At 40.6% G+C, this 57,671-nt stretch carries 43 protein-coding genes and 1 pseudogene (1 of these 44 running past the window's edge); 12 read left to right on the plus strand and 32 right to left on the minus strand.

Going from position 1 to position 57,671, the window contains the following annotated elements; translation table 11 throughout:
• Positions 1-190: 190 nt before the first annotated feature.
• A complete protein-coding gene (murI, locus tag FD729_RS04715; RefSeq protein ID WP_159932131.1) occupies positions 191-1,042 on the minus strand; it encodes a glutamate racemase in 852 nt (283 codons plus the stop codon).
• Between the two features lie 1,344 nt (positions 1,043-2,386).
• Between murI and FD729_RS05395 the strand changes: the two genes are divergently transcribed.
• Positions 2,387-2,554 carry a hypothetical protein gene (locus FD729_RS05395; protein WP_159932132.1) on the plus strand — a complete coding sequence of 56 codons (168 nt, stop codon included), beginning with the start codon at positions 2,387-2,389 and terminating at the stop codon, positions 2,552-2,554.
• Between the two features lie 193 nt (positions 2,555-2,747).
• Positions 2,748-2,876 (plus strand): hypothetical protein, encoded by a 129-nt coding sequence (locus FD729_RS05400; protein ID WP_159932133.1) that lies wholly within the window; start codon positions 2,748-2,750, stop codon positions 2,874-2,876.
• 380 nt (positions 2,877-3,256) lie between these two features.
• Here the strand turns inward: FD729_RS05400 and fabR are convergent, their stop codons facing one another.
• From fabR to argC, 5 genes are all read right to left on the minus strand, one after another.
• Entirely contained in the window at positions 3,257-3,907 is a 651-nt protein-coding gene (gene fabR / locus FD729_RS04730; RefSeq protein ID WP_159932134.1) for an HTH-type transcriptional repressor FabR, read from the minus strand.
• Positions 3,908-5,461: 1,554 nt separating this feature from the next.
• A complete protein-coding gene (gene argH / locus FD729_RS04735) occupies positions 5,462-6,838 on the minus strand; it encodes an argininosuccinate lyase (protein ID WP_159932135.1) in 1,377 nt (458 codons plus the stop codon).
• A gap of 83 nt (positions 6,839-6,921) precedes the next feature.
• Complete coding sequence (locus tag FD729_RS04740; protein ID WP_159932136.1) at positions 6,922-8,145, minus strand: argininosuccinate synthase; 1,224 nt, start codon at positions 8,143-8,145, stop codon at positions 6,922-6,924.
• A 24-nt stretch (positions 8,146-8,169) separates the two neighbouring features.
• Positions 8,170-8,946 carry an acetylglutamate kinase gene (gene argB, locus FD729_RS04745; protein ID WP_159932137.1) on the minus strand — a complete coding sequence of 259 codons (777 nt, stop codon included), beginning with the start codon at positions 8,944-8,946 and terminating at the stop codon, positions 8,170-8,172.
• A 15-nt stretch (positions 8,947-8,961) separates the two neighbouring features.
• The gene (argC, locus tag FD729_RS04750; protein ID WP_159932138.1) at positions 8,962-9,963 is read right to left on the minus strand and encodes an N-acetyl-gamma-glutamyl-phosphate reductase; all 1,002 of its coding nucleotides are present in this window, start codon (positions 9,961-9,963) and stop codon (positions 8,962-8,964) included.
• 170 nt (positions 9,964-10,133) lie between these two features.
• On the opposite strand from argC, the gene argE reads away from it, so the two are divergent.
• Positions 10,134-11,282 carry an acetylornithine deacetylase gene (gene argE / locus FD729_RS04755; RefSeq protein ID WP_159932139.1) on the plus strand — a complete coding sequence of 383 codons (1,149 nt, stop codon included), beginning with the start codon at positions 10,134-10,136 and terminating at the stop codon, positions 11,280-11,282.
• Positions 11,283-12,507: 1,225 nt separating this feature from the next.
• Here argE and sodA read toward each other — a convergent pair.
• From sodA to dnaT, 6 genes are all read right to left on the minus strand, one after another.
• Entirely contained in the window at positions 12,508-13,125 is a 618-nt protein-coding gene (gene sodA, locus FD729_RS04760) for a superoxide dismutase [Mn] (RefSeq protein WP_159932140.1), read from the minus strand.
• A gap of 155 nt (positions 13,126-13,280) precedes the next feature.
• Positions 13,281-14,084 (minus strand): formate dehydrogenase accessory sulfurtransferase FdhD, encoded by an 804-nt coding sequence (fdhD, locus tag FD729_RS04765; RefSeq protein ID WP_159932141.1) that lies wholly within the window; start codon positions 14,082-14,084, stop codon positions 13,281-13,283.
• 229 nt (positions 14,085-14,313) lie between these two features.
• On the minus strand, positions 14,314-16,386 hold the full coding sequence (gene glyS / locus FD729_RS04770; protein ID WP_159932142.1) for a glycine--tRNA ligase subunit beta: 2,073 nt from the start codon (positions 16,384-16,386) through the stop codon (positions 14,314-14,316).
• Positions 16,387-16,395: 9 nt separating this feature from the next.
• A complete protein-coding gene (glyQ, locus tag FD729_RS04775; protein ID WP_159932143.1) occupies positions 16,396-17,307 on the minus strand; it encodes a glycine--tRNA ligase subunit alpha in 912 nt (303 codons plus the stop codon).
• 278 nt (positions 17,308-17,585) lie between these two features.
• Positions 17,586-18,326 (minus strand): DNA replication protein DnaC, encoded by a 741-nt coding sequence (gene dnaC, locus FD729_RS04780; RefSeq protein ID WP_159932144.1) that lies wholly within the window; start codon positions 18,324-18,326, stop codon positions 17,586-17,588.
• A gap of 2 nt (positions 18,327-18,328) precedes the next feature.
• Positions 18,329-18,865, minus strand: a complete 537-nt coding sequence (dnaT, locus tag FD729_RS04785) for a primosomal protein DnaT (protein ID WP_159932145.1) — start codon at positions 18,863-18,865, stop codon at positions 18,329-18,331.
• A 14-nt stretch (positions 18,866-18,879) separates the two neighbouring features.
• Here dnaT and FD729_RS05360 point away from each other — a divergent pair, with 14 nt between their 5' ends.
• Complete coding sequence (locus FD729_RS05360) at positions 18,880-19,014, plus strand: hypothetical protein (protein WP_255456227.1); 135 nt, start codon at positions 18,880-18,882, stop codon at positions 19,012-19,014.
• Positions 19,015-20,191: 1,177 nt separating this feature from the next.
• Here the strand turns inward: FD729_RS05360 and ibpA are convergent.
• The 5 genes from ibpA to dnaA form a co-directional block, all read right to left on the minus strand.
• The gene (ibpA, locus tag FD729_RS04790; RefSeq protein ID WP_159932146.1) at positions 20,192-20,608 is read right to left on the minus strand and encodes a small heat shock chaperone IbpA; all 417 of its coding nucleotides are present in this window, start codon (positions 20,606-20,608) and stop codon (positions 20,192-20,194) included.
• A 1,023-nt stretch (positions 20,609-21,631) separates the two neighbouring features.
• Complete coding sequence (gene yidA / locus FD729_RS04795; RefSeq protein WP_159932147.1) at positions 21,632-22,441, minus strand: sugar-phosphatase; 810 nt, start codon at positions 22,439-22,441, stop codon at positions 21,632-21,634.
• A 292-nt stretch (positions 22,442-22,733) separates the two neighbouring features.
• Positions 22,734-25,145, minus strand: a complete 2,412-nt coding sequence (gyrB, locus tag FD729_RS04800) for a DNA topoisomerase (ATP-hydrolyzing) subunit B (RefSeq protein ID WP_159932148.1) — start codon at positions 25,143-25,145, stop codon at positions 22,734-22,736.
• A 1,141-nt stretch (positions 25,146-26,286) separates the two neighbouring features.
• On the minus strand, positions 26,287-27,393 hold the full coding sequence (gene dnaN / locus FD729_RS04805) for a DNA polymerase III subunit beta (RefSeq protein WP_159932149.1): 1,107 nt from the start codon (positions 27,391-27,393) through the stop codon (positions 26,287-26,289).
• Positions 27,394-27,397: 4 nt separating this feature from the next.
• Positions 27,398-28,789, minus strand: coding sequence for a chromosomal replication initiator protein DnaA (dnaA, locus tag FD729_RS04810; RefSeq protein ID WP_159932150.1), 1,392 nt, complete (start codon positions 28,787-28,789; stop codon positions 27,398-27,400).
• A gap of 650 nt (positions 28,790-29,439) precedes the next feature.
• On the opposite strand from dnaA, the gene rpmH reads away from it, so the two are divergent.
• The 4 genes from rpmH to mnmE all read left to right on the plus strand — a co-directional run bounded on the left by rpmH (position 29,440) and on the right by mnmE (position 33,265).
• A complete protein-coding gene (gene rpmH / locus FD729_RS04815) occupies positions 29,440-29,580 on the plus strand; it encodes a 50S ribosomal protein L34 (protein ID WP_159932151.1) in 141 nt (46 codons plus the stop codon).
• A 15-nt stretch (positions 29,581-29,595) separates the two neighbouring features.
• Complete coding sequence (gene rnpA / locus FD729_RS04820) at positions 29,596-29,955, plus strand: ribonuclease P protein component (RefSeq protein WP_159932152.1); 360 nt, start codon at positions 29,596-29,598, stop codon at positions 29,953-29,955.
• Entirely contained in the window at positions 29,919-31,820 is a 1,902-nt protein-coding gene (gene yidC / locus FD729_RS04825; protein WP_159932153.1) for a membrane protein insertase YidC, read from the plus strand. The genes rnpA and yidC overlap by 37 nt, the downstream gene beginning before the upstream one ends.
• 80 nt (positions 31,821-31,900) lie before the next feature.
• A complete protein-coding gene (gene mnmE, locus FD729_RS04830; RefSeq protein WP_159932154.1) occupies positions 31,901-33,265 on the plus strand; it encodes a tRNA uridine-5-carboxymethylaminomethyl(34) synthesis GTPase MnmE in 1,365 nt (454 codons plus the stop codon).
• 1,583 nt (positions 33,266-34,848) lie between these two features.
• On the opposite strand, the gene glmS is transcribed toward mnmE, so the two are convergent.
• The 15 genes from glmS to aroQ all read right to left on the minus strand — a co-directional run bounded on the left by glmS (position 34,849) and on the right by aroQ (position 52,776).
• Positions 34,849-36,675: a glutamine--fructose-6-phosphate transaminase (isomerizing) gene (gene glmS / locus FD729_RS04835; RefSeq protein ID WP_159932155.1), complete on the minus strand. Its 1,827-nt coding sequence runs from the start codon at positions 36,673-36,675 to the stop codon at positions 34,849-34,851.
• A gap of 144 nt (positions 36,676-36,819) precedes the next feature.
• Positions 36,820-38,190, minus strand: a complete 1,371-nt coding sequence (gene glmU, locus FD729_RS04840) for a bifunctional UDP-N-acetylglucosamine diphosphorylase/glucosamine-1-phosphate N-acetyltransferase GlmU (RefSeq protein WP_159932156.1) — start codon at positions 38,188-38,190, stop codon at positions 36,820-36,822.
• A 159-nt stretch (positions 38,191-38,349) separates the two neighbouring features.
• Positions 38,350-38,763, minus strand: coding sequence for a F0F1 ATP synthase subunit epsilon (locus tag FD729_RS04845; RefSeq protein WP_159932157.1), 414 nt, complete (start codon positions 38,761-38,763; stop codon positions 38,350-38,352).
• 27 nt (positions 38,764-38,790) lie between these two features.
• Positions 38,791-40,188: a F0F1 ATP synthase subunit beta gene (atpD, locus tag FD729_RS04850; protein ID WP_159932158.1), complete on the minus strand. Its 1,398-nt coding sequence runs from the start codon at positions 40,186-40,188 to the stop codon at positions 38,791-38,793.
• A 136-nt stretch (positions 40,189-40,324) separates the two neighbouring features.
• Positions 40,325-41,188 (minus strand): F0F1 ATP synthase subunit gamma, encoded by an 864-nt coding sequence (gene atpG / locus FD729_RS04855; protein WP_159932159.1) that lies wholly within the window; start codon positions 41,186-41,188, stop codon positions 40,325-40,327.
• Positions 41,189-41,238: 50 nt separating this feature from the next.
• On the minus strand, positions 41,239-42,780 hold the full coding sequence (gene atpA / locus FD729_RS04860) for a F0F1 ATP synthase subunit alpha (RefSeq protein ID WP_159932160.1): 1,542 nt from the start codon (positions 42,778-42,780) through the stop codon (positions 41,239-41,241).
• Positions 42,781-42,798: 18 nt separating this feature from the next.
• Positions 42,799-43,332, minus strand: coding sequence for a F0F1 ATP synthase subunit delta (gene atpH, locus FD729_RS04865; protein WP_159932161.1), 534 nt, complete (start codon positions 43,330-43,332; stop codon positions 42,799-42,801).
• On the minus strand, positions 43,325-43,822 hold the full coding sequence (gene atpF / locus FD729_RS04870; protein ID WP_159932162.1) for a F0F1 ATP synthase subunit B: 498 nt from the start codon (positions 43,820-43,822) through the stop codon (positions 43,325-43,327). Before atpF ends, atpH begins: the two co-directional genes overlap by 8 nt.
• Before the next feature lie 110 nt (positions 43,823-43,932).
• Entirely contained in the window at positions 43,933-44,172 is a 240-nt protein-coding gene (gene atpE, locus FD729_RS04875) for a F0F1 ATP synthase subunit C (protein ID WP_159932163.1), read from the minus strand.
• Between the two features lie 46 nt (positions 44,173-44,218).
• Positions 44,219-45,037 (minus strand): F0F1 ATP synthase subunit A, encoded by an 819-nt coding sequence (gene atpB, locus FD729_RS04880; protein ID WP_159932164.1) that lies wholly within the window; start codon positions 45,035-45,037, stop codon positions 44,219-44,221.
• A gap of 913 nt (positions 45,038-45,950) precedes the next feature.
• Positions 45,951-46,580, minus strand: coding sequence for a 16S rRNA (guanine(527)-N(7))-methyltransferase RsmG (gene rsmG / locus FD729_RS04885; RefSeq protein WP_159932165.1), 630 nt, complete (start codon positions 46,578-46,580; stop codon positions 45,951-45,953).
• A 38-nt stretch (positions 46,581-46,618) separates the two neighbouring features.
• Positions 46,619-48,511: a tRNA uridine-5-carboxymethylaminomethyl(34) synthesis enzyme MnmG gene (gene mnmG / locus FD729_RS04890; protein WP_159932166.1), complete on the minus strand. Its 1,893-nt coding sequence runs from the start codon at positions 48,509-48,511 to the stop codon at positions 46,619-46,621.
• A 2,004-nt stretch (positions 48,512-50,515) separates the two neighbouring features.
• The gene (gene accC / locus FD729_RS04895) at positions 50,516-51,865 is read right to left on the minus strand and encodes an acetyl-CoA carboxylase biotin carboxylase subunit (RefSeq protein ID WP_159932167.1); all 1,350 of its coding nucleotides are present in this window, start codon (positions 51,863-51,865) and stop codon (positions 50,516-50,518) included.
• A 14-nt stretch (positions 51,866-51,879) separates the two neighbouring features.
• On the minus strand, positions 51,880-52,302 hold the full coding sequence (accB, locus tag FD729_RS04900; protein WP_159932168.1) for an acetyl-CoA carboxylase biotin carboxyl carrier protein: 423 nt from the start codon (positions 52,300-52,302) through the stop codon (positions 51,880-51,882).
• Between the two features lie 21 nt (positions 52,303-52,323).
• Positions 52,324-52,776, minus strand: coding sequence for a type II 3-dehydroquinate dehydratase (aroQ, locus tag FD729_RS04905; protein ID WP_159932169.1), 453 nt, complete (start codon positions 52,774-52,776; stop codon positions 52,324-52,326).
• A gap of 1,416 nt (positions 52,777-54,192) precedes the next feature.
• Here aroQ and mreB point away from each other — a divergent pair.
• The 4 genes and pseudogenes from mreB to rng form a co-directional block, all read left to right on the plus strand.
• Positions 54,193-55,236 carry a rod shape-determining protein MreB gene (gene mreB / locus FD729_RS04910; protein ID WP_159932171.1) on the plus strand — a complete coding sequence of 348 codons (1,044 nt, stop codon included), beginning with the start codon at positions 54,193-54,195 and terminating at the stop codon, positions 55,234-55,236.
• A gap of 150 nt (positions 55,237-55,386) precedes the next feature.
• A pseudogene (mreC, locus tag FD729_RS04915) lies at positions 55,387-56,286 on the plus strand (rod shape-determining protein MreC); the annotation flags it as partial.
• Between the two features lie 20 nt (positions 56,287-56,306).
• Positions 56,307-56,795 carry a rod shape-determining protein MreD gene (gene mreD / locus FD729_RS04920; RefSeq protein WP_159932175.1) on the plus strand — a complete coding sequence of 163 codons (489 nt, stop codon included), beginning with the start codon at positions 56,307-56,309 and terminating at the stop codon, positions 56,793-56,795.
• Between the two features lie 313 nt (positions 56,796-57,108).
• Positions 57,109-57,671, plus strand: the beginning of a protein-coding gene (rng, locus tag FD729_RS04925; RefSeq protein WP_159932177.1) for a ribonuclease G. 907 nt of this gene lie beyond the right edge of the window; 563 of the gene's 1,470 nt are visible here — the first part of the coding sequence; its start codon is at positions 57,109-57,111; its stop codon lies off the right edge, out of view.

Consider the following 57,671-nt stretch of genomic DNA (forward strand, 5'->3'; position numbering starts at 1 on the left):
GCTTTTATTCTTCAGAGTCAATCTCTTTTTTCAGAGATTTTCTCCGGGTTACTTAGCTGCTAAGTCTCCTGAATATCATACTCCGTTAGCTTTCGCGAGTGTCAGTAAAAATGCATTATAGGAAGTTTTTTAGCAGATAAGCACTAACTTTAAATTAATTTCTGAAAAAACATATTTCCAAATCATCAAACTAAACTACCACTTTTTCCAGAGATGGAAACCCATAATGTTTTAGAGTAGGCGATAATTGCAGAACCTTACTATTCAATTCTGTACAAAACGCACAGTTTATGTGAGAAGATTGTACACTAGGTATTTCATGTTCCAATAACCACGCTGTTCGGCGAGCAATTGCTGTTCCAGAATCTATCAGATATGTGCCTTTAGGCAGTACTTGCTGTAACTCTTGGCGTAGTAGGGGAAAATGAGTACAACCCAATATAGCTGTGTCAGGAGGTTCTCTCATGAGTAACCAAGGCTGAATGACGCGCCTGACATCATGTAAGGAAATGGTCTGACCATGGAGCTTTTCTTCCGCTAATTTCACTAGTTCTGCTGAGCCCAGCATTACAATCTGACAGGAAGTAGCAAACTGTGATACTAAATGATGTATATAAGAACGCTGCACTGTTGCACGGGTTGCTAGCAACCCTACAACCCCATTACGAGTTAGGCGTACTGCAGGCTTAATTGCCGGCACCACTCCTATAACAGGAAAATCGAAGTGCGTACGAAGCGCCGGTAAGGAAACTGTACTTGCAGTATTACAAGCTATAATACAAAGTGAAATCGAATAACGTCTAGCGATCGCGCCAACAACGATGTGAACAACGCGTTCAATAATATACTCTTCGCTCTTTTCACCATATGGAAAACCTACATTGTCAAATGCATAGATATAACACAGATCCGGCAGTCGTTGTCTGACCTCATCATACACAGAGAGACCGCCTACTCCAGAATCAAACACTAGCACAGTAGGACGCGAGTTAGATGTAACTAACTTTGACGTAATGTTCCCTTTCTGGAGTTTTGTTGTCATTTATTATCTCATAGATTTTATTAAACAGGTTATAATTCTATCCACCGAAAATAGCAGATGCAACGCATCTGAATACAAGAACGAGATTTCACAATTTACATTGTCCACTTTTATGAGAAAGCTAGAATAGCTATTTTAATTATATTAAAGCAACCGCCATAGATAATAGTACGTAGTCTATGAGTCGAAACTTATAAAGTTATAAGTTGTCTTATATGGCTAATATTTCTTTCTATTGAAAGAATACAGTTATCCGTCGGTAACTTATATTAAGAGTATCAACGTAATCATATGAAATATGCTCGCTCAACAGAGCAATCATCGAAAGGATGCTATCGGCTACACCCCTTTGTAAAGTATTCTTTATTTAAACGGTATCAATAGGTCACTAAATTGTAATCAATATATATTTGTAATCAATATATATAAAGTAGATACTGTGCGCATCGTCATTATTAAATAGATATCGTGCTTAAAACGTGGTCCGGTATCCTTAATCTGAATGTAAAAACAACGCGCATTTCTCTGATAGCTATTGTATGGTCAAGACCGTTATATTATTATATAGCCATAGTGCTTTTATTATAGCCCACTAAAGTTAGCTAAAGTATCACTAATAGCTTAATCATATTTATCATGTCGCTCAACATCTAGAGCAATTTTATAAGTTTTACTATCGAAAGCAGTAACCTAACTAAGTGTGAAGGATGGAAAATTCCTCTTGGCAATTCTGCAAATAAATAATGTTAATAAGATAACCATTTCAAAAGGCAGGCGACTCTGCACCAAACACGATAAAGAAACAAGAATTTTTATTCTCCATAAAAATTCAAAAAATAAAAAAGAATGCTGAAAAGACAAAATTCATATAACATGTTTGATCTTCTTTAGACTAAGAATTATAGCTATAGAAGCCTTCCTATATCATTCTATGACTATATCCACTATCCACTAATTTCTGAAAAGAAATTCTTTATTGCTATTTATTCGTTCCAAAAGTATACTATTTTTAGCGCCTGAGGCAAAGATGTGTAGTTCTCCACTTAGTCATTGCTTAATACGTGTTGAGTTTCACCTTTGTCACAATGAAGAAGATCTATATCATATCATCATATTCAATCATAAGATCACGCCAGCCAATTGATTAATACTCTGATACCGAAAATGACCGGGTGATACATAATAGACATGTATTGCTTCATAAGTTGTTTTAAATGAACTATCTTTTAATCCTAACAGGCAAGATAGTTATCTCACTCTTTTATCATAGCAAGGCTAGAAACCGAGTGGATTAAAGAAGCTAGGTGGTCGCTGTGAAATGCATTATAAGCATAGAGTTATTCAATGCAACTAGTAGGTAGGCGCGGCATAAAAACTAAAATCTATTTCCATAAATATTCTATAGATGAACGATTATTGGTAACGGGTTGTGAAATAATTTATCGCCAAATGGAAATAGTTTTACTTAGCCCAATACAGAAGATGAATATTCAGATGGTAGAGTGGGGTTAGTTAGATATATCTAAAAAAGATCGTGTAGCGATCTGTTAGAACTATACAGCGGTAATGTAAAATGTAAATTTCTAGCTAGCGCTTACGAATGATTTCAGTCGCTAATATGTGAATGAAATATAGAAAGCATCTGTAAAGACTGCACTTACATACGCATTCAAAGTTCAATATTACAGTCAACTAGATTGATAACTTGAAGATTATAAGCATGGCAGCGATAGAGTTGATCAAACCTATAAAAGACGTGAGCAAATTTAAAATTTTGCAAGAAAAATATCTGAAAAACTATAAATATGAAACGTTCATTGTTGATCCGTTATGAAGTGAGCTAGATGAAGATACAGTAAAGACTACGCAAGATTTCAGCACGCTCTATACCTCATCTCTCCTATAATTCGAGATACTATACCAAAAACCTACAAAATCCCATATAAATTTACATCTTTTCCTGTTTTGAACTGTTCAATCACTCTCCCTCTACACGGAGGTGGAGTATGGTTAATGCTTAAAAATGAAAATAGTTGACTAATAGCCACCCGCCCATAAACACGAATAATCTAATCTAGCTAGATTAGAAAGTTGGTTATTTTTTTGTTTTTTATTCTATACAAAGAGTATCAACAGGGTAAGGTTAGCTAACTTACAAAGTTAGTAGTACACTTTTTTAAAAAACTATATTAAGTTAATAGAACTTATAATGGTTTAATTATTAAATTTTTCTATAGAAAATTTTAAGTTCTTCTGCTCACGCTGACACCAGCGATAAGCCCCTTTAGCGATCATACGCAATTGTAACACTAAACGATCCTCAAGATTGTTGCTACGTTGATCATCAATATCGATATCCAGAGCTTCTGCGCCCGCATTAAAAACAATCGTCACCATTGCTTCTGCCTGTGCTTCGATAAAGCTACGTGGCATACGACTTTCCACTTCAATGTAATCTGCTAGCTCAGTGATGAAATGCTGAATTTCACGAGCTACTGCGGCGCGAAAAGCCGTAGAAGTGCCAGAACGCTCACGTAAAAGCAGGCGAAACGAGTTAGGATTATTGCCAATAAATTCCATAAAGGTAGATACAGAGGTTTTAATGATACTACCACCTTTGGCGATACGCTGACGCGCCTGACGCATTAGCTGACGCAGCATCAGCCCACTCTCATCAACCATTGTTAGACCAAGTTCGTCAACGTCCTTAAAATGACGATAAAAAGAAGTAGGTGCGATCCCTGCTTCCCTGGCAACCTCACGCAAACTTAAGCTGGAGAAGCTATGTTCAGCACTGAGTTGGCTAAATGCCGCTTCTACCAGAGTACGTCTTGTACGCTCTTTTTGTTGCGATCTAACGCCCATTCTATTTGCCTTGTGACAATTTGAAGAGGCACTATAACAAAATTTTCGGTATACATCAGGACAAAGTTACAACTAACTATGAACATCACACTTTATAAAACTGGGGAAGAGCTTATTTGTTAAAATTTAATATGGTCAGTTAGATCTGATCTTTTTTAAGATATATTTAATATCAATAGAATATGTTTTTTCATTTGAACATCTTACGAGTACACTACTGTATTCTTCTTCTACGGATTAGAAGAAGAAGAAACTTCTATGGTCTTTGGAAAGTAGAAAATAATGTTTAGAGATTATTTTAATAATAAATCAACGACATGCAATATATACAGTATGTAATATAATGTCATTCTCTTCCCGGTACTTCACTAGGTAATCAACCGTATCATGAAATTTTACCAGACCTAATTTGTTTATCGGACTTGATTGATGCGCTTATTGAGCATAAGATCTCACCATAGAGAATGATTCTCATAGGTTCAATGATACTAAAAGATACTAAAATTATACAATCGAACGCGATATTCATAAGTACTAGCTTAGCGGCTAGTTTTTATTTTTAGAAAATATCGGCGTATATATATCTTTTATATTCTACTGAATATAAAAGATATATATACGCTTCCTTCGAGTAGCAACGATAGCACTGAGTAAGGTGTCCTATTCTATAGGACACCTTACTCAATTTAAACACTCGGTATGAATTAACTGTCTAAATGAATGTGATCAATTTAAAAAATCTGCCCCCAATGGGAGAAACTAAATTTCAGAAATTTACTGCTTTATCAAACAGATGGAAAGGACTATTGACATTGATCAATTCATTATAATGAAGAAAAAATGCGGGATATATCATTATCTCCACCTCCTGCTGTGCTTCTTCCTGACTATAAAATTCCTTAATATAAAAACATACTTTCAAAGTATCAAAGTATTAGTATTTTACATATCATAGTTTATATCAACGAAGAGCCGGAATGTTTATATTACAGAATTGGTAAAAAAGCAGTTTTTCCCTCTCTCATAGAGATACTCTCTATCTATCGATCCTTAAATCATCTGTCAAGTTACAGCAAGCTTTGCCAGATATTAGCTAAGTACAAAAGTAATTTCATATCTTTTTAAGTACAGTGAAATGATTAAATATTAGAATCAGCCTAAGCAAAAATATTAGTTTTATTGCAAATGGCAACGGCAAGTTTACGCATAGCTAGTTGAGAAAATAGACTGCAGTTGCGATGTACGTTTACACCATAAATTATTCTCACTTTCTATTAAAGTAGGCGATACTTTCTGTATCAGAAAGTCACATATTGACAAATGATGAAATTGACATTCAATGTGGTAAGATTATCCTTGGATAGGATCGACCACCTTCAGCCTGCGTGCCACATCAATTTATACCGCGAAAGATATCAAACGTACTTGTAACAGCTATATCGTAGTCCCTACAGCTAATATAGCGCAATAGATACATGTTAATAACATCAAAGACTAACAATATCATCCTAAAGACTAAACTTTTAATGAATCGCCTATAAAAATAGCATAATATTATGGCGCTAGACGCTTTTCCGCTTCAGTAATAGCGAAGGCTACTTGCTGAGGTGCAACACCACCTCTAACGTTACGTTTCTCTAAGCAAGATCGCAGAGCTAAAATATCATAAACATCTTCTTCAATCACTACACTGAACTGCTTCAGTTGCGCCAGCGACAGTTCTTCTAGCACCACACCGTGCTTCATCGCTTCCAATACCACTTTACCCACTATATGGTGGGCTTCACGAAATGGTACGCCTTTCGCCACTAAATAATCTGCCATGTCAGTCGAGTTAGAATATCCCTGCTCTACTGCTTGCTGACAGCGTAACCGTTTTACTTGAATATTATCTAGCACTATTACAGACATATACAGACAATCAAGCCAAGTATCGAGTGCGTCGAACAGACCCTGTTTATCTTCCTGCATATCTTTATTATAGGCTAAAGGCAACCCTTTTAGGGTCATCATTATACTGGTCAGTGCACCTTGCACACGACCGCATTTGCCACGAATCAGTTCTAGTACGTCAGGATTTTTCTTCTGCGGCATTAGTGATGACCCAGAAGTCACTATATCAGAAAGCTCGATAAAATCAGCCTCCTCTGTGTTAAAGAAGATCAAATCTTCCGCAAAACGCGATAGATGCACCATGCCAATCGAGGCGTCAGCGAGCAGCTCCAGCACATGATCGCGATCAGATACTGTATCAAGGCTATTACGCGTTGCGGAAGCAAATCCCAAATGGCAAGCGAGCTGTTCACGATCTATTTTGTAGGCAGTACCCGCTAAAGCACCACAACCAAGAGGACTGACGTCGAGACGTTTTAGTGTATCCTGCAAGCGGGTTTCATCACGCATTAACATCTCTACATAGGCAAGACACCAGTGCGCAAAAGTCACCGGCTGTGCACGCTGCAGATGGGTATAGCCTGGCATCACCGCATCCTGATTTACTTTAGCAGTCGATACCAGCGCCTTTTGTAGATCACGCATTGCACCCAGAAGCACCATCACTTGTGTTTTACACCAAAGTTTCAGATCAGTAGCGACCTGATCGTTACGACTTCGCCCGGTGTGCAATTTTTTTCCTAATACACCAATTTTCTTAATAAGCTCTTCTTCAACCCAGCTGTGAATATCTTCGGCTTTGCTACTCAAAATATGCTCAGGATTAGCCTGCACCTCAGCCAGCAACTTTTTCAGCGTCTGTTCCAATAGATACTGCTCAGAGTTGCTCAGAACGTTAACCGTTACTAATGCCTTAGACCAAGCGATAGAAACAATAATATCTTGTTCTGCCAAACGATAATCAAAGTGCAGTGAGTCATTAAACTGTTTGAAACGTTGGTCTGCTATTTGGGTAAAACGTCCACCCCAAAGTGCCATATAAAACTCCTTGAAATTTTCAAAAGAAAACATCCTTAAAATAAAGTACTCTGTGAAATTTGGCGATATTACCGACAGGAATATCATTTCTTTTTTTTATGCTGATTAAGGGCACGTATACGTGATGAGAGCGAGAAAAGACGGATAAATCCCCCTGCATCACGATGTTCATAAACCTTGTCCTCACCGAAGGTAGCAAAATCTTCTGAGTAGAGGCTATTAGATGAAATTTTCTGAATCGCTGTAGCCTGACCTTTATATAGCTGTAGCACCACTTCCCCATCGACTTTTTCTGCTAGAGATTGGGCGGCCGCTTGGATGGATTTACGCAGTGGTGCGAACCAACGTCCGTCATAAACCACGTAAGACATTTCAAGACCTAATTGTTCGCGCCACTTGAAACTATCACGATCCAGTACCAGCTGTTCCACCGCACGTAGAGCGTTCACCATAATAGTGCCACCAGGAGTTTCGTAACAACCACGAGATTTGATACCTACCAAACGATTTTCTACGATGTCTATACGGCCTATACCGTGCTTTATGCCGATGGCGTTAAGTGTTTCTAGGCAATGAAACGGGCTCATTTTTTCTCCGTTCACTGCCACGACACAGCCTTTTTCGACGGTCACAGTGACGTTTTCCGGCTGATCTGGCGCTTCCAGCGGATCGACAGTCCATACCCAGCAATCCTTATTCGGTGCATTAGATGGATTTTCTAGTACACCACCTTCAGTAGAGATATGCCAAGCATTTTCATCACGACTGTAGATTTTTTCCAGCGAAGCAGTTGTTGGGATATTTCGCTCTTTCAAATAGTTCAAGAGTACTTCACGGGAACTCAGATTCCACTCTCGCCATGGCGCGATCACTTTCAACTGTGGTGCTAATGCATTGTACGTAGTCTCAAAACGTACCTGGTCGTTGCCTTTACCAGTAGCGCCATGGCACAGCGCTTCCGCACCAACCTTTAGCGCTAATGCAACTTGTGCTTTAGCAATAATAGGCCGCGCCATAGAGGTTCCTAGCAAATAAGTACCTTCATAAAGTGCGCCGGTTTGCAGCACCGGATAGATATAGTCGCGGATAAACTCTTCTCGTAGATCAACCATGTAGAATGCAGATGCGCCTGATTGAATAGCTTTTTGCTCAATGCCTTCCAAATTGCGGCGCTCCTGACCAATATCTGCCACGAACGCGATTACTTCACATCCACCGTAATTTTCTTTTAGCCACGGAATAATAGCGGAAGTATCTAGACCACCGGAGTAAGCTAATACAATTTTTTTAATATTTTTCATACTCATATTATCATCCTATAATCTATTTAGTTAAATAAGGATGCGGGTGCCAATCGATACACCATTAAAAAGTTTGGAAAGTTGTTCTGCGTGACGCCAGCTGGCGATACTCACAGGTCGACCTAGAGTGTGCGCTGCATCGAGCGCCGCATGCACTTTTACAATCATGCCGTCAGTTATGATACCTTGTTTGATAAGATGCTCCGCTTTTTCAGCATTTATTTCTGCGAGGAGCTGGCCTTTTCCATCTAGAATACCACTCACGTCGGAGAGTAATACTAGATCGGAATTTATCATTGCCGCCAGCACAGTAGCAGCTTGATCTGCATTAACGTTCATCAACTCTCCATCATCGGTAATGCCGATAGAGCTGATGATGGGCATATAGCCTGCTGCTAGCAGAGTATTCAGTAGCAATGGATTACCAGGCGTGGCCTGTCCGACATGTCCCAGTGCTTCATCGAACTGCGCCACCTTTACTAAATCTGCGTCTCCCAAGCTCAGTCCAACTGCCTTCATGCCATATTTTTTTGCCCATGCAAGCAATGTTTTATTGGCAGTGCCTGCCAGCACGCCGGTAATGAGATCAATCTGATCGGCAGGCGTCATGCGCAATCCATTTTTCTTTTTCACCGGCAGCAACAGTTTTTTCATTAGCTCATCTACCAAGCATCCACCGCCGTGAACGATTATCAGTGATCGTTGGCAGGAATGGTGACACTTTAACAAGGCATAGAATAACCGTGACAGTGCTTCTTTGCTATCAAGTAGCACGCCTCCCAGTTTGATAATTAATGGAGTTGTCATGTGCATCCTTTTTCTTTAAATCAGTGACTGCGTTTCAGGGAAACCGAAGCGGATATTCATACACTGCACTGCTTGTGACGCGGCTCCTTTTAGAAGGTTATCTTCTGCTGCAACAATGATTACATGTTCATCTTGCACCTCGAAACCAATATCACAGAAGGGTTGACCAACTACTGCTTTTAGCGACGGTACACCCTGCTGATAAACCCGTACCAGCGGTTTATCGTGATAGGCATTATGGAATGCGGCCACTATATCAGCGCGATTGACGTCTGGCTGCAGGCGACAGGTAATAGTTGCTAGAATTCCACGCGAGAAGTTACCGAGATGCGGGGTAAAAATTACTGGCACGCCGAGATGTGCTACAATCTCTGGTTGATGTCGGTGATTAAATAGGTTATATGGCTGTAGACTAACTTCACAGAAGTTAGTATGAATGCTTGCCTTACGTCCTGCACCGCTAACGCCGCTGATGGCGTTAATCACTGGCCATTGGTTAGAGTTAAGTAGTAAACTGTTTACCAAGGGTTTCAGAGCTAGCTGGGCCACAGTAGGATAACACCCTGGTACCGCTACTAGTTGTGCCTCTTTGATTTTATGATGGTTCCACTCTGCCAATCCGTAGACTGCTCTATCCAGCCAAGTAGCATACTGATGAGTAAAACCGTAAAACTGTTTATAAAATTCGCTGTCATTAACTCGGAATGCACCAGAAAGGTCAAATACAACGCAATCGTCTTTTAAAAATTTTGGCACTAGATCGTGGCTAACTTCGTGGGCTGTGGCGAGAAACACTATGTCGTGATCCGCCCATTCAGTGGGGCTACTCAGTGGTTGTAAGGATAGATCTACCACTCCCTTTAGATGAGGATGAAGATCTGATAAACGCTTTCCAGCGTCCGTACTTTGCACTGAAACTGCCAAAAAATTTATGTTAACATGTGGATGACGATTGAGGAAGTTGACGAGCTCTGCACCAGCATAACCACTGGCACCCACAATCAATGTATTCAACATCAGGATGTATACCTTATTTACTACGGTCACATGTTGGGGGCCATGAAATTATCCCGTTACATACGATGTAATTTGCGAAAGATTTTTGTTTTTAATACAAACCACATTAATTTATATTTATTCAATATAAGTGCATAATATTTTGTATTCTAACTTAAGGATCATCAACAGTGAAGGCAAAATTGCCATCCTTTATCGAAATTTATCGCCAGCTCATTGCAATTCCGACTGTTAGCTCGCTTGATTCAACTCTAGATCAGAGTAATGAAACATTAATTAATTTGCTAGCAGGCTGGTTTTACGACCTAGGCTTCAGTGTCAAAGTTCAACCAGTACCCGGCACACGACATAAATTCAACATGCTAGCCCGCACTGGCAACAGCGTGGGCGGCCTACTTTTATCCGGACATACTGACACAGTGTCTTTTGACGATAAGCACTGGAGTCACGATCCTTTTACCTTGACAGAGTACGATAACAAACTCTATGGCTTAGGTACCGCGGATATGAAAGGTTTCTTTGCTTTTGTTCTTGACATGTTATGCGATGTTGACATCAGCAAATTCAGTAAGCCGCTCTATATTCTCGCCACCGCTGATGAAGAAACCACTATGGCTGGCGCAAAATATTTCTCCGAAACGGCGAATATTTATCCAGACTGCGCTATTATTGGTGAGCCGACTTCCTTAAAACCGACCAGAGCGCATAAAGGTTATATGTCTTATGTGATCCGAATACAGGGACAATCTGGCCACTCCAGCAACCCAGCACATGGCGTTAACGCCATTGAACTAATGTATGAAGCGATTAACCATTTAATGCAGCTGCGCAATATTCTGCGAGAGCGCTATCGCCACGACGGCTTCTCTATTCCCTATCCAACTATAAACTTTGGTCATATTCACGGAGGTGATGCAGCGAACCGGATTTGTGCCTGCTGCGAGCTGCATATGGATATTCGTCCACTACCAGGTATGATGCTAAAAGATCTAGAAGGGCTGCTTAATGAGTTTCTGGCGCCTATCAGCGTACGCTGGCCTGGACGCCTAACTGTTACATCGTTACATCCGATGATTCCTAGCTATGAGTGCCCAGCAAGTCATGAAATCGTCACTTTAGTGGAAACATTGCTCGGGACGCCAACAAAAATAGTAAACTACTGCACTGAAGCACCATTTATTCAAACAATTTGCCCTACGTTAGTTTTAGGCCCTGGATCAATCAAGCAGGCACATCAGCCAGACGAATTTATTGATACTGCATTTATTAGACCAACTCTCGAATTGATTTCCCAGATTGTGCAATATTTTTGTCGCTGAAATTTAATAAAGATGGAAATTTCTATTAAGACATAAATTGCTCTAATCAACAAATAGAATATTTATTGGTCATAGCAATTTATTATGCTCTTTCCTGAGACAATTCTAAAGAATAAAGACTTATACGATTTTAGGTTTAATAAGTATTTTTTGTATGCAGTTAAAAAAAGTTAGAGGCAAAATTTTTAAAAAATTTAAGTATACTAATTAAATTGCCAGCGGATACTTGCTATTCCCTTAAAAAGGCACTATAACCCAGCATCCCTTATCCAGTAGGGGTGATTAGTGCACTTTTTAAAATTTATAAAGAAGCAACGACTCTCATTTTAAAGGTATCACTAAATTGTCCGTGAAATGTTTCCAATAACAAGTTGTTGGTTATAGTATGTGCTTACAACAGGTGGCTTCTTAGCCTTAACATATAATGATATCTTTCTTTAACACTGCCAGCCCAAAAGGGAGTAAGCAGCTGCTATATCCTGATCTGACCAATTTACTGGGATTGCACGAATAAAAAACCCGGAAACTGCCCTACGCTTTATTTATTCATCACTACAGAAATGTGCTAATAATGGACATTTTTACCAAATCGGTTAATTTCTAGATATGCTGCACAACAGCGCAGAATGTTTGGACTTAACGCTATATGGGATCGTATTTTAGCCGCTGTTTAAATAGATACATTATCTATGTGTAACTTTAATATTAAAATAATGATATCCATCCCCAAGGCATAAATTTGATGAATACGGATACATTAGATGCGTTTTTATACAGTCTTTGTATCAGAATATTGCTTCAATATATTATATGAGACTATTCCTATTTATATCTCTCCTATTTAGATAACCTTATAGGATGATTATCCTCCACGGAGTCAGAAACTCGTTGCAACTAACAGGAGGGTGCTTATATGTCTCATATCTGGAGGGTGGTCACGTACAGGGATGATTAAAACTTTCTTTATATCTGACCAAAATATTATTTTTAATATAGCTATAGTAGGATGCTGAAAACAGATGAGTTAAAAAACAAGAGCGACATTTGTTTATAGTGAACAGAGCTCCAACAACATAAAGAGTACCCTCTGGCAGTACGCGTTTTAGGAAATGCCTCACTTTCATTTAGTCCCCTCAATATTTTTGGTGTTAGTTTAAACAAACCATATTTAAAACATGAAAACCGGTGCATTAACCCACCGGTTTCGCTTCCTAACATAACAAAATTATTTTGTAAAGGAGAAACGCACAGCCGCCTCATCCCAATTCACCACGTTCCAAAAAGCTGAGATATAATCAAGACGCCTGTTCTGATATTTTAGGTAGTAAGCGTGTTCCCAGACGTCTAAACCAAAAATTGGATATCCTGACGTACCGGAAATAACTTCTCCCATTAATGGATTATCTTGGTTTGTAGTAGACACTACGGCCAGTTTTTCACCTTTTTTTACTAGCCAAGTCCAACCTGAACCGAAGTGGCTAGCAGCAGTTTTCTCAAACTCTTCCTGGAATTTTTTAATGCTACCAAAATCTTTCTCTATAGCCGCTTTCAAATCGCCTTGCAGCATAGTACCAATTTTAAGACTTTTCCAAAAAAGGCTATGGTTAATATGACCGCCTGCATTATTGCGCAACACAGTTTTTTTATCTGACGGTACCTGATCTAATTTAGTGACGAGATCTTCAACCGACATATCAGCGAATCTGGTCCCTTCTAAGGCTATGTTAGCATTATTAACGTAGGTTTGGTGATGTCTATTATAATGAATTTCCATTGTCTGCTTGTCAAAGTATGGCTCCAGTGCATTATAGGCATAAGGCAGGGATGGTAGTAAATAACTCATCTTTATTTCCTCTCTATTTCATATTTAGGCGGTACCGCTTAATGAGTATGCCGCATTAGTAATTTGATCATTGTAGTTATAATTATGATTCTGGAAATGGTAATCAATGCCCAATTACACATCGTTTTTACAGCTTGGTAGTATTAAAAAATCCTTTAACGTAAGCGCTGAGGATGGGTATAAACTGTTGCACGTCCTGGTTTGCTAAAGCCTACTAGTGTGAGGTTACAGCGTTCTGCCATATCAACGGCAAGACACGTCGCTGCAGAGACCGCAAACACAATTTCAACACCACATCTAGCAGATTTTTGCACTATCTCATAGCTGGCGCGGCTAGACACTAAAACTGCACCATTACCCCAGTCTGCGCAGCTGCGATAACCGAGAAGCTTATCCAGAGCGACATGACGCCCAACATCCTCACAACCGCCAGCTAATTCGCCATCCGAGCACATCCAAGCTGTTGCATGCGTACAGCCAGTTTGCTGGCCAATCGGCTGAAAAGTGTTAAGCTGGCTCAGTCCGCGATCTAACATCTCTAAATCGAACTTTTGAGTAAAAAGTAGTGGCTGCACTGACTGGCTAATTTGTTCTATTTTTTCAATACCGCATATTCCACAGCCGGTGCGTCCTGCTAACGTACGCCGCCGCTCCTTTAATGCCATAAAGCGGCGGCTAGAGAGTTCGATATGTATCTTAATGCCATGATGGTTTGGTACGACATCCAGACCAAAAATTTCGCGAGGAGTATTGATAATGCCTTCCGATAAAGAAAAACCGATGGCGAATGCCTCCAGATCTTTTGGCGTTGTCATCATCACAACGTGGGAAATGCTATTATAAACTAGTGATACGGGCACTTCGTCCGCCACCCAATCGAGATGTTTTTTATCAAGATTCGTGCGTTGCCACACTAGTGCTTTACAAGCACCTGTATGAGTGGTTGCATTTTCTCTCATGATTTTCCGACAAGCATTCAAAGAGTATTACCTAGTGTTAAATAATCATTAAATCTTTCGCTTATTTAATAAAAAATATTTATGTTTTCTTTTAAATATAAAAACTTTTTTTAAAAAAATTTTAAATTTTATTGAAATTAATTGCAGATAGTTATCTCCTTTGTAGGGACCTACAATAGGGCAAAGAAAAGAAAGATAAAAGAGTCTTTTTGCCATTTAACATTCTCGCCTATCGCTTCAATAACGAAATATCTGCGACCTGTAAGAAAAGATCGCGTAGTTTCGCTAGTAGCGTTAAACGATTAATGCGCACTTCAACATCATCGGTAATTACCATGACTCTATCAAAGAAGTCATCTACAGATTCACGTAGCTGTGCCAATTCAATTAGCGCATCCTTATAGCGTCCTTCAGCAAAGTATAGCTGTAACTTATCACTCAAAACTGTGACAAAGGTTGCGAGCTGAATCTCTTCGTTCTCCTTCAGTAAGGACGTTTGCACGGAGCTATTCAGCATTTCATTTGATTTCGCGAGAATACTAGAAACACGCTTATTTGCCAATGCCAGCGCTACCGATTCGTCGAGCGTACGGAAGTATGAAACTGCCCTCATACGTGCATCAAAGTCAGTCGGACGGGTTGGACGGCACGCCATTACAGCCTGCAGTGTATCGACACTATAACCCTCTTCGTGATACCAGTTACGGAAGCGGCATAGTATAAAATCAATGATATGGTTAACAATATCACCCCTATTGATCTTTTTGCCGTACAAACGCACTGCTTCTTCAGACAAACTTTGTAAATCTAGCGGTAGGTTCTTATCAACGATAATACGTAGAACACCCAGTGCGGCACGGCGTAACGCAAATGGGTCTTTATCTCCTTTCGGAGACTGATCAATGCCGAAGATACCAGCTATAGTATCCATTTTATCAGCGATTGCCAGTGCACAACCTACCAGGTTAGAAGGCAGATCATCTTTGGCATATCGAGGTTGATACTGTTCATTCAACGCCACCGCTACATCTTCTGCTTCACCATCATGACGCGCATAATGCATTCCCATTACACCTTGGATATCGGTAAACTCAAATACCATATTAGTCATTAGGTCGCATTTAGAGAGTAACCCGGCGCGCTTGGCATAATTAACATCCGCACCGATTTGTGAGGCTATCCAACCTGCTAGCGCCTGAATACGAACAGTTCTATCTCGCAGTGTCCCAAGTCCTTTTTGGAATACCACGTTTTCAAGACTCGGTAAATTATCTTCTAAACGCTTTTTACGATCAGCGTTAAAAAAAAACTCAGCATCTGCAAGACGTGGGCGCACTACTTTCTCATTACCGGTAATAATCTGTTGCGGGTTACTCGATTCAATATTGGTGACGAAGATAAAATTCGGTAGTAATTTACCTGTTCCATCATAGACTGGAAAATATTTCTGGTCGCGTTTCATAGTATAGACCAACGCTTCCGCTGGTACTTTAAGAAACTTCTCTTCGAATGTTGCGACCAACACGACTGGCCATTCTACCAGTGAAGTGACCTCTTCCAATAAGTTTTCACTTAGGTCGACTTTACCTCCTAAGTAACGTGCCGCTGCCGCTACTTCTACTTTAATTTTCTCCTTACGGATGGCATAATCAGCTATTACCTTGCCACGTTGTTCTAAAATACTAGGATAGTCATCTGCGTTATCAATAATGAATTCGATATCTCCCATAAAGCGATGGCCGCGGATTGTACGTTGTGATTCAATACCTAGTATAGTAGCTGGAATCAGCTCTTCACCCATCAACAGCGTCACAGTATGTACTGGGCGCACAAACTCTACATCGCTTGCGTTCCATCGCATTAGTTTATGGATAGGAAGTTTACCAAGTGCAGACGCAATTATTTTAGGCAGCAGCGACTTGGCAGATTTGCCTTTTACTTGCGTACGGTATAACAGCCATTCACCTTTATTAGTACTCAACCGATTAGCCTGTGCAAGAGTAATACCATGACCACGTGCCCAACTTTCTGCTGCTTTAGTTGCATTTCCATTAGCGTCAAAAGCAGCGGATAAAGCTGGGCCGCGTTTTTGAACTTCGTGACTTGGCTGTACCATGCTCAACGAAGCGACTTTCAGTGCTAGACGACGGGGCGTAGCAAACCAGTGCACCTTACCGTGCGCTAGTCCCATGCTATCCAGTTCAACAGTGACGTGCATAGCAAAAGCCTCAGCAAGATTGCGTAGTCCTTTCGGGGGTAGTTCTTCAGTGCCGATTTCTACCAAAAAAGTTTTTTCATTCATATCTGTCCCTTACTTGCTATGATTGTACAGTGGAAATCCTAGTGCCTCACGAGAGGCATAGTAGGTTTGAGCTACTGCTTTAGTCAGGGTACGGATACGAAGAATATAGCGCTGACGCTCGGTCGCAGATATTACTTTACGCGCATCCATCATGTTAAAACTATGTGCAGCTTTCAGGATACGCTCATAAGCTGGCAGAGGCAGAGGTTTTTCCAGGTCCAGCAACTGTTGTGCTTCTTTCTCGTATTGTTCGAAGCAAGTAAAAAGGAAATTAACGTCAGCGTATTCGAAGTTATAAATTGATTGCTCAACTTCGTTCTGAAAAAACATGTTACCGTAAGTAGTTTTACCTAGTGTGCCGTCACTCCAGACTAGGTCGTAGACGCTGTCGACGTCCTGTATATACATCGCTAAACGTTCTAGACCATAGGTAATTTCGCCAGTCACTGGCTTACATTCCATACCACCCACCTGCTGAAAGTAAGTGAACTGTGTCATTTCCATACCATTGAGCCATACTTCCCAACCAAGTCCCCACGCTCCTAGTGTCGGGTTCTCCCAGTTGTCTTCAACGAAACGAATATCATTCATGGCGAGATCGATGCTCAATTCTTTCAACGAGCCTAGATAAAGTTCCTGAATGTCGTGAGGCGATGGTTTTATGATTACCTGGAACTGATAATAATGTTGTAAACGATTAGGGTTTTTGCCGTAGCGTCCGTCGGTCGGACGGCGCGATGGCTGTACATAGGCAGCAGCAATCGGCTCAGGTCCAAGTACACGCAAACAGGTTATAGGATGTGAAGTACCTGCACCAACTTCCATATCTAACGGCTGAACGATGGTGCAGCCCTGACGCATCCAGTAATCTTGTAATGCAAGGATAAGGCCCTGAAAGGTTTTTGTATCGAAATATTGCATGATAAATTCGCGCGTATGTCAGGCAAATGAAAATAGAGGTCTATAGTATATCCTTTGAATAAACGATATACAGCCATAAATAATTTCTAGCGTAGAATTGCTAGACGGGTTCAAATAGAGAATAATGGCTGGGTGCTTGTTTTATAATAAGATAAGACACAATAATTGCATGTTAGAACACTGCTTTTTAAGCTATGTTAAACAACTTTGAGCAGAAAGTGGTCAAGGTAAAAAAAACATAAAAAACTAAGTGAAATCCGGGGCACTGGATAGTAAGACTAATACTCATCACCGCGCACACGGCTACGATAACTATCCCAGGCAAAACGTACCCACATGCTATTCCCAAGGCGCATGCGGTCCATCACCCGTTCACCTAGCAGAGTATTCATACCTTCTGGATCTAAATTAGAAAGCATACCAGTGGGCCTTTTCGACGAAGAACGGCGATCAACGATCTGATTGATAACTACCTTTTCATAGCGTGATTCACTTTGCATGCCTATTTCGTCAATAACTAGCAAATCAACAGTGCTTAGATCCTGTAATAATCTTTCTTCAGTAATATCGCTACCGCTGATAAAGGTCCCTTTCATGCTCGACATTAAATCCGCTACAGTGACAATCAACACACTTTTACCTCGTAAGATTAAGTCATTACCGATAGCAGCCGCCAGATGATTTTTTCCAGTACCAGGGCGACCAGAGAAGACAAAGCTAGCAATACTGCCTTCGAATTCATCTGTATACTGACGTGCCATCGCCAACGCCCGACGCTGGCCTTCATTTTCGACACGGTAATTATCGAACGAGCAGTTCATATGTAGCTCGCGGATGCCAGAACGTCCCATTATTCGTTGCATCTTCATAGCACGGTTTTCCCTTACAATAGACTCTGAGCATAGGCGACCCTGTTCCTGATTCCATGCTAATAGTTCTTCACCAGTAGTGAATTTTGGCTGTACATTAGCGGGCATCATTTTTTTGAGACGTACAAAGATTTCAATAGGGTTTTTCATTTTTATTGTTCACCTCGAAAACCATCGGGAATACTGTAATCAGTATTGCTGATTTGCGTGATGTCACGTTTCGGTTGACTACCATTAACGGAACGGTTTACCTGAACACTACGTGCCAGCTTCTGTTGCCATTGTATATGATGGAACATGCGTCCTTCAGCTTGCCAATAAGTGATAAATGCTGCTAGCTCAGAGGATGTTACCGGCTTACTCAGTGACACACCCCAGATGGCAGCCTGCTGCTGGAAATCGGCATCAGGTTTCCAGCCTGAATACATAGCGAACTTGCCGACCGGCGTCAACGAGGTGATATGAAGATTGTCATATAGGCTGTCATCTAGTATTACATCGCTAGGCTGCAGTGAAGCCTCTAGAGCTAGCAGATGCGCCAACCTTTCTGGCGTTACGGCATAAAGAACCGGTACATCATTGTCCAGAACTGCAAGAGTTCCATTTTCCGCCTGTTGCAGCATCTGGCGAGGGTCCTGACGGAAAGCGTCCATGCCAATAAGCGTAGAAGTAAGAATTTTAATTAACATGAGGAAACCTGATATTGACCCGTAAGTTACTCCAGCAACGAGCTAGCGTAGAAGGTTTTATTGTACATTTTATAGCGGCACTGATCGCCAAAAAATATAGGACTCAGGAAGAGTATACAGCCGATTTTATGGAAGGATTTTCTAATTAGTTTCAACTATGGCGAATACCGCATGGTAGTTAGTGTATGACCGTATATAGACATTAAAATCGAACTAGAAAGCTTTTTAGGCTACACCACAAGGAACAGTATTGTAAATAATAGAAAAGATGTACTTTCACAAGTGTATTGTTGAAATTTCTTCGTACATGTTTTAAATAAAACTAAGAGTGACTTACTAATTATGAGGTGTTACTCATCTACCCTTATCACTTTATTCCATATCAAGAAGTAGCACTAAAGCTCGATCAAGTTGATTACAAATACTCTAAAACCTCAATATAAGTATGACCATATAGAATCATTCACATCAATACTGACTTCTTAAGACCATTATACCATTTATGTTTAATGGTACGTTACAGCTGGAAATCAGACTAATAACATTTAAGCTAGCCGGGATCTACCGTAGAATAGACTACCATTTTAGTAGTCAGCGATTTCTCAGTGGCACCTCCTAGGCGGCACTTCTATTGTATGCAGGGTAGTGCGGTTTTAACGCGCAGTCTTTGGTTATATCCTGAAGGTAATTATTTTAATCAGAAAAATTATTTCAGATAGTAGCGCTGCGTTCTTTTAGAAAAAATTAATCTTTTGAAAGACATTATTACCCACTCCGATGCATTGTCCGTACAACGGATTTGTGCAACTGAAATATCCCATGCAATACCACAGAAGATTATCAATCATTATTATAACATCTTCTTATTTAAAGAATTAAGGTCGTTTAATATCCTATTGTCATATGGATAGACAATACCACTGTACCAGTAACTTGTCAGTTAACAAATTATAAAAAGCATCAGCAATGTTATAGTACGCTATATTTTCTGTAGAAAATATTCTAATAACTTGGCTTTGAACTTACTATGTAATTAATACTTTCTATTTTTGAAAAACTTAATTTGCATATTTATTTAGAAAACCATTTTAAGTAAGAAAACTTAGAGAATCACAAATAAAATACAGTCGTGTTTGATTTTCTCCACATAGTAACAAGAATAGATGGTGACATAATTAGATGGGTAAAAAATCTCCGACTCAGAACATCAAATCTTAAGTGAGCAAGGAAAGAAAATAATTTACTCCACATTACCCCAATATGCATCCACAGCCGCATATTGCTTTCCATAAAAGACACACTTTGTCTCAGTTTTCACTATTCAGGTTAATTCATAATTTCTATGCGTCGCGGTTTCGCTTCGTCGGGAATAATGCGTTCCAAATCTATATTAAGCAAACCATTTTCCAGACGTGCGTCGCGGACGACAATATGTTCGGCCAGTTGGAATTTACGCTCGAAGTTACGCTCAGTGATACCTTGATAAAGATATTTACGCTCTGATTTTTCTTCAGGATGAGTCCCACGCACAATCAGTACGTTATCTTGGGCGTAAATTTCTAATTCACCCTGAGCAAAACCTGCTACCGCAATAGTAATACGATAGTGATTTTCACTGACAAGATCGACATTGTATGGAGGATAACCACTATTGCTTTGATTCTGGTTGGATTCTAGCAAGTTGAACAACCGATCAAACCCGATAGCAGAACGATAAAGCGGAGCAAGATCAAAATTACGCATTAAATGACTCCCTATATTCATCAGATCTTTGAAACATTCAATTATATTGCAGATCGAAAGGGATCTTAATGCCCCCCCTTATCGATGATAATTAGTTCTTCCGTAACATTGAAATGGGTATTCCCATGCTACTTTCAAGAGACTAAACGCATTTTTTTGCCAGTGCAATGCTCTTTTGGCTTAAATGACACTTAACAAAGATTTCGCCTTGCGCAATTATAAATTAAAACATTACATCTTTAATAAATAAAATATGGTTAAAGAGGGAGCGTGTATTGCAGAGCGATTTCTTACCCTTCTGGTATAACAGATTACCATTAAAATGCACAAAAGAACGAGTATAATGCTTGATAATAAAAAACAACCGGGCGATTATCGCTGATGTTTATTGTACACAAATGAACGCGACCCTATGACCTTACAAGGGTAATAGTTTTATTTTACCATCTGGTTCGGTTTGCACAATTGTTTACCAAAGCTCTGTCCTATCACATAGGGCATAACAAGGATTTAAGGCATTACTGTCATAGCCATAGTGTCAATTCTCCTTATATTTTCCTTATACATTAGTAGTTGTTACGGATAAAGTAGAAGTAGATATGATCTAAAGCCTTTTCACTAAAAAAGGTCGGCACCGCTATTTTCCTCACTTTCTTCTATCTTATTGTTTACGGAAGCCATTGCCTAATTATTTTCTTTTTACACAGAGCAACTAAGATAGGCAGAGAACTGCACCTATCCATAGCTAATTTACCTACACAAATCTCTTTATCTACTGTCGCGACGAAAAAATTTCATCTATCTTTTTTTTATTTTACGATATTGTTGAGTTATAAAATTATTTTTTTATGCTATTTATGCACCATAGCTACCTCTGTAATATCAGAGGTCTCTGGACAGAGCGGCGCTGCAAAATCAACTCATGATACTCTATCGGATATTAAAGCAGATAGTTTTATGGTAAAAATGGTAAAAGAGGAAAAGAGCAAGACAAAAGATAATACAAGTCATCTGTGCAAAAAATTAAAGTACCAGATTTTCTATTGCGTATACGACACCATCTTCCATATTGCTTTTGGTGATAAACTGCGCAATCTTCTTAATAGAATCAATAGCGTTCCCCATAGCCACGCCCGTACCTGCGTATTTAATCATCGCTAAATCGTTCTCCTGATCGCCAATCGCCATTACTTCTTCACGCGCGATACTCATCTTTTCCGCCAACATTTTTAAACTTCGACCTTTGTTAACTCGACAGTCAAGAATTTCTAGATAATATGGTGCACTTTTAAGAATAGTGTAATTTTGTTGGGCTTTGCTAGGCAGCTGCTGAACAGCAGCATCCAATAGGCTAGGATCATCAATCATCATTAATTTAGGGAAACGGATGTTATGATCCATTTCATCTACCGAACGATAGCGCACCGGAATGCCAGTTAAGCTCGCTTCATGAATAGTATACTTACTAAGATCCTTGTTCGGCGTATAGAGCGAATCTTTATCAAATGCCTGGAAATGGACGCCTAACTCGCGTGCCAGTTTTTCAATATAGACGTAATCATCAAAACTTAATGTAATCTCTGATACGCATTCACCATCTTTTGCCTTCTGCACCAGTGCACCATTATAACTGATACAGTACTGGCCTTTATCGACTAGACCAAGTTCTATGAGGTAGCGCTTGATGCCAACATAAGGACGACCAGTTGCCAGTACTACAGCTACGCCTTTCTTACGAACATGATCGATAGCTAACTTTACACCCGAGGTGAGTTCATAATGCGAGTTAAGAAGTGTTCCGTCTATATCTATTGCAACTAATTTTATGGCCATAACATCCTCATTAATTCAGAGTTTTGCTTAAATGCAAGCGCTATTTAACTAAAGTTTACTAGCTTCAATACTATTTTTTTAGCTAGCTAGCATACCAATTAGTAAGACATAAAAAAATTTCTCACTTAGAAGAGTTTGGAAATTATGGCAAACGTAAAGAACATTTGGCATAGAGGTAGGAAAGATGAGAAACTAGACCTGCTTATGGGAAGTCCAAAACGAACAAGCATGGATACCTTAAACAACTTCGCATATTATGATCTGCGTCATTATTGAAAATAATGTGCAGCACTTAGATATCGATATTGGCGGCTTTCAGCGCATTTTCTTCAATAAAGGCACGGCGTGGCTCAACTGCATCGCCCATTAACGTGGTGAATAATTGATCAGCATTGATGGCATCCCTAATAGTAACGCGCAACATACCGCGGCTGTCTGGATCCATTGTGGTTTCCCATAGCTGCTCGGCATTCATTTCGCCTAGACCTTTATAGCGCTGTACTGACATACCGCGATGCGACTCTCTTACCAACCACTCGATGGCCTGTTCAAAGCTAGCTACAGGTTGAGAACGTTCACCACGCTCAATATAGGCGTCTTCCTCAAGCAGACCGCGCAGCTTCTTGCCCAGCGCATTAATTTTGTAGTATTCAGGTCCTTGCATAAAATCAGCGTCTAATACGTAATTGATCTCGATACCGTGCGTACGCACACACAGTACCGGCTCAAAGATGTTCTGCTCACGGTTAGCACGTACCTGCGTGACATAGCTACTACCCAGTGCTGTATTATTACATAGATAAGAAGAAACCAGCTCGTCTAACCAACTTTTCACTGCTGCTTCATCTCTTAAGTTGCTTAATATTGGATGGTAAACCAGAGCGCGTAGCAACGTAACGGGATAGCGGCTCTCCATGTGCTTAATCATTTTCTGCGTACTATTGTACTCTGTCACTAAATCTTCCAATGGCTTGCCACATAGTGCCGGTACGATTGCGTTGGTATGAAGCATTGCGCCATCCAGTGCAATAGCAAGATAATACTGATCTAGTGCCTTATCATCTTTCAGGTACTGTTCTTGCTTACCTTTTTTTACTTTATACAGTGGTGGCTGTGCGATATAAACATGGCCGCGCTCAATGAGTTCAGGCATCTGACGGTAGAAAAATGTTAACAGAAGTGTACGGATGTGTGAACCGTCCACATCTGCATCGGTCATAATAATGATACTGTGGTAGCGTAGTTTGTCCGGATTGTACTCGTCACGACCGATGCCACAACCTAGCGCTATAATCAGCGAAGCTACTTCTTGTGAAGAAATCATCTTGTCAAAACGTGCTTTTTCTACATTAAGAATTTTACCTTTCAGCGGCAAAATCGCCTGATTTTTACGGTTACGACCTTGTTTTGCCGAGCCACCTGCAGAGTCACCTTCCACTAAGTAGATTTCAGAAAGCGCAGGGTCACGTTCTTGACAATCTGCCAGTTTGCCCGGTAGGCCTGCGAGATCGAGCACACCTTTACGGCGTGTCATCTCACGCGCACGCCGTGCCGCTTCACGGGCACGCGCTGCATCTATGATTTTGCCAACCACGATTTTAGCGTCATTTGGATTTTCCAGCAAATATGCGCTTAGTAGCTCATTTACCTGCTGTTCAACCACCGATTTCACCTCAGAAGAAACTAGTTTGTCTTTAGTCTGTGAGGAGAACTTCGGATCTGGTACTTTTACTGATATAACGGCCACCAATCCTTCGCGAGCATCATCACCTGTAGCGCTAATTTTCGCCTTTTTACTATAGCCTTCTTTATCCATATAGGCATTCAGCGTTCGTGTCATAGCAGCCCGAAACCCAGCTAGGTGTGTGCCACCATCTCTCTGTGGAATATTATTTGTAAAGCAGTAGATATTTTCTTGGAAGCTATCATTCCATTGTAGTGCAACTTCCACTCCGATACCGCCTTTCTCATTAGAGAAATAAAATATGTTCGGATGTATCGGAATTTTATTATTATTAAGATACTCAACAAAAGCCTTGATCCCACCTTCGTAATGAAGGTGAGCAGATTTATCTTCACGCTTATCCTCTAAACGAATTGAGACTCCGCAGTTTAAAAATGAGAGTTCCCGCAGGCGATTTAGCACAATCTCGTACTCAAATTCTGTCACACTAGTAAAAGTTTCAGGACTTGGCCAGAAGCGCACACGAGTACCCGTAGCTTCAGTATCTCCAATTACTGCCAACGGTGCCTGTGGTACGCCATGCACATAATTCTGATGATACACTTTACCTTGGCGGCAAATTGTTAGTTCCAATTTCTGCGATAGGGCGTTAACCACCGATACGCCTACACCGTGCAAACCTCCAGAAACCTTATAGGAATTGTCGTCAAACTTACCGCCGGCATGCAGTAAAGTCATGATTACTTCTGCGGCAGAAACGCCACTCTCTTCATGAAGACCGGTGGGAATACCACGCCCATCATCCTGAACGGAAACAGAATTGTCAGCATGAATGATCACGACAATTGTACTACAATGCCCAGCAAGAGCTTCGTCAATTGCATTATCCACAACTTCAAATACCATGTGGTGTAAACCGGTACCATCATCCGTATCGCCGATATACATACCTGGACGTTTGCGTACTGCATCCAACCCTTTTAGAACTTTTATACTTGAAGAGTCATAAGAATTTGACATTAATATTTCTCACTTGTTTAATCTTCAGATGCAATCACCATTCTACTCTGTTCCATACGGAACATCTTGCTCTTTTCGTTGTTATGTCGATGACATGCCCAATGGAAACAGCGTTAACAAATACCTGAGACTGTATATCTTTCAGTTGTTTTGTCAGCAGGGAGCGAATGCTTGCTGTCATACCACTCAGAGGAATATAATCAAATGAAGTAAAGACGACAGCAGAAAAGTACGCTTAGGCGAGCTAAGAACGCGCCCTATAATTACCTCTGTGCCAGACACCACGCATTATACATTAGCAGCTTGATTTGGCCGTATGACGGTAAATATTGACCGGCGTGCCATTGGAACAAATACTTAATTTAATTTGTGTTGCCACTGGTGGTGATATAGATAGTTTAAGACCTAACGCGCTCCAGTGGATCAACATAAACATCCTCCTATGTTCCATATTTTAGTCGCGCTGGAAAGAGAATTGTAGCGTAAAATATGGCAAAACTGTCTATGAAAATCGGTAAGTATTAAAAATATAATATCTTGTTATTTCATCAAAAGCATGACTCAGCAACTTATTCCAGGTGTAAAAAGAAACAGGGCGTATGTTAAAAGTCCCAATAACAATAAATATAGACTCTACGACATTCGGGGCCGATGTTAAGTAAAATCACTCTCTTGAGCATGATAACTACATAAACGGTTACCATGTGACAGCTCTGTTACTTTATGGACATTATTAATGTTATGTACATTTCGCGATTTCCGGCAAGTTTCTTTTCAAACCTACCAATATTTCATACTCACTATCCTTGATTTTTTCCGTGTAGTACATAAACAACTTTATTCACCCTGGGTTACTCCACCTTAGCCCAATATATAAACTATCTTTAGCACTCTGGTTTAATACTGGTTGCCCCACTAAGAAGTTAAACTTAGGTACAAAATTCAAATCGACCTGCGTAATATTAAGAATAGATCCTAATTAATAGGATATTTTCAAAACCTCAGCCCAAAAGCGTAGCTATTTTATAGCGTGCCATCGTATATCTATCTACATACATCTATAGTAATGCACTGAAGTACATGGGAATAGTGAGTAAGTTGAGACATAAAACATTATGTTGATAATCTAGAATTGGACATTCTACAATCGCATGGGCATGACGACGTAAGCAGCAGCTGGGTTTGCAATATCTTCTACTTGTACACTAGATAAGGAATCCGTCAATAATAAACGCACATTTTTGCACTTTAACGCATTCAGCACATCTAGCATATAGCTAACATTAAAGCCAATTTCTAGCTCTCTGCCGCTGTAAATTACATCTAGCACTTCCTCTGCCTCTTCCTGTTCAGGGTTATTAGCGGTGATCTTGATTTGATTTTTTGTAATATAGAGGCGAACTCCGCGGAATTTTTCATTCGAGAGGATAGCAACACGAGCAAATGCCTGCTTGAGAATATCGCAAGCTATCTCAAGTATTTTGTCTGGATTTTTAGGCAAAACACGACGATAATCAGGAAAACGGCCATCTACCAACTTCGAAGTAAAGGTAAAATCACCGACGTATGCTCGGATGTTGCTGCTGCCAATTTCAATTCGTAACGGTATATCGCTACCGTTCAGCAATCGCACTAACTCAATGATTCCTTTACGAGGCACGATCACTGAATAGTGAGATAACAACTGCCCGATCTGCATCGAGCATACAGCTAAACGGTGGCCATCAGTTGCTACAGTGCGTAGCGCTTCACCTTCTGTTTCAAATAGCATACCGTTGAGATAGTAGCGCACATCCTGATGTGCCATAGAAAACTGGGTCGCTTCAATTAGGCGCTTCAGGGTCGTAGATGGCAAAGTAAATTCCACTTGGCTCGGCCAGTCATCTAAACTAGGGAAATCACTTGCTGGCAGAGTTGAGAGAGAAAAGCGACTACGTCCAGAGCGTATTAATATACGCTCTCCTTCTAGTTTTACATTGAGCTCTGCTCCTTCCGGCAACCCTCGACAAATATCAAGAAATTTTCGCGCCGGCACTGTAGTCGTGCCCTGCTCGTATGGCTGGTTCATAACAATACGTGCTATAACCTCTATTTCCAAATCAGTACCAGTTAGAAACAAAGTATTATCTTTTACCCCTAACAGTAAATTTCTTAGTATTGGCATCGCTGGACGACTGCTGCCTCCTAACAAACTACTGACTTGTTGTAGTGGCTTTAGTAATCGCTCACGTTTAACAATAAAATTCATAGTATCATGAGGATAATGTTCGAATAAGATTAGAAAAATCTTCTTTTATGTTATGGCTTTCTTCGCGTAGTTGTTCGATTTTACGGCAGGCGTGGAGCACTGTAGTATGATCGCGACCACCAAAGGCATCTCCGATCTCTGGCAAACTATGGTTTGTTAATTCTTTTGCCATCGCCATGGCCATTTGTCGCGGACGTGCGACCGAACGTGAACGTCTATGAGAAAGTAGATCTGCTACCTTAATTTTGTAGTATTCAGCTACTGTCTTTTGGATATTATCGATGGTAACTAACTTTTCCTGCAGCGCTAGCAGATCGCGCAGCGCTTCACGTACAAAATCGATAGTGATAGCACGGCCGGTGAAATGCGCATTTGCAATCACTCGGTTAAGCGCACCTTCTAGTTCACGTACGTTAGAACGTAGTCGCTTGGCGATAAAAAAGGCTACTTCAACTGAAAGGCGAATATCGTTCTCATCTGCCTTCTTTATCAGAATTGCTACGCGTGTTTCTAGTTCAGGCGGCTCTATAGCAACCGTTAGTCCCCAGCCGAAGCGCGACTTCAAACGATCTTCCACCCCGTGAATCTCTTTAGGATAACGGTCTGACGTTAAAATAATTTGTTGATTACCTTCCAGCAATGCATTAAAGGTATGAAAAAACTCTTCCTGTGAGCGCTCTTTGTTAGCAAAGAACTGAATATCGTCAATAAGTAACGCGTCAACGGAACGGTAGTAACGCTTAAACTCTTCAATAACGTTATTTTGCAATGCTTTCACCATGTCCTGCACAAAACGCTCGGAGTGCATATATACAACTTTAGTATTAGGCTCGTGCATAATGATGTTGTTACCTACTGCATGTAGTAGGTGTGTTTTTCCTAAACCCGTGCCACCATAAATAAATAGTGGATTATACGCGCCGCCAGGGGTTTCCGCCACCTGACGCGCCGCCGCGCGCGCCAACTGGTTAGACTTGCCCTCAACAAAGTTATCAAAATTATGACACTTGTTCAAATTAGATCGGTAAATGACATCAGCCGTCATTGGAACGTTATTCCAACTGGGTCGTAGATGCTGTGCGCGCCCTGGTAGTCTCTCAACCGACGCATACGCGCTAACGTTTGCCATCATAGGATGCTGTCTTTGTACAGGACGTGTACTAACCTCAAAGCGCAGTAGTGGCATATTTACGCCACAAAATTCATTCAATAAAATATTGATATTATCAAGATACTTATCCATTACCCAGTCAAAAACAAATCGATTTGGCGCATACAAAGCTAACGTATTGTCATTTAACTCCACCTGAAGTGGTCGAATCCACATACTGAATTCAGTAGCAGGAAGCTCATCCTGCAAACGGGCAAGACATTGTTGCCAAAGTGTAAGTGACACGGCGGACTCCACTTGCTACAAAATAGATAAGAAAATAATAGGTGCTCATTCTAATAAAAAAATTTCGTTTTTAGCTCAGACGATAGAAAGCACCTACGACGATAACTACTATCAGCAGTTTACCGTTCCTAACATGATACTCGGATCATTAGTGAATCGGGCGCATCATAGCGCAAAGCAAAACAGAGATCTTCACTTTACTACACAGTTTTTATTATTTTTATCCACAGGACTCAGCGATATAAAACAATCTAACTCCGTTCCCTCCCTGGCGAGAAAATTGCTGCAGTTAGTATCTTTAAAAAATCTTCTTTTCAAAAAGTTTTGAATTTTAGGATTTGCCTTGCTGCCTCCCTCCTTCCGATGCGGGTCGTTTGCAAAAAAATCTTGTAGTATTCTTGCACCTTAAATCAGAGACCGTATAATTCTCTCCCGAAGAGTTTTCACTCTGTCTTTAATGGCTGGATTCAGCAGGGTTACATTGAGATTTTGAGTGCTGCCCAGTCAAGTAAATTGACTCTGGAAAGTACAATTATTATAATGCCGCTTCTTTAAATTAAAAATACGTTTAAACATTGGTCTTTATAATGGGGACCCCCCCCAAGAACAAATTATTTATTAAAATCTTTCAAATTTAGGTAGAAATCGCCATGAAACGTACTTTTCAACCTTCTGTACTAAAGCGCAACCGTTGTCACGGTTTCCGTGCTCGTATGGCTACTAAAAATGGTCGTCAGATTCTAGCACGTCGTCGTGCTAAAGGTCGTGTTCGTTTAACAGTTTCTAATTAATGAACGCTCACCTTAGTGGTTAAGTTCGTATTTCCTAGGGGGTTACGTTTGTTGACTCCTGCTCATTTTGCTTTCGTCTTCCAACGGCCACAACGAACGGGCACGTCGCAAATCACCATATTAGGCCGGCTTAATTCAATGGGGCATCCCCGCATCGGTTTTACCGTCGCTAAAAGGCATGTCAAGCGTGCGCATGAACGTAACCGTATTAAACGATTGACCCGGGAAAGCTTTCGACTACATCAACATGAACTGCCAGCAATGGACTTTGTCGTTATAGTAAAAAAAGGAATTACCAATATTGATAACCGTAATTTAAAGGAAGCATTGGAGAAATTATGGCGTCGTCACTGTCGCCTGGCGCAAGACTCCTGATCATCCTGATCCATATCTATAAGTGCGGTATCAGTACATTACTGAAACCACACTGTCGATTTCAGCCAACATGCTCTCAATATGGAATTGAGACATTAATCAAGTTTGGACTGATAAAAGGCAGTTGGTTGACATTTAAACGCGTATTAAAATGCCACCCTTTGAACGCGGGTGGTGAAGATCCTGTGCCGCAAAAAAACGATTCATACCAGAGAACATTAACGATGGATTCTCAAAATAATTTTTTCCTCATCGCTTTTCTGTTTGTGTCTTTCATAATCTGGCAAACTTGGCAAACAGACTACATTCCGCCGCCGCAGCCCCATACTACGCAGAATACCAACATTGACGCAGCTTATTCCTCAAGCCAAGAGATGCCTATCCAACATGGCAACACTATAACTGTTAAGACTGATGTCTTTTCGTTGAGTATCAATACCCAAGGTGGTGATATTGAACAAGCACAGCTATTGAGCTACCTAGACAAACTAGGTTCTAAACAACCATTTCAGCTGCTAGAAACCACGCCATCCTTTATTTATCAAGCACAAAGCGGGCTGACTGGTCGTAACGGCCCTGACAATCCAAGTAACGGTGCACGTCCTCTGTTCACTGCTACTCGAGATTATTTTGAAATGGCTGATAGCCAGAATGAACTGCGTATCCCTATGACCTATACTGCTGAAAATGGAGTGCGCTATACTAAAACTTTCATCTTCAAGCGCGGTGAATTTGCGATTGACATGGAATATAGAGTTAAGAATACTACCCAACGGCCACTGGAAGTATCACTGTTCGGCCAGCTGAAGCAAACTATTGATTTACCGAAAGATCGTGACAAAGGCAGTCATAACTTTGCGTTGCATACTTTTCGTGGTGCTGCGTACTCCACCAATAAAGAAAAGTACAAAAAGTATAAATTCGATACTATCGCAGATAATGAAAACCTCAATACAACCACAAGCAACGGCTGGGTAGCGATGTTACAGCAATATTTCGTTACCGCATGGGTACCTCGTACTACAGGAGATAATACGTTCTACACTAATAATTTAGGCAACGGTATCGCAGCTATCGGCTATAAATCTTCACCAGTAACTATTCCCTCCGGTCAGCAACAGAGCTTAACCGCAACATTGTGGCTAGGTCCAGAAATTCAGGACAAGATGATTGACGTAGCACCTCATCTTGACCTTACCGTAGACTATGGCTGGCTGTGGTTTATCTCTCAGCCGCTTTTTAAGCTATTGCAGTTTCTGCACAGTTTTATCGGTAACTGGGGCTTTTCTATTATCTTTATCACTTTCATCGTACGTGGCATCATGTACCCGCTGACTAAAGCTCAATATACATCAATGGCAAAAATGCGTGTGCTACAACCGAAAATTCAGGAAATTCGTGAACGTCTAAGCGACGATAAACAGAAGATGAGCCAAGAGATGATTGCGTTTTACAAAGCGGAAAAAGTGAATCCATTAGGCGGCTGTCTACCTTTAGTTATTCAGATGCCGATCTTTCTCGCTCTCTACTATATGTTGTCAGGTTCAGTAGAGCTGCGTCATGCACCGTTCATACTATGGATCTATGACCTGTCAGCGCAGGACCCATATTATATCCTACCAATTCTGATGGGTATAACTATGTTCTTTATTCAAAAAATGTCACCAACTACTGTAACTGATCCTATACAGCAGAAAATTATGACTTATATGCCAGTAATTTTTACCGTGTTCTTCCTATGGTTCCCTTCAGGTCTGGTGCTTTACTATATTGTTAGTAACTTAGTGACTATTATTCAGCAGCAGTTAATTTATCGCGGGCTGGAAAAACGCGGTCTACACAGCCGAGAAAAAAAGAACGCGTAACATACTTACTGCATTTTAACAATCTTGTTTACCCTCAGGTAGGCTTATTAACTGTCTTATCTTTTAGTGAGAAAAAGAGTATGATCTACAATGATACTATTGCCGCCCAAGCAACGCCCCCTGGACGAAGCGGCGTAGGTATTTTGCGTATTTCTGGATCGTGCGCTGCTGAGGTAGCACAGCAAGTACTCGGCAAGCTTCCCAAAGCACGCTACTCCGATTATCTGCAGTTTAAAGACGTTGACGGTAGAGTATTAGATCAGGGTATCGCTATATGGTTTCCTAGACCCAACTCCTTTACCGGCGAAGATGTGCTAGAGCTTCAGGGTCATGGTAGCCCTGTGATACTCGATCTACTATTGAAACGTATCGTTACACTACCGGGCGTGCGCATCGCTAAACCTGGTGAGTTTTCCCAGCGCGCCTTTCTTAATGAAAAAATCGACCTCGCTCAAGCAGAAGCAATCGCCGATCTGATTAACGCTAGCTCTGAACAAGCAGCACGATCGGCGGTAAATTCTTTACAGGGGATCTTCTCAACTCGTATTAACCAGTTGGTGAAAGCATTGACCCAACTGCGTACTCATGTTGAAGCAGCTATTAACTTTCCTGATGAGGAGATTGATTTCCTATCCCACTGTAAAATTGAATTGCAGCTTGATGAAGTGATCTCCAATCTAGATAGTGTATACACCCAAGCAAAGAATGGCAGTCTAATACGTGAAGGGATGAAGGTTGTGATTGCTGGTAGACCAAATTCCGGTAAATCAAGTTTAATGAACGCTCTAGCCGGATACGATGCTGCAATCGTCACGGATATTGCTGGTACCACACGCGACGTGCTGCGCGAGCATATCCATATCGACGGTATGCCATTACACATCATTGATACTGCAGGAATATGTGAAGCCAGAAACGATGTTGAACGAATTGGCATCGAGCGTGCTTGGAAGGAGATGGAGCATGCAGATCACTTATTGTTTATAGTAGACGGCAACACTACCGACGCCACTGAAGCAACGCAAATTTGGCCAGATTTTGTATCGAGTCTGCCTGCGGGCCTACCAATTACTGTAGTACGTAACAAATCGGACATAACAGGCGAAACAGTGGGTTTAAGTAAAATGAAACGTCACGCACTTATCAGGCTCTCAGCGAGTACTGGCGCAGGCTTAGATGTACTGCGCGCTCATCTAAAACAGTTAATGGGCTTTGCGTGTAATATAGAAGGCGGTTTCCTAGCGCGTTGCCGCCATCTTGAAGCACTAGCATTAGCAGATACTCACTTAAAGCAGGGTAAAGCGCAATTACTAGAAGTGTGGGCGGGTGAACTATTGGCGGAAGAGCTGCGGCTCGCACAACAGGCTTTAAGCGAAATCACCGGTAAGTTTACCTCTGACGATTTGCTAGGAAGCATATTTTCTAGTTTTTGTCTCGGAAAGTAGGTTTCAGTTGAAACAAGTCATCAACCACAAATAACTCCTGTACATAAATATACGGAGCTATACACCTATAATTATATCTTGCATGACTGAATATTTATATAGCAATGACTATGTCATATTTCCTATCATAGTCAAAGAGAGAAAGCGTATAATAGATGCTGATAATAAGATTTTATCTTACGGTATCTGAATTAATTAAAATTGTTATGAATTTTTATAAAGTAGACCAAATTAGAATTTTTCTGATATTAAAGGATGGCATTAGAAAATCTGGTTTAAGCATTTCTTTTTCTAAGACTAGAAAATAGCTATTTTACTCATTGTCCCTGATTCTTAATTATGTAGAGTGCTGTAGGTTCTTCTTTTTTATCTTTTAAAAGATAGAAGAAACTACAATATAAGTTACAGCTGTACCGTGTTTTATAAGTAGTAAACTCTGAAGCCATCTTCCACTGACAGATATCCTTAAAATACTGCGTGCACTTAACTAGTTCTTTATTTAAGGAAGTTCATAGCGATTAGTGCCGCTAAAAGGCAAGATATATACTATATGTACTCATTGATCTTGTCTTTATCGTTATTAACTGCTACCCAAAAAAGTTTTTCTTATCAAGATAAAAAGATAAAAAATAAACTAAAGTTTATGCTTTTATATACACTCTGAGAAAGAGTATACTAATGAATATAATAATTGTCGTCACAATATAAAGTTTTATAAATAACTACCGCAGACTTTTCGTATGACAGCGAGGATATCTATTTTATTTTCCATAAAATGGATATCGCCAAATACCCTCCCTTTTGCAATAGAATTTTACACAGAAATACTATCTTCTCTATATGAGAGAATCAATTTTAAGTACTACTCTAATTAATTTTTTAATAAATAAAAATTAATTAGATGTTTTTGGTAAAAACTAATAATAGTTAAAGTTATCAAGTAATGTTACCTATTATATTTATAAATATTGTCAATATAAGATACTTCGAAAATTTTTGCAATTGCTATCTAACAATGGTAAATTGTGCTAGGTTTCTACATTCATGTCATGTGCACCCATAGCTCCGGCAACAGCAGTAGATGACACAGAAAACTTAAGTAACCGTGCGCAGGTTAAATACTTATCAAGAATTTTTTAGTAATACACATTTGAAAACTATGTGCTATAGCTGAACGTTTTCGCTCAACCTTATTAAGGTTGATCTGGATATGAAATATAAATTACTTTAGTGAATTAAATTAAAGAAAAGATATTTAATTCAGATATTTTTTATCTTTTATATATAAAAGATATTAACAGATTTAAATTATTTTTTTGTACCTAACTTTAAGGGAAATACATATTCTATTTTTTATAAAAATTCCCAGAATAAATTAATTTGAAATAGCTTCTTTCTGAGAAGAAACATTCTTAACATAAGCATAGAGAATTATGGGATATACATATTTTTATCTATAATCCTAAAAAAATTAATTATAAAAAATTAAATTTAATAGGCCTATTCAATGATAGGATCAAAATATCCAATAATTAAATACATAATCTTTATAGATATAATGAGTTTTTTTATAACAAAATTTGTTACTCCACTGTTACAGATTTCGCTAAATTACGCGGTTGGTCTATATCAGTCCCCTTAATAAACGCAACATAATAAGCAAGTAACTGTAATGGCACGATATAGCAAATCGGTGCAATTACTGTTTCTACAGGTGGTAGAGAAATAATTTTCATATCTTTACTATTATTAAAGCCTGCATTCTGATCGGCAAAAACGTATAGCAGACCACCACGCGCGCGTACTTCTTCAATATTTAATTTCAGTTTTTCTAGCAGCTCGTTTTTCGGCGCAACCACAACAACCGGCATATTATCGTCAACAAGCGCTAGCGGGCCGTGTTTCATCTCACCAGCAGCGTAAGCTTCGGCATGAATGTAGGAAATTTCTTTGAGCTTAAGAGCTCCTTCCATAGCAATAGGATATTGATCACCGCGCCCCAAGAAGAGCACATGACGCTTATCTAAAAAATCTTGTGCGAGTAGCTCGATGCACTTGTCCTGCCCTAATATTTGCTTAATACGGTTTGGTAATACTTGTAATGCGTGCAAAATATCTTGCTCTTCCACTAATCTATCATGTAAACGAGCCAGCTTTGATACTAACATGAGCAGCACAGTCAATTGCGTGGTAAAGGCTTTGGTCGAAGCCACACCGATCTCGGTACCCGCTTTGGTCATTAGTACCATGTCTGATTCACGAACCAGTGAAGAACCAGCTACATTACAAATTGCCAATGAACCGAGGTAACCCATTTTTTTAGAGAGACGTAACGCTGCCAGTGTATCTGCAGTTTCACCTGACTGAGATAAAGTGATTATCAAACTGTTTTTACGTACCGCAGATTTTCGGTAACGAAATTCAGAGGCGATCTCTAAATCACAGGGAATGCTAGCTAATGATTCAAACCAGTAGCGTGCCACCATACCTGAATGATAGGAAGTACCGCAGGCTATTATCTGAGTATGCTCAATTTGACTCAATATAGCATCAGCGTTTGGCCCAAGTTCACTGAGATCGACCTCGCAGTGATTCAAACGACCGGTTAAGGTATTTTTGATGGCCATTGGCTGTTCGTAAATTTCTTTCTCCATATAGTGATGGTAAATACCTTTATCGCTTGCGTCGTACTGTACGCTAGATTCGATCTCTGCGCGGTTCACTAATTTGCCTTCGCGATCAAAAATTGATACATCACTGTAGCTAATTTCAGCGATATCCCCTTCTTCCAAATAGATGAAGCGTCGCGTCACGGGTAGTAGTGCTAACTGATCGGATGCAATAAAGTTTTCGCCCACACCACGTCCGATTACTAGTGGACTGCCAAAACATGCTGCCATAAGCAGCAGAGGATTACGGCTGTCCATAAGCACTATACCATAAACACCGCGCAATTGCGGGATAACACGCAGCACCACATCGCGTAGATTACCACCTTTTTTTTGTTCCCAGTGCACTAGATGTGCTATCACTTCAGTATCAGTTTCGGAAGAGAAAAAATAGCCGCGTGCGATTAACACTTCACGTAACAGCTCATGATTTTCCACAATGCCATTGTGCACAACTATAATTTGTTCAGAGACGTGCGGGTGGGCGTTAGCCTCTGATGGCTCTCCATGGGTTGCCCAGCGTACATGCGCAATACCAGTGCCACTAATAAGCGGTTGCTGTTTTGCCGCCTTCACTAACATTTCTACTTTTCCTACACGCCGTAAGCGAGTAACACAACCTGGATAATCAACTATGGCCAAACCTGCTGAATCATACCCACGATATTCAAGACGACGCAGTCCTTCCAGCAAAATCTCTGCAATATTACGTTGTGCTACAGCACCTATAATTCCACACATAAATTTTATCCCTGATTTGACGGCTTTCTATTATCTTGCGTTATAATGTGTCCTGATAACTCTCATTGCCAGATCCCCCAAGTTTTTTATGGGTAGTCAATTATTTTTATTCTTGTGCAACCAGCACGTACCAGTCTTTAAAAATTATTTCTTCTTCGCTGGACGTTGCCAGTTTGTTTTATGATTTTGTTCTTTGCGGTTGTAAACTAGCGCAGCAGTGCTGATATCTTTCCTTATTGTACTACCTGCGGCAATAGTCGTTCTCTCTGCTATGCTTATAGGGGCTATTAGTTGAGTATCGGACCCAACGAACACGTTATTTTTGATGATAGTTTTTGATTTATTAGCACCATCGTAATTACAGGTTATAGTACCTGCACCAATATTTACGTTAGAGCCGATTTCCGCGTCACCAAGGTAGCTCATATGTCCAACCTTTGAACTTTTGCCAAGCGTAGTATTTTTCATCTCAACGAAATTGCCGACGTGTACAGCCTTAGATAGTTCGCTTCCAGAGCGCAAGCGTGCAAAAGGGCCTACAGTACAGTGAGCAGCAAGATTTGCTTTCTCGATTACAGAATAAGAACTAATTTTACAGTCATCACCAATAATGCTATTCTTAATGATACAGCCGGTGCCAATTTTGACGCTATTGCCAAAAATAACTTCACCTTCGATAATAACATTAGCATCGATCTCTACATCACGACCATGACTTAGCGTGCCACGTAGGTCGAATCGAGTGGGATCACGTAATATTACACCTGCTAGCAGTAATTTTTCTGCCTGTTCACGTTGATAAATACGCTCTAGCGTTGCCAATTGCAAACAGTTATTAACACCCTTAATTTCACTAAGGCGTAACGGATGTATTGCATTTATCTGGCATCCTTCTTGATGTGCTAGAGAGATAATATCGGTGATATAGTATTCGTCTTGTGTGTTATTATTATTAAGCTGTCCCGACCAACGCTTTAAATCACCACCGTTGGCGATTAGTATTCCGGTACTAATCTCGGAAATCTTCAGCTGTTCCTGACTCGCATCTTTTTGTTCAACAATTCCAACAATGAGGTTATTTTCTCGTACGATGCGTCCATAACCACTAGGATTATCCAGTACCGCGGTTAACAAACTAATACCGCCTTTAGGCTTCGAGTTACATAGGCGCTGTAGGGTTTCTTGAGAGATGAGTGGCACATCACCGTAAAGCATCAATATATCTTCATCGTTAACAAATAAAGGTGCAACCTGCTGGATTGCATGTCCGGTTCCTAGTTGCTCCAATTGCAATATCCAGTTAAGTGATGGATCTGTTAGCACAGATCTCAGTTTGTCGCCACCGTAACCATAAACCAGATAAATATTCTGTGCGTTGAGACTGATTGCAGCGTCAATCACGTGTTGAATCATGGGTTTACCTGCAAGTGTGTGTAAAACTTTAGGTAAATCGGAATACATACGGCTTCCCTTACCTGCAGCAAGAATTACCACGCTTATTGCGCTATTAGTCATATAACTATCCTGAAAATTTTTCAAACACGAAAGTTAAAGGATTTAACTCTAAGATTATTATATTTTTCTTAAACTAAAATTAAACATACTTTGGTGTTAAAAGAACACATAAAAAAGCCAGCCTATTAGGCTGGCTTTTTTATGTGTTTGAGTTCCTAGTTACATAGCTTTTTTAGTTAACTCTATCACACGTAATTTAGCAATAGCTTTCGCTAACTCTGCAGCAGCCTGTGCGTAGTCCACATCACCGTGACTACTATTCATATGTTTTTCTGCTTTATGTTTTGCTTCTAGCACACGCTCTTCGTCAAGATCAGTACCTCGAATGGCCGTATCTGCTAATACAGTAGTATTATCTGGTTGCACTTCCAGCACACCTCCAGAAAGGTAGATATACTCCTCTTCACCATATTCTTTCACGATACGGATTGTGCCAGGTTTAATGGTAGTAAGCAGCGGAGCGTGACCTGGGAAAATTCCAAGTTCCCCTTCGCTCCCCGATACCTGAATTTTTTGCACCAAGCCTGAAAACAACTGTTCTTCTGCACTAACAACGTCTAAATAATAAGGCATAACCCTCCTCCTTGAAAAAAACAGTTATCACAGTTTTCCTGCTTTTTCAACTGCTTCTTCAATCGTTCCAACCATATAGAAGGCCTGTTCTGGAAGATGGTCGAACTCACCATCCATAATACCTTTAAAACCACGAATAGTAGATTTTAGAGTAACATATTTACCCGGATAACCAGTAAAAATTTCTGCAACGAAAAATGGTTGTGAGAGGAAACGCTGAATCTTACGTGCGCGGGATACCAACAGTTTGTCATCTTCAGACAACTCGTCCATACCCAAGATAGCAATAATATCTTTTAGTTCCTGGTAACGCTGCAACAAAGATTGCACACCACGTGCAACGTCGTAGTGTTCCTCGCCAACAACTAGCGGATCTAGCTGACGGCTTGTAGAATCGAGTGGGTCAACGGCCGGGTAGATACCTAGAGAAGCAATTTGCCGACTTAAGGTAACTGTTGAGTCTAAATGAACAAAAGTAGTCGCCGGAGATGGATCAGTTAAATCATCCGCAGGAACATAAACAGCCTGTATGGAAGTAATTGAACCTTTTTTAGTGGAGGTAATACGTTCCTGGAAAACACCCATTTCTTCTGCCAAAGTTGGCTGATATCCTACTGCTGACGGAATACGACCAAGCAGCGCGGACACTTCCGTACCAGCCAATGTGTAACGATAGATATTGTCAATGAACAGCAAAACATCACGACCCTCATCACGAAATTTTTCTGCCATGGTCAGCCCGGTTAGTGCCACACGTAACCGATTACCAGGAGGTTCATTCATCTGACCGTATACCAGCGCGACTTTATCAATTACGTTAGAAGCAGTCATTTCGTGGTAGAAGTCGTTACCTTCACGAGTACGTTCGCCTACGCCTGTAAACACCGAGTAACCTGAGTGTTCAGCTGCGATGTTACGAATTAGCTCCATCATATTTACAGTTTTACCAACGCCTGCCCCTCCAAACAAGCCCACCTTACCGCCCTTAGCAAATGGACACATCAGATCGATAACCTTAATACCTGTTTCCAAGAGCTCCTGTGAATGAGACTGATCTTCATAAGTAGGTGCCGCACGATGAATAGAAGAGATTTCTACCACGCTACCGTCTTCATTTTTCAGTTCACCTTTCATATCAATCGGCTCGCCCAGCACATTCATGATACGACCGAGAGTAGCTTTACCCACCGGAACTTGGATCGGTTTTTTAAGGTCAGCAACTTCCTGACCACGCTTTAAGCCATCAGAAGACCCCATGGCAATAGTACGTACCACACTGCCGCCCAGCTGCTGCTGCACTTCTAAAACTAGACGATTAACACCATTCTTAACTTCAAGAGCATTATACACTTGCGGTACCGCATTCTGAGGGAATTCAACATCAACTACAGCGCCAATAATCTGGACAATCTTTCCAGCTGCCATCTTAAAAACCTCTAACTAAATTCGTTTAGCCACCTCAACAGATGCTGCAGCAGCGTTATCTAATTACAATTTCCCCTTAATTTATACAGGAACAATTCTGTTGGGGGCACAACTGCTATACAAACATATTACTTAATTAAACTGCGGAGGCTCCTGAAACAATCTCGGTAAGTTCCTGGGTGATACTAGCCTGACGTGCTTTATTGTATACTAAATACAGTTCCTTGATCAGATTCCCACTATTATCCGTCGCCGATTTCATTGCTACCATACGTGCAGCTTGTTCACTGGCTAAATTTTCCACTACACCCTGATAAACCTGTGATTCTACATAACGACGGATCAGGGTATCCAGCAATACTTTTGGATCTGGCTCGTACAAGTAATCCCAAGTTTTTGCCTTTGTTTCTTTTCCATCTACTATCGGTAACGGTAGTAATTGGGTAATGGTTGGAATCTGAGACAGAGTATTGTTGAATTTATTGCTAACGAGATAGAATTTATTGATTCTACCTTCATCATAAGCCTGTAACATCACTTTCACTAAACCGATTAATTCGGATAATGAAGGTTTGTCTCCTATACCAGTTACTTGAGCTAAAATATTCCCTCCTACGGAACCGAAGAAAGCTAGACCTTTGGAACCGATAATAGCTAAATCGCTCTTTACAGCTTTATCCGACCAAATTTTCATATCTGCTAGCAACTTTTTAAACAAGTTAATATTCAAGCCACCGCAAAGCCCTCGGTCAGTTGAAACAATCAAATATCCAATACGCTTAATTTCACGTTCTTCCAAGTAAGGATGTTTATATTCCAGATTACCTAACACAAGGTGACCAATCACTTTAAGCATAATATCTGCATATGGACGGCTAGCCTCCATTCTTTCCTGCGTTTTACGCATCTTGGAGACTGCAACCATCTCCATTGCTTTAGTAATCTTCTGTGTATTTTTTACGCTTTCAATCTTGTTACGTATCTCTTTTGCTCCTACCACTCTCCTCTCCTCGAAGCTTTTGCCTGCCTTTTGAGGCAAGTTATCCGTAATTACCAAGCCTGGGTTGTTTTAAACGTATCAAGTAGATTTTTCAATTGTGCTTCAATTTCGTTGTTGTAGTTACCAGTTTGGTTAATTTCCTGTATTAGCTGATCGTAATCGCGATCTGCAAATGCTAACAACGCTGATTCAAAATTAAGAATTTTCTCTGATTCGATGCTGTTCAAGTAGCCATGTTCGGCAGCAAATAACACTATTCCCTGATGTGCAATGGACATTGGGGAATACTGTTTTTGCTTTAAGAGTTCAGTTACTTTCCGACCGTAGTGCAGCTGTTTACGAGTTGCTTCATCTAAATCGGAAGCGAATTGCGAAAATGCTACTAATTCACGATACTGCGCCAACGCAGTACGGATGCTACCAGATAGTTTCTTGATGATACTAGTTTGTGCAGCACCACCAACACGTGATACAGAAATACCGGGGTTCACCGCTGGACGAATACCGGAGTTAAACAGATTTGACTCTAGAAAAATTTGACCATCGGTAATAGAGATAACATTAGTAGGAACAAATGCAGAAACGTCTCCCGCCTGGGTTTCAATAATCGGCAGCGCAGTTAATGAACCAGTTTTACCTTTTATTTTACCATTGGTAAAACGCTCAACGTAGTCAGCGCTTACGCGTGACGCTCTTTCTAGCAGACGGGAGTGGAGATAGAACACATCCCCGGGAAATGCTTCACGGCCAGGAGGACGGCGGAGAAGCAGAGAAATCTGACGATAAGCGATAGCCTGTTTGGATAGATCGTCGTAAACAATTAATGCATCTTCACCACGGTCACGGAAATACTCCCCCATAGCACATCCAGAGTAAGGTGCTAGGTACTGCAGGGCAGCAGATTCAGATGCAGATGCGACTACTACGATAGTATTCGAGAGAGAGCAGTGCTCCTCTAATTTACGTACGATATTAGCAATAGTAGAGACCTTCTGACCAATTGCAACGTAAATACACTTAATACCAGAGTCACGCTGGTTGATGATAGCGTCAACCGCCAGTGCAGTTTTACCAGTCTGACGATCACCTATGATCAACTCGCGCTGACCACGACCGATTGGAATCATAGCATCGATAGATTTATAACCGGTCTGAACTGGTTCGTCAACTGACTGACGCTCAATAACGCCTGGCGCAATAATTTCAACCGGTGAAAAGCCATCATTGTTGATCGAGCCTTTACCATCGATTGGAGTACCCAAGGTATTTACTACTCTTCCCAGCATCCCACGACCAACTGGCACTTCTAGAATACGGCCAGTGCACTTAACCTGCATTCCTTCGGAGAGATCAGTATACGGCCCCATAACTACAGCACCGACGGAATCACGTTCAAGGTTAAGGGCGATAGCATAACGATTATCCGGCAGGGCAATCATCTCGCCCTGCATCACATCAGCTAGGCCTTGTACACGAATAACACCATCACTTACAGAGACAATAGTACCTTGATTGTAAACTTCGCTTACGACATTAAACTGGGCAATGCGCTTCTTGATCAGTTCGCTGATTTCAGTGGAATTCAATTGCATATGCTTGCTTTAGCCTCCTTAAGACTGCAAGACGTCTGCCAGACGCTCAAGGCGGCTGCGTACGCTGCCATCAATCACTATATCACCCGCATAGATAATCATTCCTGCCATCACAGATTTATCAACTTTATAATTTATCTTCACTTTGCGTGATAGACGTTTTTCCATAGCGGAATTAATTTTACTCAGCTGGCTGACGTTCAGGACACTAGCAGAAATCACCTCAACTTCCATGATCGCCTCATAAGCGTTACGCAATTGAATAAAATGTTTTAATACAGCTGGAAGCGTTGCTAACCGTCCGTTTTCAGCCATTACCTTGATTAGATTTTGACCATATTTATCTAATTGATCCCCGCAAACAGCAATAAATAAAGACGATAATACGTGTGGTACCTTGATGACGGAGATCAGACTCGCCATTTGTTCGTTACGTGCTACACTATCAGAAAACGTCAGCATATCTTGCCAGGGTTTAATTCTTTTCTGCTCGATAGCAAAGTCAAAAACTGCTTTGGCATAGGGGCGAGCTGCAGTCATTAGTTCAAACATTCGCCCCTCCTCTTGATAATTCAGCAACTATTTTATTGATAATGTCACTATTAGTAGCCTCATCTATTATTATGGAATGTTCGATGATCTTTTCAGCTCCAGCTATTGCTAATAACGCAACTTGCTTACGTAGCTCTTCTTGGGCACGTCTACGCTCGGCATCTATTTCTTCCTGCGCCTGCGCTATGATGCGGTTACGTTCCTTCTGGGCTTCAGTTTTTGCTTCATCAAGAATCTGAGTACGACGCTTGTGTGCCTGCTCAATAATAATTTGAGCCTCTTCTTTAACTTTTTTCATCTGATCGGTCGCTTGAGCCTGTGCGAAATCTAACTCTTTCTTCGCACGCTCAGCAGAGGCAAGCCCTTCAGCAACTTCTTTTTGGCGTTTTTCAATTGCACCTATGATCGGTGGCCACACGTACCTCATGCAGAATGTAACGAAAAGAAGGAATGCGATAGCCTGACCGAAAATTGTTGCGTTAATGTTCACAGCACAATGCCTCTAATTAATTCATCTGACTTTTCAGCGGAAAATGGCAGAATAATTGCCCATTACATAGCAACAACTCCCTCTATATAATGCACAAAGAGACTCAGGATTTAGGCAACGGCAAACATAACATAGAGACCTAGACCAACAGCGATCATCGGAATTGCATCTACTAGACCCATTACAACAAAGAACTGCGTACGTAGCAGAGGGATCAAATCGGGCTGACGTGCAGCACCTTCTAAGAATTTACCTCCAAGGATACCGATACCGACCGCAGCACCGATTGCCGCCAGACCCATCATCACAGCGGCAGCCATGTACAACAGATCCATATTCAGGTTTTCCATGACAGTCTCCATTTTGTTTTAGTTAAATACTGAGTATTAAAAATAATTAATGGTCTTTAGATGCTATCGAAAGATAAACAATCGTTAGGACCATAAAAATGAAAGCCTGTAACGAGATGATGAGGATGTGAAAAATAGCCCACGGCACATTCAGCACCCACTGTGACCACCACGGTAACAGACCGGCAATAAGGATAAAAATCAGTTCACCCGCATACATGTTGCCGAATAGTCGCAGACCGAGAGACACTGGTTTCGATAGCAAGCTAACACCTTCAAGGATAAGGTTGATGGGGATGAAAATCGGGTGATTAAAGGGTTGTAATGTTAGCTCTCTCGTAAGACCTCCTAAACCTTTCATTTTTATGCTATAAAACAGAATTAAAATAAATACGCCCAATGCCATAGAAAGTGTAATATTCACGTCAGCGGATGGTACAACACGTAGTGACAATAGGCCCAGCCAGTGCTCACCTATATATGGTAACAAGTCGATAGGCAGCAAATCCATAAAATTCATTAGAAATACCCAGACGAAAATCGTTAACGCCAAAGGAGCAATAAGTTTATTTTTACCGTGGTACATATCACGTACATTGCTGTCAATAAAATCGACGACTAGTTCTATAGCAGCCTGCATTTTCCTTGGTACACCGCTGGTAATGCTTTTTGCCACTTTATGGAACAAAACTAAAAAGATCAATCCTAGCAACAGAGAGAAAAACATGGAATCGACATTTAATACCCAAAATGTTGCAGGAGCGTTGTGAGCATTGACTAGCTCGAACGTACGGAGATCCATCTGAAGATGCGTTAAATGGTGACCAATATACTCTTGTGGAGTCTGGATTTCTCCTGCAGCCATAATATCTTTTACCCTTTATTATATTATTTATAACTGGTTGCGCCAAAACCTGCACTCTTATAGAAAACGGGACAGACTGGTCCTCCCTACAAGCGCTAAGCTAAAAACATAAAAAACGCTTATCGTCAAATAAGCCATGATCCATATTTAAGCGCATAGCATGAAGCTCCAATGAACATCTTTGCAGTGTAAAGTGTTACACTCATGACTATATTAATAATTAAATAAATATCTTAGCATTAACCTAGGCGAACTTTACTTTCTAAATAATAATTTAGATTAGCTTCGAATAATCTCATCATAATGAGTATGCCATATGTTTGGCCTACACCTTCTCATTCAGTTAGGGTACACAACAAAAGCTACTTAAATTATACGGATCACACCTACGATTTCAATCCGTAAGTAGCGAAAAAGTGAATAATTGGTTCATTCATTTCTCATGAACTGTCCTTCTAAAGATTACTAGTAATCTAACTAAACTGAACAAATGAAATTTACTATTTACCCTCCTCATATTGTGCACTTCTCACTTTGTTGTGAGATTTAAAACAAATGATAAAAAAAAGCATAAATCAAATGACAATACATTTGATTTATGCTTAATCTGCATTGCTTTATTCTAAATCTGCAAAATTGTGGATTGATAGAACAGAGTGAGGGGGAAAATACGAATTTAAGCTTGTTAACTTCGACATGTTGTCCGGCATTATTTATTATCTACTCTCGTTGTTGGCTATTAAGTATAATCTTTAATGAAGAAAAATGTAAATTAAGCGTTAAATAAAATAGAGTTTTTTAGATAATTTCTACGAGTATTACTCATATTGCTTAGAGATCTTCATGACCAAAATCGAAGCCTAATATGGAACCAAATACTTATTTTAATCAGTATATATACTAATGTTTACAGTTAAACACGGCTATTATCGCGTGTAAGCACTATCAGATGACGTTTACTTTTTAGTTTTGGGACATGTAATTCTTCAATAGAAACAAGACGAACACCAACTGGTAAGCTGGCAATCTCATGATCTGGACGGGCACCTTTTAGAGCATAAAAATACCCCTGCACTGAGGGTAGGTGATAACACCATTTTACCATATTTTGTAAAGAGGATAAAGCGCGGCTAATAACACCATCAAACTTAATTTCAGAAGTAAATTCCTCTATTCTACTTTGCACAGAATGAATGTTATGCAACCCTAGCTCGTATTGTACCTGACGTAGAAAGCGCACACGCTTACCCAAGCTATCAAGTAGGGTGAAATGTGATTGAGACAGCATAATTGAAAGAGGTATGCCAGGAAGGCCCGCTCCGGTACCGACATCAATAAAACGTTCGCCCTTAAGGTAAGGAGCTATTACGATACTATCAAGAATATGACGTATCAGTATTTGCTGTGGATCACGTACTGACGTTAAGTTGTAGGTATTATTCCACTTATCTATCAAGTTAACATAGGCTATCAACTGCTCTTTTTTTTGAGAGTTAAGCGAAATATTAGCTAATTTGAGCAGCAAATTTAGTTCTGTTATCATAGATAAATCAAGTCATCGGAAATGAACAGGATCGCACCCTATTTTAAGTTAAAAGATTTTGCGTAGTATTTTTTTAGGTAAATTAATAAAATCGAAATTGCTGCTGGTGTGATGCCAGAGATACGTGACGCTTGCCCGATAGAAGACGGCTTGTAATCATTAAGTTTAGCAATTACCTCATTCGATAGACCACTAACATGACGATAATCTAGGTCAGCCGGCAGTGAAATATTTTCATTACTCTTCTGTCTATTAATTGCATCTTGTTGTCGAGCTATATAGCCTTCATATTTAATATGAATCTCAACCTGCTCAGCTGCCTGTGTATCAGCCATCACTGGGCCAAAACCAGGTAGCGCAGTAAGGAGAGCGTAAGTAAGTTCTGGACGGCGAAGCAGATCTTCCCCATTCGTTTCTTTGCTTATAACAGATTTGAGCTGTGAATTCACTATTGCAATGTTTTCCGATTTCGGATGGATCCAAAGATTGCGCAGACGCTGATGCTCCCTTTCAATTGCCTCTAATTTTTGATTAAAACGTAACCAGCGGGCATCATCAACCATACCCAGCTCGCGACCTATTTCAGTTAAACGTATATCTGCATTGTCTTCACGTAGCGTCAAACGATACTCCGCGCGTGAGGTAAACATACGGTATGGTTCTTTAGTGCCGAGCGTGCAGAGGTCGTCTACCATTACTCCAAGATAGGCTTGATGGCGACGCGGCACCCAGCCTGCTTCGCCAGCGGACTGGCGTGCAGCATTAAGACCGGCTAACAGACCTTGAGCAGCTGCTTCCTCATAGCCGGTAGTACCATTAATCTGTCCCGCAAGAAAGAGACCATGAACATATTTGCTCTCCAAAGTTGGTTTCAGATCACGCGGATCAAAAAAGTCGTACTCAATGGCATAGCCTGGACGCACAATTTTTGCGTTCTTTAGCCCTTTTATTGAGCAGACAATCTGCATTTGCACGTCGAACGGCAGGCTGGTAGAAATGCCATTGGGGTAAATTTCGTTACTAGTTAGACCTTCTGGTTCGAGAAAGATTTGATGCGCATTACGATCGGAAAAACGCATCACCTTTTCTTCGATTGCTGGACAGTAGCGTGGGCCGATTCCTTCTATAATCCCTACATACATCGGGCTGCGATCAAGGTTATTGCGGATCACGGTATGAGTTTGCTCATTAGTATGAGTAATCCAACAGGGAACCTGCTGAGGATGCTGAGATACATTGCCCATAAAAGAGAAGACTGGACTTGGGTTATCTCCATACTGCGGTTTAAGCACTGAAAAATCTATAGTACGAGAATCAATACGTGGCGGTGTACCTGTTTTCAGACGGCTTACACGTAAAGGGAGCATACGCAGGCATTTAGACAGTGGAACTGAAGGAGGATCACCAGCGCGACCTCCACTGTAGCTATCCAGCCCGATATGAATCTTACCATCGAGAAAGGTTCCGACCGTTAGTACAACAGCTTGACTACGGAATTTCAGCCCCATTTGGGTCACAATACCGATAACACAATCGTTCTTAACAAGAATATTGTCAACCATCTGCTGAAATATCATTAGATTAGGCTGATTTTCTAGTGCATTCCGTATTGTAAGACGATATAGTGCGCGATCCACTTGTGCACGGGTAGCACGTACTGCAGGACCTTTACTGCTGTTTAGCATTCTAAACTGAATGCCCGCTTTATCGATTGCAGTGGCCATCAGTCCTCCTAATGCGTCCACTTCCTTTACCAGATGTCCTTTTCCAATACCACCAATCGCTGGATTACATGACATTTGCCCGAGTGTATCAATACTATGGGTTATTAAAAGAGTTTTTTTACCTATTCGAGCTGAAGCCATCGCAGCTTCGGTGCCAGCATGACCACCGCCGACTACGATCACGTCGAAAGGATCTGGATAGAACATGAAGTAGTACCTCTTTGCTAAACGAGCAGGAATCATCGCTTTGGGGGAGTAGATTCTAAGAAGATCTTGTGGAAAATAAAAATCATTATAATCCTCACCTTTTTTATAAAAAAGTGCCTTATTCTGTATCAGATCTTTTATTAAAATTGTATCTAGTTGTGGATAACAAAATTAATTGCTTATTTATTAAAATAATAAATGGGTTTACTTTTTGTGAATCACTAGCGATTTAATGTTGCATAAATTGAGACCAAAATGATAGGTAATATTTTTTGCGGAAAAACTAAGTAGGTATACTCCAGAGCATTACCGTGGTTGCACAGAAATTAATATATCTATCTACAGTAGATTGGTATCATCCCGATATCTCTATAATCTTATCAAGATTATATCTTGCTCAGTATCACTAGATAGTCAAGCGTTGCTCCTTAGGTTAAGATTATTAAAAGTAGATAAGAGTTACGTTTTACATTAGCTAGAGTGGATCGATATTCGCAGTCATACTGTAAGTATGAAAGTCATACTTTAAATATGATGCTGTGAATCCTTTTTGTTATTTTTCTTTATTTTTAGTTAGTTAATATACTGTACAAATGATAACGACAGCTCTGTGCGATTGATATGATTTACCGTATGCACAAAAATTTAATTCATACCATATTTTTTCATTTCTTACTCAGAATACCACAGTTGACACCCATTAACTATTCAGCACGGGGGTTTGGGTTACTACAAGTATATTCCTTATCATGTTTAGTAGTAGATTCTTTATTGCACCCACTACTAGTTCATAGAGATCAGGAACGTCCTGACTATTTAGTTGAGCTAAATAGTTATTTAGTGCCTACTTAATAGAAGTAGGCACAGGTTCTTGTGTAATCTGATCTTGTGAGTTAACGGCATAAATAATTAGTGAACTATCACGCTTTGCTGGGACATAGTTCTTTTAGATCCTTATTTCGTTTAAGCAAGATTTTTCGTGTTAAGCTTCCAACACCACCTACTTTTTATGTCACTGGCATCTTTCAATGACGTTTAATGTACGCTCCACTTGCTATTAGAAGGATGCGAAACAAGAATATACTTCACCTCTATCCTAGAGACAATGTCACAAAAAACAGACCCTAGTATTTAGATGATGCGAATTTTTTAGGAGAGCTATCCTCCACCATGAGCTACATAGCCTTTACCACGTGTTATCCCTCTTCTTTTCTAATCCAGCCCAAGACCGGTATACAGCCACTGCTGTATACCGGTCAGTTATATCGTATTTTCAATAATAGAAATAGTGACATTTTGCTTGATTGTCGATAGTGATTTATTCAGCTTTCTTGTGACCTTCTTGTTAAACGAATAAGGATAAGTTCGTTTATGTATCGTTATATCATCAAGGGTTGAATGCTATAGCATTCAACCTAATGAATAATTTTGAAGCAATTACAGTTTTCCATATAAAAATAAAAGCTAATGTAACCCTTATAGGGAAATAGGACATCCATTGTGGTGATGGATAATAGATTGTACGAAGTTTGGATATTGCAGCAACGCTTGATTTCATCTTATAGTAAATTTTACTGACAGCTTCTTACACTGATATATGATACTCTAAACTCAGAAGGCATATTAATGTGCATGGTAGCCATATTAAAGATCGCACTCAGCTGTTTACAAGGAGTAAACAGCCAGTATCGCCTCTATGCATGATAAACAATCAGAATTTGCTACTGACCCAGTCAGTCTTTTGGGTTATGAACTAATACTTCGATAACACCCGTTACCTTACATCTATTCTGCTTATTAGTAATACTGGACCACATAGATGATTTGATTAAGAATTATAAGTGGCTGATGTGAAATACTCATAAATAATACGCGAGTGCCGCCGTCCGTAAGACGATGATGTATCCTTGTCGTTTTGTTAAAAACACTACCACTATATTCGATATATAGCATGATGGTAGAGAATCTACGGTCATAAAAATCCCACTGTTATTCATGGTACTCTTACTTATTATATAGTCCAAGTTTTTTCTCTAGATAATGGATATTGGTACTGCCCTGTTGAAAATGTTTATCTGACATGATCCTGATCTGTAGATCAACGTTGGTCTTAATGCCATCGATGATTAGTTCCGCCAGCGCATTCTGCATGCGCGCGATGGCTACCTCGCGGTTTTCGCCGTAGCAAATAAGTTTACCAATCATAGAATCGTAGTATGGCGGTACGCTGTAGCCAGCATAGATGTGAGATTCCCAACGTACGCCAAAGCCACCCGGCGCGTGAAAACGCGTAATTTTGCCTGAGCTTGGCAGGAAGGTATGCGGATCTTCGGCATTTATACGACATTCAATCGCATGGCCGCGGATCACCATGTCTTCCTCCTTGATAGCAAGAGGCTGACCTGCAGCTATACGAAGTTGTTCCTTGAGTAGATCTACACCGGTTATCATCTCAGTAACTGGATGTTCAACTTGAATACGGGTATTCATCTCTATGAAGTAGAACTCTCCGTTTTCGTATAGAAACTCAAAAGTACCTGCGCCACGGTAGCCAATTTTGATACAGGCATTGGCACAGCATTCTCCGATGTAACGACGTAGTTCAGGAGTAATCCCCAGGGCCGGCGCCTCCTCGACAACTTTCTGGTGACGGCGTTGCATTGAGCAATCACGTTCAGCTAAATAGATAGCCTTACCTTGACCGTCTGCCAGAATCTGAATCTCGATGTGACGTGGATTCTCGAGATATTTCTCCATGTAAACTACATCGTTGTTGAAGGCCGCTTTAGCTTCCGCTTTTGTCATGTTAATGGATTGCTCGAGAGCTTTGGCATTGCGTACAACGCGCATTCCGCGACCTCCCCCTCCTCCGGAAGCTTTGATGATAACTGGATAACCGATTCTCTTAGCGATAGTATGGTTATACTCCATGTCGTAGCCTAGTGAACCATCAGTGCCGGGTACGGTCGGTACGCCTGCTTTTTTCATAGCAGTAATAGCGGAGACTTTGTCACCCATCAGGCGAATAGTCTCTGCTCTCGGACCGATAAAAATAAAACCGGAACGCTCAACTTGTTCAGCGAAATCAGCATTTTCAGATAGAAAACCGTAGCCAGGGTGGATAGCGACTGCAGCAGTAATCTCAGCTGCAGAGATCAGCGCTGGGATATTTAGGTAACTTTTTACTGACTGGGCTGGGCCAATGCAAACAGTTTCATCTGCCAGAAGCACGTGTTTTAGATCACGGTCTACGGTAGAGTGCACTGCTACAGTCTTAATACCCAGTTCTTTGCAAGCACGGAGAATACGTAAAGCAATCTCCCCACGGTTAGCAATGACAATTTTATCCAGCATAGTTGTTCGCCTCGCTATTCAATGATGATCAGCGGCTCGTCAAATTCAACGGACTGGCCGTTTTCTACCAGAATAGCTTTCACGACACCAGATTGATCGGCTTCGATCTGATTCATCATTTTCATCGCTTCAACAATGCAAAGTGTGTCGCCTGCATTAACTTTCTGTCCTATTTCAACAAAAGATTTAGCAGCCGGGCCTGGAGTACGATAGAAGGTGCCGACCATAGGCGAACGCACAATATGGCCGCTGACATCTTCAGCAGTTTTAGTAACTTCTACCTCCGGTGCTGAAAAAGCCTGCTGCGTGACTGAACAACCTACATTAGCGAGTGCACGACTGATACGAACGGACTCTTCTCCTTCAGAAATTTCTAACTCAGCAATGCTAGATTCTTCAACTAATTTAATAAGTTTTTTAATTTTACGCATATCCATGAGTGTGGTTCCTTACTCTGTTTAATTAGAGTGAGAAAGACGTTTTACTGCCGTTTGTAAGGCCCATGCATAGCCGTCAGCACCCAAGCCGTAAATCACGCCAGCAGAAATATCAGAAAAATAAGAGTAATGACGGAAAGGTTCACGAGCATAAACGTTAGAAAGATGTACTTCAATGAAAGGAATACTTACTGCCAAAAAAGCATCGCGTAATGCTATGCTGGTGTGAGTAAATGCAGCAGGATTGATGATGATGTAATCTACACTGCCTCTGGCCTCATGCACTTGATCAATAAGCTTATGTTCTACATTAGATTGCAAATGACTTAGTTTCACATCTAGCTTTTTTGCTAGTATGGTCAGATCACAAACGATCTTCTGTAAAGTAGTGTGACCATACTTTATCGGCTCACGTATTCCTAGCAAATTGAGGTTAGGACCATTTAAAAGCATAACGTGAAATTTATGTACCATTGTGTTGACATCCTACCGTAGTTATTGAGGGATCAAGAAAAATAACTTTCTACATTCCGTTTGTCATCCATCGTAAAGTACAATAAGACCAGGACTTATATCAATTTTAGAACAAGATAGATACCAGCAGATATCGGTTTTTTCTACAAAATAGATTAGGTGTTTTCTAACACATATTGTCCTACTAAAAATTTCTGTAAACATATAATTTAATGAGATAGAAAGTGATGGAACTTTTTTAATCCTACCCCTACAACGGTAGGGCATAAATCCGAATTAGGTCGAAAGCATTTTCTCAACTTAGAGATAGTAAGTGAGCGGATAATAGCTGCCAGTGTCAGCAAAATTACTTAAGTTAAGATAACTAGTTTGAGATATAGCTGCCTGTCGCCTAGCTAGCCACATAGCAAGTACATGTTGTAGCCCAGCTTGTAGATGTTAAATACAGTAGTATTAGCAAATGTAGAGAGTCAGATACAGAGGTATAGGCTGGATAAGAACCAGTATAATTTTAGTAAAACTGTACCTAACAATAGCGTTGGTTTTAGTTTTATTTTGCCTGTAAAGTACCCGATTTTCTATACTAGTTTAGTGCTCCATTATCCTAACTCATTTCTATAAAATCAGGTAACCTTACGTAAATAAGAAGGTGGTTAAGGTCTAGTGCGGCCTTTAATCAGTTATTCTAACTTACTTTAATGTCAGTAATATCCAAGAGTTTATTTTGTAAATCGAGCGAATCGAGCAAAAAAAGAAGATTTTTATTTAAATGTCCTTAAGCGAGTTTATAATCTTGTCCTATTAGGACCTTTGTCCCATACGCTACGGACATTTGGTTCTCTTATAACTTGATCAGATGAAATAAATCATGTTAAGTAACATATATGTTGGTTAATTATTGCATCAATTTTTGATTCAATCAATCAATCTCTTTCTTGGTGTCGTGCTCAACATCCATAAATTTACGAAGTCACTTCCTTTGTTCAGAGTTTGATAGGGAAGCATGTGAATCAATCTAGAACTATGTTCTCAATATAGCAGGATCAGAGATGCATATTAAGGATGCATATTAAGTCAAATTATAAATTCTGAGAAATTTAGGTGAGCGAAGTAATTCCTTTTTTAGCAAAAGGGTTAAAGGTGAATCGCAGGGACGAAATCACTATAAACTGGTGGTAAAAACATTAAATTTTGTATAGAAAAGTCGTAGTAAAATACACTAAATCAACAATCAAAACTAAATAATATCGCCGTTACGCATTGATTAGTTTCTCGTTAATGACCACATAAAAATCCAAATTAGTCTATTTTTCACCAAAATAGATTTTTTTTGCGCCTTGTAGCAACTTTGTATGGTTGATAAAGTAGGCGCATTTTATTTTCCGCTCTCCAGTTTGTAGGATTATCCTTGATATTATGTTTAAAAAATTTCGTGGCATGTTTTCCAATGACTTGTCCATTGACCTAGGTACCGCGAATACCCTGATTTATGTAAAAGGACAAGGCATCGTGCTGAACGAACCTTCTGTTGTTGCTATACGACAGGACCGTGCTGGTTCTCCAAAGAGTGTAGCGGCCGTTGGTCATGATGCAAAACAGATGCTTGGTCGTACACCAGGTAATATTGCAGCAATTCGTCCGATGAAAGATGGTGTCATTGCAGACTTTTTCGTCACAGAAAAAATGTTACAATACTTTATTAAACAAGTACACAGTAACAGTTTTATGCGTCCTAGCCCGCGCGTGCTGGTATGTGTGCCAGTCGGTGCGACCCAAGTAGAGCGGCGCGCAATTCGTGAATCTGCGCAAGGTGCAGGCGCACGTGAAGTCTTTCTGATTGAAGAGCCGATGGCTGCAGCAATTGGTGCAGGCCTGCCAGTTTCAGAAGCGACGGGCTCAATGGTCGTGGATATCGGCGGAGGTACTACAGAAGTGGCAGTGATTTCACTGAATGGCGTAGTTTATTCTTCCTCTGTTCGGATCGGAGGTGACCGCTTTGATGAAGCTATTATTAACTATGTTCGACGTAACTATGGTTCGCTGATTGGTGAAGCTACCGCTGAGCGTATCAAGCATGAGATCGGTTCAGCCTATCCGGGGGACGAAGTGCGTGAAATAGAGGTGCGCGGTCGTAATTTGGCAGAAGGCGTGCCGCGCGGTTTTACGTTGAATTCTAATGAAATTCTTGAGGCGTTACAGGAGACGCTGACTGGTATTGTCAGTGCAGTGATGGTGGCACTAGAGCAATGTCCACCAGAACTGGCATCCGATATTTCTGAACGAGGTATGGTACTGACCGGCGGTGGAGCACTGGTGCGCAATTTGGAACGTCTGCTCATGGAAGAAACTGGCATTCCAGTGGTTGTCGCAGAAGATCCGCTAACCTGCGTAGCACGTGGTGGTGGTAAAGCATTGGAAATGATTGACATGCACGGCGGTGATTTATTTAGTGAAGAATAATTGGCTGTAATTAACTGTTACATAAGTAGACTTATGTAGGGAGTAGTTTAGGAAACTTTCACTGCAAGTGGTGGCTCAAGAGTGTCCATCCCATGGAAATACAACTGTAGAGGGATTTCCTTACCTGTTGCAGAGGAAAATGTAGAATATATGAAGCCGATTTTCAACAGGGGACAGTCCCTGCAGTTGCGCTTGTTTTTAGCTGTGTTAGTAGCAATAGCGATTATTATTGCAGATAGTAGGTTGGGATCATTTACCCAAATTCGTAAATATCTAGATACATCAGTTAGTCCTTTTTATTTCTTAGTCAATAGTCCGCTACGACTTCTTGATGATATCTCTGGTTCTTTGGCATCGCGCCAACAGCTTGAACGAGAAAATAAAGCCCTACAACATGAGCTTTTTCTGAAAAATAGTGACTTACTGATGCTGGGGCAATATAAGAAGGAGAATACCCATCTACGAGAATTGCTAGGTTCACCGTTACGTCAAGATGAATATAAAATGGTGACACAAGTGATCTCCACCGGAACCGATCCATATACCGATCAAGTAGTGATAGATAAAGGCAGCATTAACAGCGTTTATGAAGGTCAGCCGGTTATTAGTGATAAAGGAGTAGTCGGTCAGGTGATAGCAGTAAGTCAGTTGACTAGTCGAGTTTTGCTAATTTGTGACGTATCACATGCGTTGCCAGTTCAGGTTCTGCGCAATGATGTTCGCGTTATAGCGTCGGGTAATAGCTGTACTGAGGATCTACAGTTGGAGCATGTGCTGGGCAATATTGATATTCGCGTCGGTGATATTCTGGTAACTTCTGGCCTAGGTGGTCGCTTCCCAGAGGGTTATCCAGTTGCGGTAGTATCTTCTGTTAAGGTGGATAGACAGCGCGCTTATACCGTAATTCAGGCACATCCAACCGCCAATTTACAGCGTTTACGCTACCTTTTACTACTGTGGAAGGTGGATAAAAACCGTAATACGCCGATGAAGCCGCATGAAGTGCATCATATAGCTAATGAACGTTTGATAAATATCACACCGCAAGTGTGCTTGCGTGAAGGCCATCCTTGAGTCGATATCGCAGCCAAGGTCGTTGGGTTATTTGGCTGACTTTTCTTGTTGCCCTCGTATTACAGATTATTCCATGGCCTGAACAAATTTTGATTTTTCGACCATCATGGATCCTACTTGTTTTGATCTATTGGGTATTAGCACTGCCGCACCAAATTAGTGTTGGTACCGGTTTTATATTAGGTACCATGATGGACCTAATAGCAGGATCTACTCTTGGGGTACGTGCTTTATCGCTAAGCATCATTGCCTATTTAGTTACCTTCAAATTTCAGATTTTCCGCAACTTGGCGTTATGGCAGCAGGCGTTAATAGTGATGGTACTATCACTAATAATGCATGTAATTATATTATCGGTAGAATTTTTAATAACTAACGCCTCATTTCGTATAGAAATTTTCTGGTGCAGCGTTATCGATGGGATTCTTTGGCCTTGGCTATTTTTACTTATGAGAAAGATTAGGCGTCATTTCGCCATTCAGTAAGGAATATTATGTTATTCCGTTATTTAAATTCTGGTCCACCGCGTATGTGCTTTTTGATCACGAGCGATTGCTCACCTGTTTAGTATAGATGTATATGACGTTTCTGCTGTTAGGCATGATAGATATGGCTGATTATATCGCTATCGGTAAGCTCATTAACAATGCCGGGGCATATAGAATTTAGAGCATAGGTGGAATCTTTGTCTGTAAAATTACTAGAAGCTATGACGTGGTTGTCGAATTGCCGTTGGTTGAAACAAAAGAGTAAGTTATTCAGCCATTTTCAGTCACTGCGTGCCGTAAAGGGGATAACATGACGGCTGAATTGCTGGTCAACGTTACTTTTTCCGAGATGCGAGTTGCCTATATTAACGGCGGCATTTTGCAGGAGATACATATTGAGCGCGCGGCGCAGCGCGGTACAGTCGGCAATATCTATAAAGGCCGCGTCAGCAGAGTATTGCCTGGCATGCAGGCAGCATTTATAGATATCGGTCTGGAAAAAGCTGCTTTTTTGCATGCTTCGGATATTACGCCACATACAAAATGTTTCACAGATTATGAGAAAAAAAACTTTCTTGTACGGGATATCGTCGATCTGGTACGTCAAGGTCAGGACCTGATGGTACAGGTAGTGAAAGATCCGCTTGGGAATAAGGGCGCGCGCCTTACTACCGATATCACGCTGCCGTCGCGTTATTTGGTTTTTATACCTGGTGCTTCTCACATTGGCATTTCTCAACGTATTGAGAGCGAAAGCGAGCGTGAGCGCTTGAAAGCGGAAGTAGCTGACTATTGCGACGATATCGGGTGTTTCATTATTCGTACCGCGGCGGAAGGCGTCGACGAAAAGGAACTGGCGCAGGATGCCATATT

The sequence above is a fragment of the Pantoea sp. Nvir genome, assembly GCF_009829915.1.
Lineage (GTDB): Bacteria > Pseudomonadota > Gammaproteobacteria > Enterobacterales > Enterobacteriaceae > Pantoea.

Bases quoted from the DNA above. Each gene is read 5' to 3' on its own strand.
- murI (WP_159932131.1), bottom strand. From the start codon at position 1,042: ATGACAACAAAACTCCAGAAAGGGAACATTACGTCAAAGTTAGTTACA.
- FD729_RS05395 (WP_159932132.1), top strand. From the start codon at position 2,387: ATGCAACTAGTAGGTAGGCGCGGCATAAAAACTAAAATCTATTTCCAT.
- fabR (WP_159932134.1), bottom strand. From the start codon at position 3,907: ATGGGCGTTAGATCGCAACAAAAAGAGCGTACAAGACGTACTCTGGTA.
- argH (WP_159932135.1), bottom strand. From the start codon at position 6,838: ATGGCACTTTGGGGTGGACGTTTTACCCAAATAGCAGACCAACGTTTC.
- FD729_RS04740 (WP_159932136.1), bottom strand. From the start codon at position 8,145: ATGAGTATGAAAAATATTAAAAAAATTGTATTAGCTTACTCCGGTGGT.
- argB (WP_159932137.1), bottom strand. From the start codon at position 8,946: ATGACAACTCCATTAATTATCAAACTGGGAGGCGTGCTACTTGATAGC.
- argC (WP_159932138.1), bottom strand. From the start codon at position 9,963: ATGTTGAATACATTGATTGTGGGTGCCAGTGGTTATGCTGGTGCAGAG.
- sodA (WP_159932140.1), bottom strand. From the start codon at position 13,125: ATGAGTTATTTACTACCATCCCTGCCTTATGCCTATAATGCACTGGAG.
- fdhD (WP_159932141.1), bottom strand. From the start codon at position 14,084: ATGAGAGAAAATGCAACCACTCATACAGGTGCTTGTAAAGCACTAGTG.
- glyS (WP_159932142.1), bottom strand. From the start codon at position 16,386: ATGAATGAAAAAACTTTTTTGGTAGAAATCGGCACTGAAGAACTACCC.
- glyQ (WP_159932143.1), bottom strand. From the start codon at position 17,307: ATGCAATATTTCGATACAAAAACCTTTCAGGGCCTTATCCTTGCATTA.
- dnaC (WP_159932144.1), bottom strand. From the start codon at position 18,326: ATGAAAAACCCTATTGAAATCTTTGTACGTCTCAAAAAAATGATGCCC.
- dnaT (WP_159932145.1), bottom strand. From the start codon at position 18,865: ATGTTAATTAAAATTCTTACTTCTACGCTTATTGGCATGGACGCTTTC.
- ibpA (WP_159932146.1), bottom strand. From the start codon at position 20,608: ATGCGTAATTTTGATCTTGCTCCGCTTTATCGTTCTGCTATCGGGTTT.
- yidA (WP_159932147.1), bottom strand. From the start codon at position 22,441: ATGGCCATAAAATTAGTTGCAATAGATATAGACGGAACACTTCTTAAC.
- gyrB (WP_159932148.1), bottom strand. From the start codon at position 25,145: ATGTCAAATTCTTATGACTCTTCAAGTATAAAAGTTCTAAAAGGGTTG.
- dnaN (WP_159932149.1), bottom strand. From the start codon at position 27,393: ATGAATTTTATTGTTAAACGTGAGCGATTACTAAAGCCACTACAACAA.
- rpmH (WP_159932151.1), top strand. From the start codon at position 29,440: ATGAAACGTACTTTTCAACCTTCTGTACTAAAGCGCAACCGTTGTCAC.
- yidC (WP_159932153.1), top strand. From the start codon at position 29,919: ATGGCGTCGTCACTGTCGCCTGGCGCAAGACTCCTGATCATCCTGATC.
- mnmE (WP_159932154.1), top strand. From the start codon at position 31,901: ATGATCTACAATGATACTATTGCCGCCCAAGCAACGCCCCCTGGACGA.
- glmS (WP_159932155.1), bottom strand. From the start codon at position 36,675: ATGTGTGGAATTATAGGTGCTGTAGCACAACGTAATATTGCAGAGATT.
- glmU (WP_159932156.1), bottom strand. From the start codon at position 38,190: ATGACTAATAGCGCAATAAGCGTGGTAATTCTTGCTGCAGGTAAGGGA.
- FD729_RS04845 (WP_159932157.1), bottom strand. From the start codon at position 38,763: ATGCCTTATTATTTAGACGTTGTTAGTGCAGAAGAACAGTTGTTTTCA.
- atpD (WP_159932158.1), bottom strand. From the start codon at position 40,188: ATGGCAGCTGGAAAGATTGTCCAGATTATTGGCGCTGTAGTTGATGTT.
- atpA (WP_159932160.1), bottom strand. From the start codon at position 42,780: ATGCAATTGAATTCCACTGAAATCAGCGAACTGATCAAGAAGCGCATT.
- atpH (WP_159932161.1), bottom strand. From the start codon at position 43,332: ATGTTTGAACTAATGACTGCAGCTCGCCCCTATGCCAAAGCAGTTTTT.
- atpE (WP_159932163.1), bottom strand. From the start codon at position 44,172: ATGGAAAACCTGAATATGGATCTGTTGTACATGGCTGCCGCTGTGATG.
- atpB (WP_159932164.1), bottom strand. From the start codon at position 45,037: ATGGCTGCAGGAGAAATCCAGACTCCACAAGAGTATATTGGTCACCAT.
- rsmG (WP_159932165.1), bottom strand. From the start codon at position 46,580: ATGATAACAGAACTAAATTTGCTGCTCAAATTAGCTAATATTTCGCTT.
- mnmG (WP_159932166.1), bottom strand. From the start codon at position 48,511: ATGTTCTATCCAGATCCTTTCGACGTGATCGTAGTCGGCGGTGGTCAT.
- accC (WP_159932167.1), bottom strand. From the start codon at position 51,865: ATGCTGGATAAAATTGTCATTGCTAACCGTGGGGAGATTGCTTTACGT.
- accB (WP_159932168.1), bottom strand. From the start codon at position 52,302: ATGGATATGCGTAAAATTAAAAAACTTATTAAATTAGTTGAAGAATCT.
- aroQ (WP_159932169.1), bottom strand. From the start codon at position 52,776: ATGGTACATAAATTTCACGTTATGCTTTTAAATGGTCCTAACCTCAAT.
- mreB (WP_159932171.1), top strand. From the start codon at position 54,193: ATGTTTAAAAAATTTCGTGGCATGTTTTCCAATGACTTGTCCATTGAC.